Origin of the sequence: Rossellomorea aquimaris, assembly GCF_020172085.1 — a bacterium.
Taxonomy (GTDB): Bacteria; Bacillota; Bacilli; order Bacillales; family Bacillaceae_B; genus Rossellomorea; species Rossellomorea aquimaris_E.
In genome coordinates this window covers 1,205,978-1,263,648 of the sequence record NZ_JAIVAT010000003.1, presented here as the reverse complement: position 1 = coordinate 1,263,648, position 57,671 = coordinate 1,205,978, and the positions used below count along the sequence as shown (strand labels likewise).

General features: G+C 41.9%; 58 protein-coding genes, 1 pseudogene and 2 riboswitches (2 of these 61 running past the window's edge). Of the genes and pseudogenes, 25 read left to right on the top strand and 34 right to left on the bottom strand.

All coding sequences use genetic code 11. The features are described from left to right. Nucleotides 1–633: the 3' portion of an AAA domain-containing protein gene (locus LCL96_RS07320; RefSeq protein ID WP_224940750.1), read on the top strand. It extends 1,587 nt beyond the left edge of the window; only the last 633 of its 2,220 coding nucleotides appear in the window; the start codon falls outside the window, past its left edge; it ends in the stop codon at nt 631–633. A gap of 25 nt (nt 634–658) precedes the next feature. Here LCL96_RS07320 and selD read toward each other — a convergent pair whose 3' ends face one another. Next, nucleotides 659–1,711 (bottom strand): selenide, water dikinase SelD, encoded by a 1,053-nt coding sequence (selD, locus tag LCL96_RS07315; protein WP_318246403.1) that lies wholly within the window; start codon nt 1,709–1,711, stop codon nt 659–661. 228 nt (nt 1,712–1,939) lie between these two features. Between selD and LCL96_RS23690 the strand changes: the two are divergent. Then, nucleotides 1,940–2,128: pseudogene (locus LCL96_RS23690) on the top strand (Rdx family protein); the annotation flags it as partial. A 438-nt stretch (nt 2,129–2,566) separates the two neighbouring features. Here LCL96_RS23690 and LCL96_RS07305 read toward each other — a convergent pair. Continuing rightward, on the bottom strand, nt 2,567–2,959 hold the full coding sequence (locus tag LCL96_RS07305; RefSeq protein WP_224940749.1) for an Hsp20/alpha crystallin family protein: 393 nt from the start codon (nt 2,957–2,959) through the stop codon (nt 2,567–2,569). Between the two features lie 100 nt (nt 2,960–3,059). Here LCL96_RS07305 and selA point away from each other — a divergent pair, with 100 nt between their 5' ends. Next, nucleotides 3,060–4,472 (top strand): L-seryl-tRNA(Sec) selenium transferase, encoded by a 1,413-nt coding sequence (gene selA / locus LCL96_RS07300; protein ID WP_224940748.1) that lies wholly within the window; start codon nt 3,060–3,062, stop codon nt 4,470–4,472. Nucleotides 4,473–4,513: 41 nt separating this feature from the next. Here the strand turns inward: selA and LCL96_RS07295 are convergent, their stop codons facing one another. After that, the gene (locus tag LCL96_RS07295; protein ID WP_224941328.1) at nt 4,514–4,654 is read right to left on the bottom strand and encodes a small acid-soluble spore protein P; all 141 of its coding nucleotides are present in this window, start codon (nt 4,652–4,654) and stop codon (nt 4,514–4,516) included. Nucleotides 4,655–4,769: 115 nt separating this feature from the next. Between LCL96_RS07295 and LCL96_RS07290 the strand changes: the two genes are divergently transcribed. After that, a complete protein-coding gene (locus LCL96_RS07290) occupies nt 4,770–5,027 on the top strand; it encodes a hypothetical protein (protein ID WP_224940747.1) in 258 nt (85 codons plus the stop codon). A 152-nt stretch (nt 5,028–5,179) separates the two neighbouring features. Here LCL96_RS07290 and sspO read toward each other — a convergent pair whose 3' ends face one another. Then, a complete protein-coding gene (sspO, locus tag LCL96_RS07285) occupies nt 5,180–5,329 on the bottom strand; it encodes a small acid-soluble spore protein O (protein ID WP_224940746.1) in 150 nt (49 codons plus the stop codon). A gap of 320 nt (nt 5,330–5,649) precedes the next feature. On the opposite strand from sspO, the gene acnA reads away from it, so the two are divergent. The 7 genes from acnA to LCL96_RS07250 all read left to right on the top strand — a co-directional run bounded on the left by acnA (nt 5,650) and on the right by LCL96_RS07250 (nt 10,925). Further along, nucleotides 5,650–8,361 (top strand): aconitate hydratase AcnA, encoded by a 2,712-nt coding sequence (gene acnA / locus LCL96_RS07280; protein WP_224940745.1) that lies wholly within the window; start codon nt 5,650–5,652, stop codon nt 8,359–8,361. Nucleotides 8,362–8,506: 145 nt separating this feature from the next. Continuing rightward, nucleotides 8,507–9,094 carry a peroxiredoxin family protein gene (locus tag LCL96_RS07275; RefSeq protein ID WP_224940744.1) on the top strand — a complete coding sequence of 196 codons (588 nt, stop codon included), beginning with the start codon at nt 8,507–8,509 and terminating at the stop codon, nt 9,092–9,094. Between the two features lie 164 nt (nt 9,095–9,258). After that, nucleotides 9,259–9,405: an FbpB family small basic protein gene (locus tag LCL96_RS07270; protein ID WP_098354592.1), complete on the top strand. Its 147-nt coding sequence runs from the start codon at nt 9,259–9,261 to the stop codon at nt 9,403–9,405. A gap of 103 nt (nt 9,406–9,508) precedes the next feature. Continuing rightward, nucleotides 9,509–9,652, top strand: coding sequence for an acid-soluble spore protein N (locus LCL96_RS07265; RefSeq protein ID WP_044336998.1), 144 nt, complete (start codon nt 9,509–9,511; stop codon nt 9,650–9,652). Between the two features lie 76 nt (nt 9,653–9,728). Further along, a complete protein-coding gene (gene tlp, locus LCL96_RS07260) occupies nt 9,729–9,947 on the top strand; it encodes a small acid-soluble spore protein Tlp (RefSeq protein ID WP_224940743.1) in 219 nt (72 codons plus the stop codon). Between the two features lie 184 nt (nt 9,948–10,131). After that, entirely contained in the window at nt 10,132–10,548 is a 417-nt protein-coding gene (locus tag LCL96_RS07255) for an acyl-CoA thioesterase (protein WP_224941327.1), read from the top strand. A gap of 71 nt (nt 10,549–10,619) precedes the next feature. Continuing rightward, nucleotides 10,620–10,925, top strand: coding sequence for a hypothetical protein (locus tag LCL96_RS07250; protein ID WP_224940742.1), 306 nt, complete (start codon nt 10,620–10,622; stop codon nt 10,923–10,925). A 50-nt stretch (nt 10,926–10,975) separates the two neighbouring features. Here LCL96_RS07250 and LCL96_RS07245 read toward each other — a convergent pair whose 3' ends face one another. After that, nucleotides 10,976–11,266 (bottom strand): HesB/YadR/YfhF family protein, encoded by a 291-nt coding sequence (locus tag LCL96_RS07245; RefSeq protein ID WP_224940741.1) that lies wholly within the window; start codon nt 11,264–11,266, stop codon nt 10,976–10,978. 119 nt (nt 11,267–11,385) lie between these two features. Between LCL96_RS07245 and LCL96_RS07240 the strand changes: the two genes are divergently transcribed. Then, the gene (locus LCL96_RS07240; protein WP_224940740.1) at nt 11,386–11,646 is read left to right on the top strand and encodes a hypothetical protein; all 261 of its coding nucleotides are present in this window, start codon (nt 11,386–11,388) and stop codon (nt 11,644–11,646) included. A gap of 55 nt (nt 11,647–11,701) precedes the next feature. Here LCL96_RS07240 and LCL96_RS07235 read toward each other — a convergent pair whose 3' ends face one another. Next, nucleotides 11,702–12,856: a CapA family protein gene (locus tag LCL96_RS07235; protein WP_224940739.1), complete on the bottom strand. Its 1,155-nt coding sequence runs from the start codon at nt 12,854–12,856 to the stop codon at nt 11,702–11,704. Between the two features lie 226 nt (nt 12,857–13,082). Continuing rightward, a complete protein-coding gene (gene plsY, locus LCL96_RS07230) occupies nt 13,083–13,667 on the bottom strand; it encodes a glycerol-3-phosphate 1-O-acyltransferase PlsY (RefSeq protein ID WP_397550188.1) in 585 nt (194 codons plus the stop codon). A 199-nt stretch (nt 13,668–13,866) separates the two neighbouring features. Here plsY and LCL96_RS07225 point away from each other — a divergent pair, with 199 nt between their 5' ends. The 10 genes from LCL96_RS07225 to LCL96_RS07180 all read left to right on the top strand — a co-directional run bounded on the left by LCL96_RS07225 (nt 13,867) and on the right by LCL96_RS07180 (nt 26,334). Beyond that, entirely contained in the window at nt 13,867–15,144 is a 1,278-nt protein-coding gene (locus LCL96_RS07225; protein WP_224940738.1) for a purine/pyrimidine permease, read from the top strand. A 196-nt stretch (nt 15,145–15,340) separates the two neighbouring features. Further along, complete coding sequence (locus LCL96_RS07220) at nt 15,341–16,324, top strand: ABC transporter ATP-binding protein (RefSeq protein ID WP_224940737.1); 984 nt, start codon at nt 15,341–15,343, stop codon at nt 16,322–16,324. Next, nucleotides 16,321–16,977: an ABC transporter permease gene (locus LCL96_RS07215; protein ID WP_224940736.1), complete on the top strand. Its 657-nt coding sequence runs from the start codon at nt 16,321–16,323 to the stop codon at nt 16,975–16,977. Before LCL96_RS07220 ends, LCL96_RS07215 begins: the two co-directional genes overlap by 4 nt. Before the next feature lie 23 nt (nt 16,978–17,000). After that, nucleotides 17,001–17,900 carry a glycine betaine ABC transporter substrate-binding protein gene (locus tag LCL96_RS07210; protein ID WP_224940735.1) on the top strand — a complete coding sequence of 300 codons (900 nt, stop codon included), beginning with the start codon at nt 17,001–17,003 and terminating at the stop codon, nt 17,898–17,900. Between the two features lie 201 nt (nt 17,901–18,101). Further along, nucleotides 18,102–18,509: a CoA-binding protein gene (locus LCL96_RS07205; protein WP_224940734.1), complete on the top strand. Its 408-nt coding sequence runs from the start codon at nt 18,102–18,104 to the stop codon at nt 18,507–18,509. A gap of 281 nt (nt 18,510–18,790) precedes the next feature. Then, on the top strand, nt 18,791–20,761 hold the full coding sequence (parE, locus tag LCL96_RS07200) for a DNA topoisomerase IV subunit B (protein WP_318246402.1): 1,971 nt from the start codon (nt 18,791–18,793) through the stop codon (nt 20,759–20,761). Nucleotides 20,762–20,764: 3 nt separating this feature from the next. Further along, nucleotides 20,765–23,203 (top strand): DNA topoisomerase IV subunit A, encoded by a 2,439-nt coding sequence (gene parC, locus LCL96_RS07195; RefSeq protein ID WP_224940732.1) that lies wholly within the window; start codon nt 20,765–20,767, stop codon nt 23,201–23,203. A gap of 264 nt (nt 23,204–23,467) precedes the next feature. Next, nucleotides 23,468–24,889: an alanine/glycine:cation symporter family protein gene (locus LCL96_RS07190; RefSeq protein ID WP_224940731.1), complete on the top strand. Its 1,422-nt coding sequence runs from the start codon at nt 23,468–23,470 to the stop codon at nt 24,887–24,889. A gap of 158 nt (nt 24,890–25,047) precedes the next feature. Further along, nucleotides 25,048–25,812, top strand: a complete 765-nt coding sequence (locus LCL96_RS07185) for a hypothetical protein (protein WP_224940730.1) — start codon at nt 25,048–25,050, stop codon at nt 25,810–25,812. Nucleotides 25,813–25,875: 63 nt separating this feature from the next. After that, complete coding sequence (locus LCL96_RS07180; protein WP_224940729.1) at nt 25,876–26,334, top strand: staygreen family protein; 459 nt, start codon at nt 25,876–25,878, stop codon at nt 26,332–26,334. Between the two features lie 941 nt (nt 26,335–27,275). Here the strand turns inward: LCL96_RS07180 and LCL96_RS07175 are convergent. Next, on the bottom strand, nt 27,276–28,355 hold the full coding sequence (locus LCL96_RS07175) for a glycosyltransferase (RefSeq protein ID WP_224940728.1): 1,080 nt from the start codon (nt 28,353–28,355) through the stop codon (nt 27,276–27,278). A 486-nt stretch (nt 28,356–28,841) separates the two neighbouring features. Here LCL96_RS07175 and LCL96_RS07170 point away from each other — a divergent pair, with 486 nt between their 5' ends. Both LCL96_RS07170 and LCL96_RS07165 read left to right on the top strand, forming a co-directional pair. Continuing rightward, nucleotides 28,842–29,378, top strand: a complete 537-nt coding sequence (locus LCL96_RS07170; RefSeq protein ID WP_224940727.1) for a ribonuclease H-like YkuK family protein — start codon at nt 28,842–28,844, stop codon at nt 29,376–29,378. A 1,288-nt stretch (nt 29,379–30,666) separates the two neighbouring features. Further along, nucleotides 30,667–31,911, top strand: a complete 1,245-nt coding sequence (locus LCL96_RS07165; RefSeq protein WP_224940726.1) for an esterase/lipase family protein — start codon at nt 30,667–30,669, stop codon at nt 31,909–31,911. 181 nt (nt 31,912–32,092) lie between these two features. Here LCL96_RS07165 and LCL96_RS07160 read toward each other — a convergent pair whose 3' ends face one another. Then, the gene (locus LCL96_RS07160) at nt 32,093–33,889 is read right to left on the bottom strand and encodes a peptidoglycan D,D-transpeptidase FtsI family protein (RefSeq protein ID WP_224940725.1); all 1,797 of its coding nucleotides are present in this window, start codon (nt 33,887–33,889) and stop codon (nt 32,093–32,095) included. A 796-nt stretch (nt 33,890–34,685) separates the two neighbouring features. On the opposite strand from LCL96_RS07160, the gene LCL96_RS07155 reads away from it, so the two are divergent. Continuing rightward, entirely contained in the window at nt 34,686–35,474 is a 789-nt protein-coding gene (locus LCL96_RS07155; protein ID WP_224940724.1) for a LysM peptidoglycan-binding domain-containing protein, read from the top strand. 218 nt (nt 35,475–35,692) lie between these two features. Here LCL96_RS07155 and LCL96_RS07150 read toward each other — a convergent pair whose 3' ends face one another. The 25 genes from LCL96_RS07150 to LCL96_RS07030 form a co-directional block, all read right to left on the bottom strand. Further along, a complete protein-coding gene (locus LCL96_RS07150) occupies nt 35,693–37,255 on the bottom strand; it encodes a fatty acid--CoA ligase (protein ID WP_224940723.1) in 1,563 nt (520 codons plus the stop codon). A gap of 172 nt (nt 37,256–37,427) precedes the next feature. After that, nucleotides 37,428–38,732: a nucleobase:cation symporter-2 family protein gene (locus LCL96_RS07145; protein ID WP_224940722.1), complete on the bottom strand. Its 1,305-nt coding sequence runs from the start codon at nt 38,730–38,732 to the stop codon at nt 37,428–37,430. After that, a complete protein-coding gene (locus tag LCL96_RS07140) occupies nt 38,732–39,319 on the bottom strand; it encodes a xanthine phosphoribosyltransferase (protein ID WP_224940721.1) in 588 nt (195 codons plus the stop codon). The genes LCL96_RS07145 and LCL96_RS07140 overlap by 1 nt, the downstream gene beginning before the upstream one ends. Before the next feature lie 110 nt (nt 39,320–39,429). Beyond that, nucleotides 39,430–39,531, bottom strand: a riboswitch (purine riboswitch). A 118-nt stretch (nt 39,532–39,649) separates the two neighbouring features. Beyond that, nucleotides 39,650–40,201, bottom strand: a complete 552-nt coding sequence (locus LCL96_RS07135) for a bifunctional precorrin-2 dehydrogenase/sirohydrochlorin ferrochelatase (protein WP_224940720.1) — start codon at nt 40,199–40,201, stop codon at nt 39,650–39,652. Then, nucleotides 40,182–40,937, bottom strand: a complete 756-nt coding sequence (locus LCL96_RS07130) for a sirohydrochlorin chelatase (RefSeq protein WP_224940719.1) — start codon at nt 40,935–40,937, stop codon at nt 40,182–40,184. Before LCL96_RS07130 ends, LCL96_RS07135 begins: the two co-directional genes overlap by 20 nt. Next, entirely contained in the window at nt 40,938–41,702 is a 765-nt protein-coding gene (cobA, locus tag LCL96_RS07125) for a uroporphyrinogen-III C-methyltransferase (RefSeq protein ID WP_224940718.1), read from the bottom strand. Between the two features lie 11 nt (nt 41,703–41,713). Then, nucleotides 41,714–41,938, bottom strand: a complete 225-nt coding sequence (locus tag LCL96_RS07120; protein ID WP_224940717.1) for a DUF3906 family protein — start codon at nt 41,936–41,938, stop codon at nt 41,714–41,716. An 11-nt stretch (nt 41,939–41,949) separates the two neighbouring features. Continuing rightward, nucleotides 41,950–43,560 (bottom strand): nitrite/sulfite reductase, encoded by a 1,611-nt coding sequence (locus LCL96_RS07115; RefSeq protein ID WP_224940716.1) that lies wholly within the window; start codon nt 43,558–43,560, stop codon nt 41,950–41,952. A 12-nt stretch (nt 43,561–43,572) separates the two neighbouring features. Continuing rightward, nucleotides 43,573–44,175 (bottom strand): adenylyl-sulfate kinase, encoded by a 603-nt coding sequence (gene cysC / locus LCL96_RS07110; RefSeq protein ID WP_224940715.1) that lies wholly within the window; start codon nt 44,173–44,175, stop codon nt 43,573–43,575. Nucleotides 44,176–44,197: 22 nt separating this feature from the next. Continuing rightward, a complete protein-coding gene (gene sat / locus LCL96_RS07105; protein WP_224940714.1) occupies nt 44,198–45,334 on the bottom strand; it encodes a sulfate adenylyltransferase in 1,137 nt (378 codons plus the stop codon). Between the two features lie 43 nt (nt 45,335–45,377). Then, nucleotides 45,378–46,400: an inorganic phosphate transporter gene (locus LCL96_RS07100; protein WP_224941325.1), complete on the bottom strand. Its 1,023-nt coding sequence runs from the start codon at nt 46,398–46,400 to the stop codon at nt 45,378–45,380. 57 nt (nt 46,401–46,457) lie between these two features. Further along, nucleotides 46,458–47,156 (bottom strand): phosphoadenylyl-sulfate reductase, encoded by a 699-nt coding sequence (locus LCL96_RS07095; RefSeq protein ID WP_224940713.1) that lies wholly within the window; start codon nt 47,154–47,156, stop codon nt 46,458–46,460. Between the two features lie 102 nt (nt 47,157–47,258). Further along, nucleotides 47,259–47,378 carry a YezD family protein gene (locus tag LCL96_RS07090; RefSeq protein ID WP_397550363.1) on the bottom strand — a complete coding sequence of 40 codons (120 nt, stop codon included), beginning with the start codon at nt 47,376–47,378 and terminating at the stop codon, nt 47,259–47,261. Between the two features lie 122 nt (nt 47,379–47,500). Further along, nucleotides 47,501–47,606: riboswitch (SAM riboswitch) on the bottom strand. A 191-nt stretch (nt 47,607–47,797) separates the two neighbouring features. After that, complete coding sequence (locus LCL96_RS07085) at nt 47,798–48,205, bottom strand: MaoC/PaaZ C-terminal domain-containing protein (protein WP_224940711.1); 408 nt, start codon at nt 48,203–48,205, stop codon at nt 47,798–47,800. After that, on the bottom strand, nt 48,202–48,651 hold the full coding sequence (locus LCL96_RS07080; protein ID WP_224940710.1) for a MaoC family dehydratase N-terminal domain-containing protein: 450 nt from the start codon (nt 48,649–48,651) through the stop codon (nt 48,202–48,204). The genes LCL96_RS07085 and LCL96_RS07080 overlap by 4 nt, the downstream gene beginning before the upstream one ends. A 17-nt stretch (nt 48,652–48,668) precedes the next feature. Beyond that, nucleotides 48,669–49,427, bottom strand: coding sequence for a 3-oxoacyl-ACP reductase FabG (fabG, locus tag LCL96_RS07075; RefSeq protein ID WP_224940709.1), 759 nt, complete (start codon nt 49,425–49,427; stop codon nt 48,669–48,671). 21 nt (nt 49,428–49,448) lie between these two features. Beyond that, nucleotides 49,449–50,624, bottom strand: coding sequence for an acyl-CoA dehydrogenase family protein (locus LCL96_RS07070; protein WP_224940708.1), 1,176 nt, complete (start codon nt 50,622–50,624; stop codon nt 49,449–49,451). A 22-nt stretch (nt 50,625–50,646) separates the two neighbouring features. Further along, a complete protein-coding gene (locus tag LCL96_RS07065; protein ID WP_224940707.1) occupies nt 50,647–51,621 on the bottom strand; it encodes a quinone oxidoreductase family protein in 975 nt (324 codons plus the stop codon). 11 nt (nt 51,622–51,632) lie between these two features. Continuing rightward, a complete protein-coding gene (locus LCL96_RS07060) occupies nt 51,633–52,412 on the bottom strand; it encodes an enoyl-CoA hydratase/isomerase family protein (RefSeq protein WP_412103562.1) in 780 nt (259 codons plus the stop codon). A gap of 11 nt (nt 52,413–52,423) precedes the next feature. Further along, on the bottom strand, nt 52,424–53,500 hold the full coding sequence (locus LCL96_RS07055; RefSeq protein WP_224940705.1) for a phosphotransferase family protein: 1,077 nt from the start codon (nt 53,498–53,500) through the stop codon (nt 52,424–52,426). 17 nt (nt 53,501–53,517) lie between these two features. Further along, nucleotides 53,518–53,934 carry an acyl-CoA thioesterase gene (locus tag LCL96_RS07050; protein WP_224940704.1) on the bottom strand — a complete coding sequence of 139 codons (417 nt, stop codon included), beginning with the start codon at nt 53,932–53,934 and terminating at the stop codon, nt 53,518–53,520. Nucleotides 53,935–54,012: 78 nt separating this feature from the next. Beyond that, nucleotides 54,013–54,579 carry a TetR/AcrR family transcriptional regulator gene (locus LCL96_RS07045; RefSeq protein WP_224940703.1) on the bottom strand — a complete coding sequence of 189 codons (567 nt, stop codon included), beginning with the start codon at nt 54,577–54,579 and terminating at the stop codon, nt 54,013–54,015. A gap of 34 nt (nt 54,580–54,613) precedes the next feature. Next, entirely contained in the window at nt 54,614–56,209 is a 1,596-nt protein-coding gene (locus tag LCL96_RS07040) for a long-chain-fatty-acid--CoA ligase (protein ID WP_224940702.1), read from the bottom strand. A gap of 50 nt (nt 56,210–56,259) precedes the next feature. Next, complete coding sequence (locus LCL96_RS07035) at nt 56,260–57,009, bottom strand: SDR family NAD(P)-dependent oxidoreductase (RefSeq protein ID WP_224941324.1); 750 nt, start codon at nt 57,007–57,009, stop codon at nt 56,260–56,262. A 19-nt stretch (nt 57,010–57,028) separates the two neighbouring features. Beyond that, nucleotides 57,029–57,671, bottom strand: the 3' portion of a protein-coding gene (locus LCL96_RS07030) for an acyl-CoA dehydrogenase family protein (RefSeq protein ID WP_224940701.1). 587 nt of this gene lie beyond the right edge of the window; 643 of the gene's 1,230 nt are visible here — the last part of the coding sequence; its start codon lies beyond the right edge, outside the window — the gene reads right to left on this strand; the stop codon is at nt 57,029–57,031.

Sequence of the window (57,671 nt, the reverse complement as noted above, 5' to 3'; positions counted from 1 at the left end):
TTTCAAGGATCTGAAAATGATATGATTCTGTTTGATCTTGTTGATGGGGAATCCCACAGTAAGCCAGGAAGGTTGATTACCCAAAAAGGAAGCGAAAGGCTTATTAATGTAGCCATCACTCGTGCAAGGGGGAAGTTTATCCTTGTTGGAAACGATGCATTCATTCAACAAAAGACCGATAGATCCAAACCTGTACATCAATTGATTTCTCACCTTCAACTTGAAGGAAAAAGTGAGAATAGCAGTTCACTCTATCCCACGTCCACAAAGAAAATGAAGTGGATCGAATCCAATGATTTCAATAAGTTATTAAAAGATTTTAAAGCAGCAAAAACCAAAATTATAGTGAACGTCCAAGATAAAAAAGATATTCCACGACCATTAATGATGGCATTACAAACTGCAGCAGAAGATAAGCAGGTGGTGATTCGCTGTCAATCAGGTATTGAATCAGCTCAGGATGCAAAGATCGTATTAAAGGACTCATCAACTTCGATTCCTTTTATTGCACTTGACGATAAAGTGATTTGGTTCAACTCATTTGCAAATGGGGCGCATCCATTCCCATTCCACGTAAGAATTTTATCAAAGAAAATAACAGGCCAATTTTTCAAAATGATTGAAGAAAAATAAACGGTGAATCCTAAGGATTCACCGTTTATTTTTTCACCGAGATACTCCAATTTTGTTTCGGTTTGACGCGACCGATTATACTGGCTGTGATGGCGTGCTTATTTAGTTCTTCAAGATATCTTTCACCTTGAGAAGCAGGCAAACTGATAAGCAATCCACCTGAAGTGATGGCATCACAGAGAATCCATTGTTCTTCCTGAGTAAGATCAGGATCATAGTTGACCTTTTCTTGTAGCCATTTGTGGTTCGCTTTCGATCCTCCAGGAATGATACCTTGATCAGCCAATTCTTTCGTCCCTTCTAAAAGGGGGATAGAGGCATAGGAGAATTCAAGCGATAGGTTACTTCCTTTTGCCATTTCATAAGCATGTCCCATTAAGCCGAAGCCTGTCACATCGGTTACGGCATTCGGACTGAATTCTTGCAATACTTCTGCAGCCTTTTTATTTAACATGCTCATGACCTGGATGACGGACATTTCTTGGTCGTGAGTTACAACCTGACGCTTGATGCCTGTCGTCATGATCCCTACACCCAAGGGTTTCGTCAAAACTAGTATGTCTCCTTCTTGAGCACCATTATTGGTCCAGTATCTTTCAGGATGAACGATACCCGTAACACTCAGTCCGAACTTGGGTTCTTGATCGTCGATGGAATGACCACCAACTGTCACTGCACCGGCTTCTATCACTTTGCTTTGTGCTCCTGATAGAATTTCGGCAAGTATTTTTCCCCCTAGCTTTTTAATGGGGAAGCCTACAATATTTAAGACGGTTTTGGGAGTACCACCCATTGCGTACACATCACTTAACGCGTTAGCAGCAGCAATTTGTCCGAATTGGAAAGGATCATCCACAATCGGTGTGAAATAATCAACGGTTTGTACCATGGCAAGATCGGCTGTCAGTTGAAAGATGCCTCCATCGTCAGATGATTCGCTTCCTACCAATAATTCCTTAGTGTATGGTTGAGGGGGTAGCTGACGCAACACTTGCGTCAGGTCACTTGGACTAAGTTTGCACCCTCAGCCAGCTTTTGAAGAAAGTTCTGTTAATCGGATAATTTCTTCCTTGCTCATCTACTTCACCCCTTTATGTATGAATAGTCTTATTGTACAGGAAAAAAATGCAATCGGGCAAAGGAGAAGCGCAAAGAACTTTTACAAAGTGATGAATATTTGCACGCACATTTTCCATCCTATAGAATGAACTATAATAGCAAACGCATTCACATGATATGGAGGAGGATTCTGATGAACAAAATCATGTTGACCATTGAATTTTGCATGATGTGAAACTACGCACCTAAAGCCGCGAGTTTCGCGGAACAGCTGTTCAATCATTTTAGGTCCGACATTGGACAATTGAAGTTAGTGCCGTCTTCTGGGGGCGCATTCGAAATTACAGTGGGGGAAGATAAGATTTATTCCAAACTGGACACAGGCGTTTTCCCTGATGTCAACCAGATCATAACGATCATTGAACTTCATAAATAACTCTATCCGCAAAGATTGTTATTATTTTTTCACAGCCTGTGATCCTGCAGTTGCTCTGTCATTGAGTGTGTGCCTGAGGGTGAAGGGAACTGTATTAGTACTATTAACTATAATTGATCACTGCAACTACTAAAGTTGGTGTAAGTTATCCCGACATTTAAAGTATTATTACTGAAACATTTATGCTTGTACAGTTGATTGAAGCGGAAGGTGCTCGACTCCTGCGGGAAACGCTGGACAGGTGAGACCCCACAGGGCAAAGCCCGAGGAGGCTCACCGCCAGCCCCGCGGAAAGCGAGCACCTGGAGCGGAAATCAACCACCTCTCGCTTGTTCAAAAGTAACAATATTTACGAAAACGGGCATATAAAACAGAAGAAAAGGTCTTTGACACATCAAAGACCTTTTCTTCTGTTTTTTCTATATAAATGAAGGATCTTTAGTCATTCGACAAACCTTGAACTCGAATGACGAAGGATGAAGGGGTGGAACATTCTTTTTTAGGAACGTTGATTTCAATTGTATGATGCTCAATGGAATAGGTGATGGCTCGTTGCTTTAAGCAAAAAGGAAATCGAATGGATCGTTTTCTAATTTTACTTTCATCCTTCAGCATGATCGATACCAATAATTGAGTATCCTTTTTCTTTATGATCAATTCCTCCGGACAAATATTTTCAGTCTCGATTTCCACGATGAACGATTCCGTCGTGTCAAGAAAGTCTACTCGGAATTCCTGTTCATCCAATTGAACCGTTGCAGGATCCAATAACCAATCCTTCATACCCTCCTCCCAGTTCTCTAAATAGAAATCCCCCTTATCCTTACTCATTTACACCTGACCCCCAACTACGTCTTTTACATATTGTATTCGTTCTAATTTAAATGGTGAGGGTGTTATAATGAGGAAAAAGAAAATAGGGGGATTAACCATGAACCATCTCGCCCGACACATACCACCTATTCATGAACTGCAGCAAACCGAACAATTCCGCACTTTCCTTCAGCATCACAACCTTTCCTGGGAAAAAGGGACGGACCTGCTGAAAAAGGTGATTTCATTATTTCGTACTTCCATTTTGAACAATGAGTGGGAAGGGCCTGATCCAACTTCTGACCAATTCGTTCATGAGGTTTTTGACCGAACTGAAACCATGATGCATGACTCCTATTCCTTGTCGCTTAGTAGGATCATAAACGCCACAGGTACCATTTTACATACCAATCTGGGACGGGCAAGATTAGGGAAGGAAGCAATGGAACATGTCATAACTACAACTTGTCACTACAGCAATCTCGAGTATGACATTGAGGAAGGGAACAGGGGATCGAGGCATTCCCATGCGGAGAAATTCATCTGTGAGTTAACAGGTGCCGAAGCGGCAATGGTTGTCAATAATAATGCTGCAGCCGTTTTTCTTATCCTTTCTGCTCTTTCCAAAGATAAAGAAGTAATTGTTTCTAGAGGAGAACTGGTGGAGATTGGAGGATCATTCCGTATCTCTTCTATCATGGAAGAAAGTGGGGCTATCCTACACGAAGTAGGCACGACGAATAAAACCCATCTAAGAGACTATGAAGAAGCGGTGAACGAAGAAACGAGCATGGTAATGAAGGTCCATCAGAGCAATTTCATCATCAAAGGTTTTACTTCCTCCGTTTCAACAGAGGAACTTGCTTCATTATCAAAAAAACATTCCCATGTCCTTTATTATGAAGACTTGGGAAGCGGGGCACTTTATGACTTTAGACAGTTGGGAATCGGACATGAGCCGGTGGTCAAGACAGTCCTGGATACTGGGGCAGACCTCGTCTCATTCAGTGGGGACAAATTATTAGGAGGGCCACAGGCAGGAATCATTGCTGGAAGAAAGCAGTGGATCGACCACCTGAAGAAGCATCAGCTTGCCCGCGTGCTACGTGTCGATAAAATGACTCTCGCAGCGCTTGAAATGACGCTATTGCACTACATCAAGGGAGAAGAAAAAGAAAAAAATCCAACCATTGAATCCATCACGCGAACCAAAGAAGACATCCTGATTCAATCCAAGAACTTTGCTGGCGGTATAATAGCACTGCAGAATGGTTTCACAACAATCATAACAGAAGGAAAGAGCCAGGTCGGAGGGGGGACGATGCCTGAGGTTGAATTGGACACATATATCGTTTCCGTCAGTCATCCTGCTCTTTCCTCACAAGACATACACGCGAAGCTTCGAAAGGGAAGCCCCTCTATTTTGACAAGGATTCAAGAGGATGCCGTCCTTTTTGATTTACGGACAGTCTCCCAGAAGGAAATGACAGAAATCATCCATGCGCTACATAACATACAAGAAACCAGATAAAAGGGAGAGCAGGCTGAAAGCTGCTCTCCCTCATGTATAGATTACATATCGTGGTGACTATTATTTTTTTGACGGGTATGGTTACGATTCTTTACTTTATGTGATCCACTCAAAGGCTCAGGCTGTCCCGATTGTTTTGGAGCATTTTTACGCATATCTTTGCCATCATTTTTGTTCATGATTCATCCCTCCTATCATTTAGAATGCTTTTTTAATGAATGAATTATTCACACGTATGGATACAATCGTGTTTGGCTATACTAAAAAAGCTAATTTCTGATTAAGGAGAGATCAATCATGCCTTACCATAAAAACAAGCAGCAGGCGTTTCAAGCGGCTGAACAGAGCGTGACGGAAGTACAGAATACGGTCAATGAGCTTGTACTTGATGGAGCAAGCTACGGCTCACAACTGGCTCATCTCAAAAATGAAGTGAATGAGGCCTATCAACAAATCGAAAATGCACTTGAAGTGGCTTCGGATACTCAACGTGCCCAACTTCAGCAATTCAAATCCGACTTGTCTTCTATTGTGAATGAAGTAAATGAACAATAGATTCAACCCGCTTATGGCTACTATAAAACCCACCTTGTTGAATATTCAGCAAAGTGGGTTTTATTCTTTCCATAAGCGGGTAGGGGAAAAGAGGTAGGGTTGGAGAACATCTCGGCCCATTTCTGCTTGACTGACATGTTCAGCCTTACCAGTTACTGGTTTGTTTTTCGTTTTTTATTAAACTGACGTTGTGCTGCAGTCAGTGGTTCATTGGAATACTCTTCATTGTATCCGGCACCCTGGCCTTGTGATTTCGCTGCATTCATTCCGTTCATAACATGATTTGATTTACGTTTTGCCAATGTAGAACACCTCCATGTAGATAGAATGCCACTTAACAAGGCTCCCTATTAAAGGAAAAGGCTAACAGATTTATTTTTTCAAAATAATATTAATTGAAATCTGACACGATTTGACAAGGTGAAAAATGTTGTTATACCAATATTTCTCTAGAAACCCAAAGGAGTTTAATCATTTAGATAAGTAAAACTTATCAAAAACAATAACTTTATTGTTATTTACTTATGTAATCGCTTGTATTAAGATGTAAATGTGAGAAAAGTTCGTTTAGAACGAAAACTTTTCGACTTATTGTGTGATGTAGTTTAGAGGGGGAATCGAAATGGCAAAGAACGATGTATTTAATGCACGATCTTCTTTCGAACTAGAAGGAAAACGTTATCATTATTATCGTTTAAAAGCGCTTGAAGAAGCAGGAGTAACAAAAATTAACCGTTTACCTTACAGCGTAAAGGTACTCTTGGAGTCTGTACTTCGTCAATTTGACGGACGTGTCATTAACAAAGAACATGTTGAAAACTTAGCAAACTGGGGATCCACTGAAGTGAAGGATGCAGAAGTTCCATTCAAGCCTTCACGTGTTATCCTTCAGGATTTCACTGGAGTCCCTGCGGTAGTGGACTTAGCGTCTCTACGTAAAGCAATGGCGGATATCGGTGGAGATCCTCAAAAAATCAATCCGGATATCCCGGTTGATCTTGTTATCGACCACTCTGTACAGGTTGACAAATACGGTACAGCGAATGCATTACAAGCCAATATGGACCTTGAGTTTGAACGTAACGCAGAGCGTTATCAATTCCTTAGCTGGGCACAGAAGGCATTTGAAAATTATCGTGCTGTTCCACCGGCAACAGGGATCGTTCACCAAGTAAACTTAGAATACCTGGCAAACGTCGTTCACGCTATTGAAACAACAGAAGGTGATTTTGAAGCATATCCGGATACATTGGTTGGTACGGATTCTCATACAACTATGATCAATGGTATCGGTGTACTTGGATGGGGTGTAGGTGGTATTGAAGCAGAAGCAGGAATGCTTGGTCAGCCTTCTTACTTCCCTATTCCTGAAGTTATCGGGGTGAAACTGACTGGTGAGCTTCCTAACGGAGCGACTGCAACAGACCTTGCCCTTAAAGTAACACAGGTATTACGTCAAAAAGGTGTAGTAGGGAAATTCGTCGAGTACTTCGGTACGGGTGTAGCAACATTACCACTTGCCGACCGTGCAACGATTGCCAACATGGCTCCGGAATACGGTGCAACGTGTGGTTTCTTCCCGGTTGATTCAGAATCACTTGATTATCTGCGTCTGACTGGACGTGAAGAGGCACATATCAACATGGTTGAAGAGTACTTAAAGAAAAATGACATGTTCTTCACACCTGAAAAAGAAGAGCCAACATACACTGACGTAGTGGAAATTGACCTTTCAGCAGTGGAACCAAATCTTTCAGGACCAAAACGTCCACAAGATTTAATCCCACTTTCTGATATGAAAGAAGCTTTCCATAAATCGATTACGGCTAAAGAAGGCGTGCAAGGTTTCGGTCTGGATGCTTCTGAAATTAACAAAACTGCCAAGTACACTACAGAAGATGGAAAAGATGTTGTGATGCCAACAGGTGCGATCGGAATCGCTGCCATTACTTCATGTACCAACACATCTAACCCATACGTTATGTTAGGTGCCGGCTTAGTTGCGAAAAAAGCAGTGGAACTTGGAATGAATGTTCCAGATTACGTTAAAACATCCCTTGCTCCAGGTTCTAAAGTTGTAACTGGTTACTTAAGAGATTCAGGTTTACTGTCTTATCTTGAAGATATCGGATTTAACTTGGTAGGTTACGGCTGTACGACGTGTATCGGTAACTCTGGTCCACTTCGTCCAGAAATCGAGAAGGCTGTATCAGAAGCTGACTTACTATTGACGTCCGTACTGTCAGGTAACCGTAACTTTGAAGGACGTATCCATCCACTAGTAAAAGCAAATTACCTTGCTTCACCACCGCTTGTTGTTGCATATGCATTGGCAGGTACTGTGGACATCGATCTTCAAAAAGATTCTTTAGGTAAAGATAAAGATGGTAATGACGTATTCTTCAAAGATATCTGGCCATCACAAGATGAAGTGAAGGATGCTGTTAAATCAACCGTTACACCTGAATTGTTCCGCAAAGAATATGAGCATGTCTTCTCTGAAAACGAGCGCTGGAATGAAATCAAAACAAGTAACGAACCACTTTACAGCTTTGATGAAACATCAACTTACATCCAAAATCCAACGTTCTTTACAGGACTAGCGACTACACCTGAGGACATCCAAGGGTTAAGCGGTCTTCGCGTTGTTGGTAAATTTGGAGATTCTGTTACAACCGACCATATTTCACCAGCAGGTGCCATCGGAAAGGATACTCCAGCAGGGAAATATCTTCGTGCGAATAATGTAGAACCTCGTGACTTTAACTCTTACGGTTCACGTCGTGGTAACCATGAAGTGATGATGCGTGGTACGTTTGCAAACATCCGTATCCGTAACCAAATTGCTCCTGGTACAGAAGGTGGCTTCACTACTTATTGGCCTGAAAATGAAGTAATGCCAATGTATGATGCGTGCATGAAGTATCAACAAGATGGTACTGGGTTAGTTGTTCTTGCAGGTAAAGATTACGGTATGGGATCTTCTCGTGACTGGGCAGCGAAAGGTACGAATCTTCTTGGTATCAAGACTGTCATCGCTGAAAGCTATGAGCGTATTCACCGCTCAAATCTTGTGATGATGGGTGTTCTTCCACTTCAATTCAAGAAGGGTGACAGCGCAGAATCATTAGGATTGACAGGTAAGGAAACAATTTCTGTCAATGTGACCAACGATGTAAAACCTCGTGATATCCTAACTGTTACAGCTGTAGCTGAAGATGGTTCAAAAACAGAATTCGAAGTACTGGCTCGTTTCGATTCTGAAGTAGAGGTAGACTACTACCGTCATGGTGGTATTCTTCAAATGGTTCTTCGTAATAAATTACAAGCATAAGATGCTTTAAAGCCCCGGTTTATCCCGGGGCTTTTTTTAATCATCATCCACGTTCCCTCCTTCAACTCGTAAAATCCATGACTAAAGAAAGACAAGCCTTCATAAGATGATAGTAAATATCCGTTTTAGGAAGGGAGACACTCTTTTGAAATCCATTTTTGGCATTTTGCTTGTCACTTTATTAGTCTTTTCATTCTATATAGAGAATAAATCCTCTCCGAATTCCTTCACTAAGAACACGTTTCAACAAAGTGAAACCTATGACCAATTGATCGATATTGAAGAGGGAGAGACTGCAGAAGCCACTCCTGTTGAAAACGATTCCGGCCCGAATGTGGGAGATGCGGCCATTGATTTTAAGCTAAAGACGTTGAGTGGGGAAGCCAAGACATTATCTGAATTGAAAGGGAAGAAAGTGATTGTGAATTTCTGGGCTACCTGGTGCCCTCCTTGCAAAGAAGAGATGCCTGTTCTGCAGGAGTTTTATGATAAATACGGCAAGGACGTTGAAATACTCGCCATCAACATCGATCCACAATATAACGTTAAAGAATACCAAGCATCACTGGGTCTGACATTCCCCATCCTATTGGACACAGATGATAAAATCAACAATGCCTACGACATCCTGACTGTCCCAACTACGTATATCATCAACGAACAAGGCATCATCACCCATAAGCAAATAGGAGCCATCACCGACATCGATACCCTTAAGTCCCTGATTAAGTAAGGGACGGACTTTCATACAGTGAGATGATGTCACAGACGTACAAGAAATAATGACTTGAACAGCCGCAGACACCCATCAATCGCTCCAAATGTGACCTTTGTTTAAAATATCTGACATTTGGATATACTATTTATACAAACACATGAGAGAGCGAGGGGATCGACATGCGCAGACCAAGGAAAAAATCATTTGCGGATCTTGTGAAAGAAAACAAACAACAACTCCTATTGGATCAGGATGCTATTGATGCCATAGAAGAACGTATCGATGCAAGACTTGAGATTAAGCGCCCTATAGGCAAAGCCGAGTAAGAAATTACGAGGCTTATTTTTTTTGCTTTCCTTTATTACTGCCAATTATTACGCCTATTCATCCTTCCGAATTTGGTAATCATACTAGTAAGGGGGGAAGTTGATGAGTAACTCAAAGGGAAGTCCGAATCATTTTGCACCGAATCATATCGGTACGCAATCAAGAGCCGCTGGAGGCAACAAAGGGAAGCAAATGCAGGATAAATCAGGGAAGCATGCACAAGTCATCCAAACGAAGGGTGAATAACGCTTACCTTTATAAGAGGTAAAGAGGGATTGACCTTAGAGGTCCGTCCCTCATCATTGATGGGAGGAATGTTAGAATGGCATGGAATAAACCGAATCCGGATGATCGTAGTGATAATGTTGAGAAGCTTCAAGGTATGGTTCAGCATACAATCGAGAATATAGATCGAGCAGAGGAATCAATGGCTTGTACGGATAGCGAAGAGCAGCTTCAATCCATTCAGGCTAAGAACGAACGTCGCAGAGAGAGCCTTCAGGCGTTTCGCAGCGAAATCAAGGACGAGTCGAAGCAATAAAGGGAACAGCCCGGACAGAAAGGCTAAAGGAATAGTTGCCTTTCTATCCGGGTCATTTTATTATTTTTCATCAACATCTCATTTCGCTAATTAGGAGCCTTATCCTCCGAAGCCAATTAATTCTATGCCTGACGCAACTATGATAAAATGGACAGGATACTGATTAGATAAAGAGGGTGTAATGATGCAGATTTCAGAGAAAACCATAGAAGTAAGATATGCCGAAACGGATCAAATGGGCGTTGTCTATCATGCAAATTACCTTGTTTGGATGGAACTAGGTCGTACAAAACTTATTGAAGACCTAGGATTTAGATATGCTGATATCGAGAAAGAAGGAATTCTCTCCCCAGTCATCGATTTGAATGTCAGCTATAAATCACCCGTTCGCTATGGAGAAAAAGCATTTATTAAAACATGGGTTGAAGAGTACGATGGACTCCGCATTACATATGCATATGAAATCTATAATGGAAAAAACGAACTGGCCATCACTGGACAATCGAAACATGTGTGCGTCAAACAGGAGAATTTCCGTCCTATTTCAATAAGAAAAATGTTTCCTCATTGGCATGATGCGTATGAAAAGGCAAAAAAGTAATTCGGGTTAACTTCTTCGATTAAACCTTTTCCCTGGATTTCCTCAGAAAATAAATTGGAAAGGAAAACGCCATGGCATTCGGACTAACAAAAGTAGAACTAAAAGAATGGAAACAGCAAGTAATGAAGGGTGAGATTGCCTTTCTGACACACTTCTGGCTGGATGAACGCTTTCCCAATGCACGTTCTGTAACAAAAGTTGGCTGCTCAGACATCGCTGCATTATCCCGGTGGGGAGAGAGGTATGGCTTGAAGAAGGAATGGATCCATCAAAGGGATGACGGCTTCCCCCATTTTGATCTATTAGGGGATACCCAATATGACATCCTTTTAAAAGAAGGTCTTCATGATCATATTTCACGTTTTGTTAAAGGATAGCGGTATTTTCGTGAATGCAAAATGGCTGGCGAAGGCCAGCCATTTCTTTCTTACTTTTTATATTCGTAAGATGGTTCTTGAAGATTTTGGTCGTACTCAACGTATAAATCATGACCATCAAAGTACCATAAATCTCTCTCTTCGATAAAAAACTCCCGATTTTCAATTTCGATACGTTTGCCAAGAACCACGGGTTCGTCTTTGTTCACTCCTAATGAAAAACCATCATGCAGAGGACTGGAACCCCCGTACCTTACGTAAAAACGAACTTGTTCACCTTCCTCTACAAGCATTTCGTTTTTAAACCAAGTAAGAGCTTCTTTTGAAATATGTATGTTCATTGATGAGACTCCTTTCTCTACAGGTATTTCCAGAGCGTTTCTGGACAAAGCAGGTTTCATTTCATATTATATACATTGTAAGACTGAACATCTACTAATACGCAAAAAGGATGAGCGTGATGAAAACACAAGCACTACTCTATTACATAGGTGCATTTATTTTTGCCGGTCTAATTGTATTGACTCTTTTACAATTGCACGACCTGAAGTATCAAATGGAAGCAGGCGTTTTCATTGTTGTGGCTGCTCTCATATATTACGGGATGGTTACCCTATTCTTCAAGGGCACCCGTAAGACCTTCTTATTGGTTAATGCGTTGTTGGCCATGTTTGCTCTTGCAGGCATATTCTTCAATTCATTCATATTCGGTGGTCATTAAAAACGAGCTTCCTAAAAGGGAAGCTCGTTTTTTTACATCAATAAATTGGTTTCGCTCATTCCGGCAAACCGTTCACCATATGTGAAACCATGTCATTTTCCGTGTAGGCTATCATGCCATTTTTGCTTGCAAAATCGAGAGGGTAGACCCTGTAGTTTCTATAATGATTCTCTGACACAAACGTCGGCTGGAATTGAATGGATGGAAACGAAATGGTCGAACCTGCGGGATTCATCGCTTTCTCAACCTGAACTGTTACCATTCCCCCGATATCTTTATAGTCATCCTTTTGACCTGAAAGAAAATTTCCAAGTGAATACACAACAACAGCATTCCTTCCATCACTCGTTTTATACGTTTGGATTGGCTGCAGAACATGAGGGTGGTGTCCAAATATGATATCAACCCCATTATCCGTCAACACCTTTGCCAGCCTTTGCTGTTCCTCAGAAGGGTATCGTTGATATTCATTTCCCCAATGCAGGCTCATTACCACTAGATCGATATCCATTTCTTTAGCCTTCTGGATTTCCTTGATCATTTTTTGTTCATCAATTAAATTGACTAGATACTCTTTTCCCTCAGGGACAGGGATTCCATTCGTCCCATATGTATATGAAAGAAGGGCAAATTTGATTCCATTCACATTAAAAGTTCGTATCCGATTTTGGTCTTCACGGCTTTTAAAAGCCCCTACATAGGGCATGGAGATTTCCCCGTAATAGTCAATTGCGCTCAGAAGACCCTTTTCACCCTGATCCAATGAATGGTTGTTAGCGGTGGTCACTACATCCACTCCAACATCCTGAAGAGATTTAACAATTTCTTTCGGACTGTTAAAAAGCGGATAGCTCGAAACACCCAATTCCACACCACCCGGGGTTGATTCCTGGTTGGCAATCAGGAAATCAGGGGAAGATAGCATCTCATTAACGGGAGAAAACATAGGAGTGAAATTATATCCGGATTGATTTTTTGCATCTTTATAAACGGTATCATGAATGAGGATGTCACCAATGGCAGCAAGGGAAGCAGTCGTTTTGATCGATTTCCCTGATGCTTCAACCTCCCTGGTCGTATGCAGGATTGAAGTAAACTTATCCTCTTTGGAAGATGTCCTCCAATCGGAATACTGGCTTGTCATGATAAAACCGCTCAGTAATACCAAAGAAATGCAGACGATCATCCCTATCATTATACGCTTTTTCATATTCATCATCCTTTATTTAGGGCACTACGTTCATTTTACAAAAAAACAGGGGGAAAAGGGTAGCTATTTGGAGAATTTTGAGGAATATTCTCATTGAATGTCCTACGTTTCCTCATCATCTTACACAAATGCAGGATGAGCCATACCTTTTTCAAGCAACAAAAAAAAAGCCACCATTGCAGCGGGACAACCAAGTGGGCTGCCTGTTGCTAAGGTCGCTTTTTAGTTAGAGCCATTTAATTTTAGGTTCGGTCTTATTTTTGATCCGTACAATATTGGCCCTGTGTCTGTAAACGACAAAAATGGTCAGGATTCCTACAACGATGATCAGGGGAATGTCCCCAGTAAAGACTGAATACGTAAAAGCAAGGACCGCTGCTATCATCGAGGAAAGAGACACATACTTCGTCAAATACAAGCAAAGAAAGAAGACGGCAAGCAAGATTATAAATAAGATGTAATTATAACCTAAAAGAACACCTGCAGATGTAGCTACAGCCTTTCCTCCCCTGAAGTTTGCGAAAACAGGATACATATGACCAATGACGGCAAAGACACCAGCCAATAGCATGTGTACATCACTTGAGAGCATCAATGGCAACAGGGTGGCAAGCGTTCCCTTTAGAATATCCATGATGGTCACGACCATTCCGGCTTTCACGCCAAGGGTTCTGAATGTGTTTGTGCCACCAAGGTTGCCGCTCCCATGTTCACGGATATCTTTGCCATAGAACGTCTTACCAATCAACAAACCTGATGGAATGGAACCTAATAAATACGAAAGTATGAGAATAAGGGCAAAAATCATCATCACTGCTCCTTTGAAAATAACTATTCCGCTCTTATTTTAACATGTTTTCCCTTTAAAGGGGAGAAATTAAGAGAAATAATTAGTACCTGTTCTTAAAACTAGATAACATTACATAAAATTCCTTACTGACCATCATCTAATGAACGGAAGTATGTTAAAATGGACACACTTTATATTGTTGAAATGAAGGTGTACATACATGCAAATCGTTTTATCAGCTCTCCAATGGGTCGCCTTTATGGTGGCGGGATCAATCGCTGCCCCCATTGCGATTGCGGACTTATTTCAGCTGTCAACGGCGGATACTGCTGGATTTATTCAGCGGACGATATTCGTTTTAGGGGCAGCGAGCCTCATTCAGGCTCTATTTGGGCATAAACTGCCGATCAACGAAGGACCTGCCGGATTGTGGTGGGGAGTATTTGCCATTTATGCAGGATTTGCGGGGACTCTTTATAGCAGTCATAAAGAAGTACTATCCGTTCTTCAGGGAGGGATGATCGTCAGTGGAGTGATATTCTTCATTCTTTCTGCCACAGGGCTTTTAAAGAAGCTATCTTCCTTATTTACTCCGGCGATTACATTCGTTTATCTGATGCTGTTGATATTGCAATTAAGCGGGTCTTTTATCAAAGGGATGTTCGGAATCCAGCATGAAGGGCAATCCATGGAGCCGCTCATCCTCCTCGGAAGTGTTCTCACTATCCTGGCTGCTTTATACTTTTCCAATCACAAGCGGAAATGGATTCAACAATATTCGATCATTCTTGCCATGATTACGGGATGGCTTATCTTTATCATAATGGGACTTGGTAAGAGTGCCTCTGTTTCAGACAGCTGGTTTTCTTTACCCCATGTCTTTGTTTTCGGAGCACCCGTATTTGATACTGGAGTCATCGTGACCTCAGTATTCATCACGTTCCTCTTGACCACCAATATGATCGCTTCCATCCGGGTGATGGAAGAATTGTTGAAAGCGAAAGGCCAGCCTACTTATGAACGATATACAAAGAGCGGATTTGCTTCAGGTCTTAATCAGTTATTAGGAGGAGTGTTTTCTGCCATTGGGTCTGTTCCTATTTCAGGTTCTGCCGGATTTGTTGCTGCAACAAAAATGTATTCGATCATTCCATTTATCATTGGCAGCGGAATCATCATGGTTATCAGCTTGATCCCTAAGATCATGAACATATTCGCCAGTCTTCCTTCTCCTGTTGGATATGCAGTAACAACAGTCATCTTCATCAAGATGGTCGGACTTGCCCTTTCTGAATATCGAAAAGAAGAAGACGTAGAAAGAATTCATTTTGTTGCAGGTATCTCACTGATTGTGGGAGTGGGGGCGATGTTTGTTCCGGCCACTGCCTTCAAGGAAATGCCTGTCGTCATTGCATCCATATTGAATAACGGATTGATACTGGGTACTATCACGGGCATCTTAGTAGAACAGTTTATACTGAAGAAACATAGAACGTAACCAGCAAAGAATGCTTTGCTGGTTTTTTTCTGCAGTTAAAGAAATCTTTTATTCGTATGCTGTATGCCTACTTCACATTCATCACAGACTATATCATACAAATGCAGATTCATTTACAACATGTTTACCTTTTGTATAATGAGGGTATCCCTTCTATGTTTAGGAAAATTTCTCAGTTCATAAAGCAGGTGGAAAAATGATTGAATTTCAAAATGTCACAAAGGTCTACGAAGATGGTACGAAAGCCATTAAGGGAATCAACTTAACGATTCCCAAAGGAAAGCTAGTTGCCTTGATTGGTCCGAGCGGATGCGGTAAAACGACGACAATGAAGATGATCAATAAACTTATTGCTCCTTCAGGGGGAAAGATTCTTATTGACGGGAAAGACATTTCAGATACGGATGAAGTGGAACTCAGAAGAAACATAGGTTATGTGATACAGCGCATCGGACTTCTCCCACATATGACGATTGAAGAAAACATCAGTCTCATACCCCGTCTAAAAGGGTGGAAAAAGGAAGAGTATGAAGGTCGTGTGGACGAGCTGCTTAATCTTGTTGGTTTGGAACCAGACATATATAAGAAAAGGTACCCCCTTGAACTGAGCGGCGGACAGCAGCAGCGTGTTGGCGTCATACGCGCCCTTGCAGCGGAACCACCGATCATCTTGATGGATGAACCATTCAGCGCCCTGGACCCGATTAGCAGGGAGCAGCTGCAGGATGAACTGAAAAGCATCCAAAATACCATACATAAAACGATTGTGTTTGTCACTCACGATATTGATGAAGCGTTAAAGATAGCGGATGAGATTGCTGTCATGCGGGACGGTGAAATCGAACAGATGGCAACACCCAGAGAACTATTGATGGATCCTGCCAATGAATTCGTTAGGGCATTCATTGGCGAAAACCGACTGAAGGACCATCAGACCCATAAGCAAGTAATGAACATTATGAGGGACGATGGGGATGGGTTTCACATGATGCTTGAAGAAGAGGAATATTCATTGATACCGTTTGATTCATCTATCAAAGAAGCAGCAAGTTTACTTCTGACAACTGGAAAGCCTTATCTGATGGTAATGAAAGACGACAGGAAAATCGGGATTATCTCATCCAGTGACATCCTTCGTACAGTAGCCTCAGAAGGGTATAGGGAGGAGAACACACTATGAATGCATTCTCAATCCTTTTCATCCATACCATCACAAACCGCTCCGATGCGATTTTAACGGGGTTATTGGAACATCTATTTTTATCCTTTGTATCGATTTTCATCGCCATTGCGATATCTCTGCCACTCGGTATTTATATTTCACGTAAAAAACAGACGGCAGAATTTTTCATCGGAATCACTGCTGTTTTTCAAACGATACCAAGTTTGGCCCTGTTCGGATTCCTCATTCCTATTTTCAGCACAGGAAGTGTTACAGCCATCATCGCACTGACTGTGTATGCTCTTCTGCCGATCCTCAGGAACACCTATACAGGCATCATCGGAGTGGATGAAGGGGTCATTGAGGCAGGAAGGGGCATGGGGATGACCAACTCACAGCTGTTATTCAAGGTGGAGCTCCCGCTTGCCCTTCCGTTTATCATGGCTGGGATCAGGACCGCTACCGTCCTTACTGTAGGCGTTGCCACACTTGCGACATTCGTAGGGGCAGGTGGACTTGGGGACCTTATTTATAGAGGACTTTCCACGTGGAATAATGCACTAGTCCTCGCAGGAGCCATTCCCGCGGCCTTACTTGCGTTGAGTTTTGATTTTGTATTAAAGCTTCTTGAAAGAATGACCACACCTAAAGGCTTAAAAGCAAGAAAATAATCCATATCCAAAGGAGAGTACGAATGAAGAAGAAATTACAAGGATTCATATTCATCACCATATTATCAGTAGTGATTGCAGGTTGCGGAAATGGAGGGGGAAAAGATACCATCACTGTTTCAGGTAAGATGTGGACAGAGCAATTCATCCTAACACAAATGATGGCTGAACTTCTCAAAGAAAAAACCGACCTTGATGTAAAAGTGGAGGAAGGACTCGGAGAAGTTTCGATCCTTACACCCGCCCTTGAAAAAGGCGACATCGATGTGTACGTGGAGTATACCGGCACCGGCTTAGAAGCGGTACTGAAAGAACAGGCAAAGAAAGGCGCATCAGCGGATGAAATCCTTACACAGGTCCGTAAAGGGTACGAAAAAAAGTTCAATGTGACCTGGTTAAAGCCATTAGGCTTTGAGAATACGTATACCCTTGCATACACAGCTGATCAGGACTTTGATGCCAAAACATTCTCAGACATTGTCCCTCTTTCAAAAGATTTGAGCTTCGGTGCACCTCACCAGTTCTATGAACGTGAAGGGGACGGATACGATGCATTCTCTGAAGCGTATGGGTTCCAATTCAAAGAAAAGGAAAGTTTTGACCCGAATATTATGTATGAAGCGGTCAAAAATGGAGATGTTGACATCATTCCTGCCTTTACGACCGATGGGCGGATCCAACGGTACAAATTAAAAACGACAAAGGACGATAAAGGATTCTTTCCTCCATATGATGCTGCACCAATCATTCGTCAAGAAGTGTTGAAAGAACACCCTGAAGTAGAGAAAGTGTTGAATGAACTGGCAGGGAAGATTTCGGAGAAAGAAATGAGCGAGTTGAATGCGAAAGTGGATATGGATAAAGAAGATCCTAAGGACGTAGCGCGAGACTTCCTCATTTCAAAAGGACTAATTGAAAAATAGGATAGGATTGACCATAGATGTGTCAGGAGTGGAATGAAGGGAAATAACCCCTTTAGTCCCACCCTGACACTTCCTTTTCATCTAGATAATTTTATAAAATTTTGAAAAATTAGAGGGAAATATGATATAAAAGAAGAATAGGACTTATGAAGCAGGTCACAATGTTGTGGCTGCTATCAACGAAGGAGTGATAATCACCCTATGGAAAATCCATCAAGAACAGAAATTGGAAATATTCTCAAAGCTTCAAAACGGATAGCAGTGATTGGTTTAAGTGATAACCCTGAACGAACGTCTTATATGGTATCTAAAGCAATGCAGGATCAGGGTTATGAGATCATTCCTGTAAATCCTAAAATTGACTCGGTACTTGGAATAAAAGCAGTATCATCACTCCTAGAGATTGATGGACCTATAGATATTGTCAATGTATTCCGCCGATCGGAATTCCTTCCACAAATAGCGGAAGAATTCGATCAAATCGATTCAAACGTATTTTGGGCTCAGCTGGGTGTAGTGAATGAAGACGCTTATCGCTTTTTAAAAGAACGTGGGTATACAGTCATAATGGATCGCTGTATTAAGGTTGAACATGCTTTAACCAAATAAATCTCACTCGTAACAAGCGGCTCTTACCGCTTGTTTTTTTATCGGAAAAGCAACGGGCATAAACCGGGCAAAACAAAGGTTCATTCGATCCGTTCACGGAAATATCATTTGCGAAAATCAAATAAAACGCTACAATAAGCAATAGTGGTTTACCTCAGGAAATAAAGAATATAGGTAAACGAACAAACGTTCTTGTGTTATAGTTAATAGATACATAACCAATAATAGCTTACAAGAACTAACATTCAATAGGTTAGAGAAGTTTTGAAAGGGGAATGTTCGTGGCCAACCAGAATAAGACCATGGATTACAATGATGATGCCATTCAAGTATTAGAAGGCTTAGAAGCCGTTCGTAAGAGACCCGGGATGTATATAGGCTCTACCGATTCAAGAGGATTGCATCACTTAGTATACGAAATTGTCGATAACTCAGTCGATGAAGCATTAGCAGGCTTCGGGAATGAGATTATTGTTACGATACATAAAGATAATAGCATCTCAGTCCAAGATAAAGGGCGGGGAATGCCGACCGGTATGCATAAGCTTGGCAAGCCGACTCCTGAAGTCATCTTGACCGTTCTTCATGCAGGGGGGAAATTCGGTCAAGGGGGATATAAGACAAGTGGAGGCCTCCATGGTGTCGGAGCCTCGGTTGTAAACGCCTTGTCTGAATGGCTTGTCGTTACGATTGAACGGGACGGTATCAAATATGAGCAGCGTTTCTCTAATGGGGGTAAGCCAGAAACTACCCTTGAGAAGATTGGCAAAACAAAAAAATCCGGTACTTGTATCCATTTTAAACCAGATGCAAGTATCTTCAGTACCGTTACATATAATTATGAAACGCTCTGTGAACGCCTAAGGGAATCTGCATTCCTCCTAAAAGGGTTAAAAATTGAAATCATCGATGACCGACATGACCTGAAAGAAGTCTTTCATTTCGAAAGCGGGATTCAGGCATTCGTTCAATATCTGAATGAAGAAAAAGATGCGCTTCATAACGTAGCTTTCTTCGAAGGAAATCATCACGATATCGAAGTGGAATTCGCCTTTCAATTCAATGACGGGTTCTCTGAAAATATACTTTCCTTTGTCAATAACGTACGGACGAAAGACGGAGGCACCCATGAAGCGGGAGCAAAGACAGCCATGACCCGAGTCTTTAATGAGTATGCACGGAAAGCAGGCATACTGAAAGATCGAGACAAAAACTTGGAAGGTACCGATATCCGGGAAGGATTGGCAAGTATCGTATCTGTCCGGATCCCGGAACATCTCTTGCAGTTCGAGGGTCAAACAAAAGGCAAACTCGGGACCAGTGAGGCACGATCCGCTGTCGATGCTGTCGTATCGGAGCATCTACTCTATTTCTTAGAAGAGAATCCGGATACAAGCTCCCTTCTTATCAAAAAATCCATTAAAGCGGCTCAGGCACGTGAGGCGGCCCGTAAAGCAAGAGAGGATGCCCGGAACGGAAAGAAACGAAAGCGTTCAGAAACCGTTCTATCAGGGAAATTAACACCAGCACAATCGAGAAATCCACAACGTAATGAACTTTATCTAGTGGAGGGTGATTCAGCAGGTGGGTCTGCCAAACAAGGCCGAGACCGTAAATTTCAGGCGATCCTTCCTCTGCGGGGGAAAGTCATCAACACGGAAAAGGCAAAGCTGCAGGATATCTTTAAAAACGAGGAAATCAATACGATCATTCATGCTATCGGAGGCGGTGTAGGACCAGAATTCAATGTTGACGACATCAATTATGACAAGATTGTCATTATGACCGATGCCGATACAGACGGAGCTCACATACAGGTTCTCCTGTTGACCTTCTTCTACCGCTATATGAAACCATTATTAGAAGCAGGAAAAGTGTATATTGCACTTCCCCCGCTGTACAAAGTAAGTAAAGGTACAGGCAAAAAGGAAAAACTTGAATATGCATGGACGGATGATGAGCTTCAAGGGGCCATCTCCAAAGTTGGAAAAGGCTATATGATCCAGCGCTATAAAGGTCTTGGGGAAATGAACGCTGACCAGCTTTGGGAAACGACGATGGATCCTGAAACACGCGCGTTGATCCGAGTTCGCATTGATGATGCCGCTCGCGCCGAACGACGTGTCACCACACTCATGGGTGACAAAGTAGAACCGCGCCGTAAATGGATTGAAAGTAATGTAGCTTTTGGTTTAGAAGAAGACGGAAGCATTCTGGAAAATGAAAACATTACGGTGCCAGAGGAGGGGTAATAGATGACAACTGTAGAAAGATATCAGGATTTACCTCTGGAAGAGGTGCTTGGCGACCGATTTGGCCGTTATAGTAAATACATCATTCAGGAGCGTGCATTACCGGATGCACGCGACGGGTTAAAACCAGTACAACGACGCATTCTTTACGCCATGTATGTTGATGGAAACACCCAGGAGAAAGGCTTCAGAAAATCGGCTAAAACCGTTGGTAATGTTATCGGTAACTATCATCCACATGGTGATACATCCGTGTATGATGCCATGGTTAGGATGAGTCAAACATGGAAGGTACGTAACTTCCTTGTTGAAATGCATGGTAACAACGGTAGCGTCGATGGTGACCCTCCTGCTGCCATGCGTTATACTGAGGCACGTCTTTCTGCCATTTCAATGGAGCTTCTTAGGGATATTGATAAAAAAACCGTGGAGTTTGTCCCGAATTTCGATGATACATCAAGCGAGCCGACAGTCTTACCCTCTCGGTTCCCGAACCTTTTAGTCAACGGTTCTACCGGTATATCGGCCGGGTACGCAACCGACATTCCACCACATCACCTCGGTGAAGTCATTGATGCTGCCATCATGCGTATGGATAAGCCTTATAGTACAGTCGATGATCTTATGACGGTACTAAAAGGACCCGACTTTCCAACCGGGGGTATCATCCAAGGGGTCGATGGCATAAAGAAAGCCTATGAAACCGGAAAAGGGAAAGTCGTTGTGCGGGGTAAAGCAGATATTGAAAATATACGCGGAAGCAAACAACAAATTGTCATAACGGAAATACCTTATGAAATTAATAAAGCGAATCTCGTCAAAAAAATGGATGAATTCCGTGTTGATCGAAAAGTGGAAGGAATCGCAGAAGTCCGTGATGAAACGGATCGTGATGGAATGCGTATCGTCATTGAGTTAAAGAAGGATGCGGATGCAAACGGCGTGTTAAACTATTTATACAAAAATAGTGACCTTCAGATCGCCTACAACTTCAATATGGTCGCTATACATAACCGTCGCCCTAAACTGATGGGGCTCCGGGAACTATTGGATGCCTACATCGAGCACCAAAAAGAAGTGGTAACCAACAGGACAAAACACGACTTGAATAAAGCGAAGGATCGACAGCATATCGTTGATGGCTTGATTAAAGCACTTTCCATTTTAGATCAGGTGATTGCTACTATCCGTGCTTCAAAAGATAAGCGCGATGCTAAAGACAATCTCATTCAGAAATTTCAATTCACCGAAGCCCAGTCAGAAGCGATCGTCAGCTTACAGCTATACCGATTAACTAATACGGATATCACAGCACTCGAGGCCGAAGGTGAAGAATTAGCGAAAACGATTGCAGAATTGACGGCGATTTTAGAAAGCGAAAGCAAGCTTTACAGTGTCATCAAGAAAGAATTAAAAGCGATCAAAAAGCAATTCGCTGATGAGAGACGAACCCGCATTGAAGATAAAATCGAAGAAATAAAGATTAACCTGGAAGTTCTGATTGCCAGTGAAGATGTGATGGTAACCGTTACCCGTGATGGATACATGAAACGGACAAGCCTTCGTTCTTATTCTGCCTCAAATGGCCAGGATCTCGCCATGAAAGAAACAGACAGGCTGCTTGGACAATTCGAGATGAACACAACAGATGTCCTTCTTGTCTTTACAAACAAAGGGAACTACATCTATTGTCCGGTCCATGAGCTTCCTGATATCCGTTGGAAGGATCTTGGTCAGCATGTGGGGAACATCGTACCGATCGACCGGGATGAACAAGTGCTTAAAGCCATTCCGATCAAGGAGTTTGATCCGGCACATTATTTACTCTTTGTGACGAAAAACGGGATGATCAAGCGGTCCGAGCTTCCTCAATACAAAGCACAACGATACTCACGCCCACTTGTGGGAATCAATCTAAAAGGTGAAGATGAGCTGGTGGATGTTCACTTAACAGATGGAACACACGATGTATTCATCGCCACACATTTAAGCTACGGACTTTGGTTCTCAGAAGAAGATGTAAACATTGTGGGCCCAAGGGCAGCAGGCGTGAAAGGGATCAACCTAAAGGAAGACGATTTTGTTGTATCCGGCAAGATCGTGAAAGAACCGGCAAAGGATTTCATATTCTTAGCTACCCAACGGGGTGCCGTGAAGAAAATGAAGTTAGCGGAATTCGAGAAGACATCCCGTGCCAAACGCGGAGTCATCATGCTGAGGGAATTAAAATCCAATCCCCATCGGGTAGTCAGCATAGAAGTTGTAAAAGACCCGGACAAAGTGGGACTGATTACGACAAAAGGCAAGTCAGAAGAGGTAATTGTCTCAGACCTTAGGCCAAATGACCGCTACTCAAATGGATCCTTCGTCATCGATGAAGGGGATAGCGGTTCAGTATGTGAAACATGGGCAGAGTCTCCAGTACCTGATACAAAAGAATAGCTTTCCAAAAAAACGACCAGGATATTTTCTGGTCGTTTTTTCTATTTCAACATTCCTCGAATGAATATATCGTGCATATTCATTCGTAATTGTTGTACAATAACGGAATGATATTGTACAACAATTAATATTCTTTCAACAATATGAATTTTTCAGTTGATGGAAGATCTTATTTTTGATAGATTATAACAGTGTCAGAATGGGTAAACATACATAGGTTCATACAATTTTTGTCATAAACTTTAACAACTGGGGGGAACATTAATGGATTTATTAACAAGTATAGTAGGTATCCTGAATGATTATATGTGGTCTTACATACTCATCGTTGCATTGATCGGACTAGGATTATACTTTTCATTACGCACAAGGTTTGCTCAATTCCGTTATTTAGGTGAAATGGGCAGATTATTAACAGATAAAACGACGATTTCTGCTGAGGGAAAGCGGGGCATTTCTTCTTTCCAAGCTTTCACAATCAGTACGGCTTCACGTGTAGGTACCGGTAACCTTGCAGGAGTAGCAACTGCGATTGCAGGCGGAGGGCCAGGCGCAGTATTCTGGATGTGGCTCATCGCTTTACTTGGCGGAGCAACAAGCTTCGTAGAAAGTACTCTTGCTCAAATCTACAAAGTGAAAGACGGTGAAGATGGATATCGCGGTGGCCCCGCTTATTACATGGAAAAAGGATTAAATGCCCGTTGGATGGGAATCCTTTTCGCCGTCATCATCACTTTCTGTTTTGGTCTTGTCTTTAATTCAGTACAATCCAATACCATCTCACTTGCTATGGAAGAAGCATACTCATTCAATCGACTGACTGTAGGGATCATTCTAGCTGCATTGACAGCCCTAGTCGTATTCGGTGGCGTCAAACGTATCGCCAGTGTCACTCAGATCGTGGTACCGATCATGGCGGTCCTTTATCTGATTCTTGCATTCTACATTCTCATCACGAATATTACGATGCTTCCTAATATGTTCGTCGTCATTTTTGAGAATGCATTCGGTATCCGGGAAGTAGCAAGCGGCGGAGTCGGAGCAGCCATCATGATGGGGATCAAACGTGGTTTATTCTCGAATGAAGCCGGTATGGGTAGTGCACCGAACGCAGCTGCATCCGCTGGTGTTACACACCCGGTTAAACAGGGTCTTATTCAAACACTCGGCGTTTTCACCGATACGTTACTGATCTGTACGGCAACAGCCTTCATGATCATTTTATCCGATCAATATACGAGTGGAATTGACGGAATTCAATTGACTCAGGCAGCATTGAGCTTCCATGTGGGATCTTGGGCTGACACCTTTGTCGCTGTCGCCATATTCTTGTTCGCTTTCAGTTCGATCATCGGAAACTATTATTATGGGGAAACAAATATCGAGTTTATAAAATACAGTCCGGTATCCCTGTTCATTTACCGTATTGCCGTTCTAGGAATGGTGATATTCGGAGCGGTTGTAAAGCTTGATATCGTATGGAGCCTGGCAGATCTATTCATGGGTCTGATGGCGATCATCAACCTTATAGCGATTACGTTACTTGCCAAGATTGCATTGGCAGCATTAAAGGATTACAGAGAACAAAAAAGGCAGGGGAAAGATCCCGTTTTCTATTCAAACACGATCGATGGATTGAAAGGAATCGAAAGCTGGGAAGCTAAACCTGAAACTAGAAAACAATAAAGAAAGAAGGGACCAGCCTATCAGGTTGGTCCTTTTATACATTCCTTAAAAATGCTTTGCTACGGAATTACTTGAAAAATTATATAGGGATGATTACATAGAATTTCCTTTTCTGGTGAGAATACTATTGAATCATTTTCAAACAAGGAGAGAGAATCATGAGAAAAGAATTACTATTTGCATTCGGTGCTTTCTTTGTTATGTCGCTCCACGCCATTGCTGGGAACTTTTCAGCCGAACCCCCTGAAAATCAGCCGGTGAATGAAATGACCGTAGCGGTATATAAGAAGGATGTAACAGGCGATGGTAAAAAGGACACAATCACACTCAAGGCGATTCCGTTTTCTCCTGACGCCTTGTTCCTTAAACAAATCTGGGCAGACATCAAAACGTCCAAAGGAAGTGACATCCGGATTGACTATGAGGGCGGCTACGAACCAAAAATTCAATTCGTTGATTTAAATCATGATGGTATTAAAGATATGCTGTATTCTTCAGCAACGGGAGGAAGCGGTGGACTTTACTCCATGTCTCTCCATACATTGGCAGACAATAAACTGGTTGATATAGGCTTACCAGATCCCCTTACGATTACAGCCCAGTTTGAGGATCAGTACAAGGCATCCATTACGTTTGTAGACACAAATCAATCTTACACGATAGACTTAAGTGACCGTAAAGAGGATTATGAAAGATTAGGCATTTACACAGAAGGCAAATTAAATGAACCAATGGAATTAATGGTTGGTCCATATGCCTTTTTCGAACCAGCCCGGATCTTCGGTAAATCAGGGAAAGGCTTGAAGGGTTACCAGCAAATTAGCGGAGCCTACCATGCGGATGGTATCGGAACGGCCACATCCTATTGGTATTATGAAGACGGCAAATGGAAGTTGATTAAAATAAAGTGGAGGGAGAGCTAGGAACCGATTATAGGCTATCGTCATACTCTGTTGTAAGCCCATTTTTGTGAAGGAGGCATACACATGAGTGAATTTAAGCCGGAAAACCTAGCTGTTCAATATGTACCTCCTGCATCCATTTTCAACCCAATCGATAACAGGAAATACACATTAACCCATTGTGATACGACTGGCGAACTTTTTTTAAGTATCGGCTGCCACTTTGACTCAGGGAAGATTAATATGACCATGAGGGACGAAGTATTGGGAGAATGGAAACGGAATCTAGGTCAATATACGCTCTCAGGAACAGTATATATTAGCGGAGGGGAATTCGATCAACAACTTTCCAATGTCCGCTTTATGATATTCAAGAAGGAGCTACCACTTGCATTAGCTGCAATGGTCAACGGGGATAAAGGCTTTTATGCGTACTATCCATGGCTACTTGATGCACCGATCATCATTTGCTTTGAATCTATATTCCCTGAATATCAGCAGACCCTGTATTTCGGAACTCCAAGACAATATTTGATTAAATAACGCACAAGCATAGTGAGGACCTTATGGACTCTTTATGCTTTTTTCTTTGTACGGCATTTATAGAAGATAGCGTAGGGGGAGAAGACTTCGATTCAAAATGGAATGGTTCAAATGCTCGCATCAAACAGAATAACAGAAGAAAGTAAGAATGAGCAGCTTGGTATTATGTAAACTAATCAAACGAAAAATAAATCCAGCATGAAATGAAAAATGAAACCGGAATCAAATATTTTAAATGAACTCAAATTCCACAATAAAAAGAACTGGAGAATAATCAGAAAATAGCAAACTAATGTAGATGGTGACTTACCGGAACCCATCAGTCACGACTTAACAGACAAAATTAGAATCCATGGAACGGCATGATTGATATTTACACTAAAGTGAGGTTCAGTAAAGTAATATGTAATTTGACGATCGTTCAAATTTTTTCTTCTGTCTCATTATTAATAGTATACTTTTGATACGAGACTGAAAACGCGGATTTTATTTAGGTTCCTATAATTTACATTATGTAAACCTATAAAATAATTACCACTATAACAAATCCCTTCTTCACATAATTCCTGACACTTGTGTCAGGAATCTTCCCCTATTGTTTAATTTTGAATTTATATTCTAATGATTAAATTAGTCCACTATTATAATGAATATTTCTAATACCATTTAATCCTTAATTTATGCTTCCCTTGTTATGACACAAAAGCACAGATTATTCTTGTAGTATCTCTTCAATGACCTATACTCTTTGTAGGGGGCGCTTAGGATAATTTGTTTGCAGTGGATCGTCTGACCTGGAAATCTTTTCCTCGATTACACTTTCACTCAGCCGAAATATCACTTTCCCAACACCTTCATCTTGGTTACTTTTTACAATTTCCAGACAGGCAGTCTAAAAGGGGTAGCATATAATGACATTTTTGCTCTCCTTTCTAGGAAGACTACGATTGAAAGATATGATGGAGTTTCTTCTTCACGATTTTCTTACAGTCATATTGTCTCCTAATGGAATCTGATCCTCTTTGGCCTATTTTCATTGCCAGTTCAAAGTGTTCCTTTACCCAGTTCAACGCATTAATGATGGAATAGGTCATAGGCTCAACCTCCAGGTAGTCCACCCCGTCCTCTAGGGTCAAGCGGTCATTCCTTTGATTTGTAGAGACCAACAGGCATCCAGTTGACATCGCGTCAACAGCCGCCGTAACCGGGAACCCGTCAATGATGAACCGATCCTGCGTACCTGTATAAATGAATAAATGCGTATGCTGATAGATCTTTTTCATCCCTTCCGGCGGTAAAAGTCCATAATAAGAATAATTCTCGTTCTTTAACAAATGAAGGTGATTCTGCCAGTCTCCGATAATATTTAGATAGAAGCAATCATCGAGTTCATTAAAAACGTTTGCCAATAGAGGAAACCCTTTACGTACTCCCCTATGTGCAGCAAAGGTGATGATGATTTTATCTTTAGCGGGCTTCTTATTATAAGAATAGAAATCTGTATTGATGGCTACTGGGGTAAAAATACTGGTTGGAATCTCATCCAGAACCTCCTGAATGTTGGTGAAAATACAGGTGCATCCTTCTTTCACCTGTTTAAGAAATAGCGGAGAAACATCAGGAGACAAACCACCACCTGGATACAGAGTCGTGTGCAACTTAATGCCCTTCTCATTCAAAAAGGAAGATATAGTCCAACTAGGATTGGAGCCTAGAATAGATAATCCGCTTGGTAAGGTCGTATTCCCAAGCAGGCTGCCTGCAAGATTCAGGAACACACAATAAACATCTGTTATCCCACTCTGTTTTGCCATCTCTTCAAAGGCTTCAAAGGGATATACCGGGACAGGAAACTCTTCTCGCCTTACATTGGTGGCAAAAAATATTGTATCCGGCCGCTGCTTTAGGATTTCGATAAATTCCCAATAGCGGAACCCGCTCTGTTTCCAAGGAAAGTCCGTATCAATGACGGCGAGTCGACGATGGGTAGAAATGATTCCCTTATTATCCATTGCCATCATTCCTTTCACCACCCTCTCCTTATCTTTCTAGAATGGAATAATGCCCCTCGTAAAAAGTCTATTCTCTTGCGTCTAATAATATGTTGAACGCTCCTATCCTATGTTGAATATCCCGTTTTTACGACCCCATTGGAAGAGCTTTCTCCCTATCTATCAGAAATTGATCTTACAGGCAATATATTAATTTCGCTCTACACAATATCCGGTTTAAAAATGGATTCTGGACGATTATTTTGACGGAAACGGTGCGGTTACCAGCGTCAGAAATGCGACCCTCGGGTTTATCTTGGCCATTTCGAGATGCAGACCGCCCCTTGGAAAAGACGAGCTCATGCCAAAACACCACATTTTGAATGGTTCTCCAAGTAAAATATACAAATAAATCGTCAGCATTTATTTCATTACACTTTAATAAATTCTTATCATAGTATATAAAAAATAAATTTTACGTTTTCAAATTGGTTAAGAAAGCTGTGATTTGACAAGATGAAAAACTGTAAAGATAATCACTTCTTATTTCAAAATCTACAGGAAATTGGGATGTCATTTGACCAGGTTTTTGATCATATTGTGAAGTTCATGCAATCAGAGCCCAATGGGAACTATCGATTAATGGTGGGGACTGATTCTCAAGTTCATCAATCCCATACCACATTCATAACTGGAATTGTGATATTAAATGAAGGAAACGGTGTCTGGGCATGCATAAGAAAAGTATTAATCCCTAGGAGAATGCTGCAATTGCATGAGCGGATCTCCTATGAGTTATCCTTATCTGAAGAAATCGTTTCATTATTTACTGTGGAAAGAAAAAATCAATTAATTGATATAGTCCTCCCTTATATTTATGTTGGAGCTACATTTACAATGGAGGGCCATATTGATATCGGGAATGGGAAACAGAACAAAACACGTAAGTTTGTAAAGGAAATGGTCGCAAGAATGGAAGCAATGGGAGTCGAACCGAAAATCAAACCGGATGCCTTCGTGGCTTCTAGTTATGCCAACCGTTACACAAAATAGTGAATATTCATCTGTGCTGCCTCTTCCCCCTCCAGTCCATGATGTATATTTGAATGTAAGAAATCATCTTCTCTTATGCAAATGCATTAGAAAAATGACATCAGCCTAAGCATTGTGGACAAAGCTACATAGTATATAATGAGTCGAGGTTTTACCTTCGACAAATTATATAAGATAGGGGGATTTCTGATGTGGTTCCCATGTTGTAATTGGTGTGAAAAAGACAGAAGAAATGATCATGATCGTTGCCGTTTTTGGGACAACTTGATGTTCACCCACTGTTCATGTGATGTTAAAGATTGTAGCAGACAAAAAAGAACAGATGTCGAAGATGAAGTAAGATGTTTCAAAATAAAAGATAAACATGACTGTGGATGTCACAAGAAAAAACCTCAACACCACAGTAATGATTGCGGATGTTCTAAAAAGCTTGAACACCAATGTAATTGTTGCCATAAGTGTCACTGCCATAAATGCAGACGTGATCACTAGGTAATGTGCCTACCCATCCGGATTTGGATGGGTTCTTTTTTTTATGCCTTCCTTACTATCCGGATTACAATCCACTATGTATCCTTTGACCCTGGTTGTGCTACCTGGAATAATAATCGGGATGATAGCATCCAATCCCTATTGAACGTCATAAGCGGGAACTACCAGAGAAACACATTTATTATTTTTCAATTTTTTCACCTCTCTTCTATTGATATACTATGCAACATGCTAGATTTGGATTAGACGTGAATAATGAAGAAAATGAAAATAAACAAATTACGGTGTATATTTCTATTGTCGCGAATTAAAAATGCCAAGAAAATAATATTTCCCAGCATCCTTCATTTTATTTCCTTTATTTTTCTCCATATATCTCTTATTTTCTAACTGATATGATTATTTCTTGCAAACAGAACAAATGTTCCGTTGTGCCATAAAACCCTTTCCCTCAAACTTCATATTTTCAATTACTTTAGTAATTAAATTCCCCTCATTAAAGAAACTTTTGTTTTTACTGCTTACTCTTCAGAGAAGTTATTTCACATGTTTTATAGAAACACTACCATCCCCAAAATTGTGTATCTAAACAGGAATCACATTATCGTTAACCTTCTCTCTGAATATATCCCTCACCAACATGAGTTGTGTTAGTATCATGCGGTTCATATTAGCGACAATCTCGATAGTTTAACACTATCGTTCAAAAGGCTGACATGACACTTAGCCTATTGGCTTATAGATACAGCTATATTATCTTAATAGTATGAAATTTCAGATAAAGGAGAGTGGAATTATGGTTCATGTTAGTAAGATGATCATTATTTTGTTTTTGCTATTCTTATTGTTTCCAGAAAGAAAGGTGTCAGCAAGCCCAGGAGAATTTAAGACCAATGATTACCCAATCATCCTTATTCATGGAGTTGGAGGTTGGGGTAAAGAAGAAGTTTCTAATTTTTATTACTGGGGTGGAATTCATGATATTGAGAACTACTTAAACACCCAGGGATTTGAAACATATACAGCTGCGGTCGGTCCCGTATCAAGTAACTGGGATAGAGCAGCCGAATTATTTGCCTACATAAAGGGTGGTACCGTTGACTATGGGGCTGCTCATTCTTTACAACATCATCACCTTCGTTTCGGAAAGAAATACTCTGGAGTCAAAACGGATTGGAATGCTGTGAATCGAGTACATTTGCTTGGTCACAGTATGGGTGGACAAACTTCAAGGATGTTGTTGGAATTACTGAAATCGGGCAGTAAAGAAGAAAAGGATTTTCACAAAAATAATCCTGATGCCGAACAGATGTTCAGTCTTTACGATGGGGGAAAAGATTGGGTGCATAGCATCACAACCTTGGCTACTCCTCATGATGGATCCCCTTTTGCCAATAAACTAGAAAACTTTATGCCCTTTTTAAAAGGGTTTGTTTACAAATATATTAATTTGGCAGACCTGCATTCTAATGAATCTTTCAACTATGATTTCAAACTGGATCATTGGGGCTTGAAAAGAGAGGGAAATGAACCGGTTTACTCTTATGTAGAACGCATGTTTAACAGTCCTTTCTGGAAAACCAAGGATACAAGTCAATATGACCTTTCAATAGAAGGCGCTAAAGAGTTAAACGAAAAAATGAAAACGTATTCAGATGTATATTATTTTTCTTATACAGGGGATGCTACGTTTCAGTCTCCCTTAACAGGGTATAATGTCCCCCTTCCTTCAATGAATCCACTATTATACCCTTCTGGATTTTATATTGGAAGATATGAAAATAATCAACTTGGATCTTCATGGTGGCCAAACGACGGTCTAGTAAGTGTTCCTTCTTCACAATATCCGAACGGACACAAGGCACAGCCTGCCCAAAGTACGAGTGAGAAAGGTGTTTGGAATTATCACAAGACTCAATATAGATGGGACCATGCTGATTTTATAGGATTGAGCTTGTATGACACTGTCGGGTTAAGCGACATCCGTGCATTTTATCGAGAAATTTCAGTGGAACTAGCTTCATTACCAAGTCTCGATTAGAGGTTTAATCCCTTTTGTATGAGAGATTCTGGTAACCATTGAGATAATCAAGGATGTTAAAGCGTTTTACCAGAATCCTACTCTATTTTAACGTGATGTACGAAGAAGACTGCTATGGAAGTGAATCATTTTTGTATTTATTTTATAAGGGAGAAAAGGTCTGCCTACTTACGTTTGTGTTTCATTTAATGCTATCTGCCTCTAAACGGGTAAGATACTTAAGACTAGCTCTCATCACAGGATTAAATACTTTAGAAACAGGAATGGATCCAATTTCTGTTGGTTGTAAATCGGGTTCTTCCACCCCTACGTAAACAATCAATTCAGGATTATCAGCTGGAGCCATTCCCAAAAATGAAAATAAATACTCATTGGGAGCTGTTAAATAACCTCCTCCATTTGGATTTGGTATTTGGGCAGTACCTGATTTGCCAGAGACTTGATAATCAGACAGTTGGAATCTCCTGCCTGTCCCTATATCGGACGTGACAGTCGAGGTTAAGTAATGACGCGTTTGTTCAGCAGCTTCTTTCGTAATTGGAGTGCGGATGACTTCTGGTCGAAACTCTTTAATGATTTTTTTTGAATCGCTATCAACTATCTTTGAAACAACAAATGGTTTCATCATTTTTCCGCCATTAGCAATTGCTGATTCAGCTTGGATCATCTGAAGTGCTGTCACGGTGCTTCCTTGACCAAAAATGGTTGTAGCCCTTTCAATTGGATTGCTGTATTGTAGTATACCTTTTGCTTCATTTTGAAGGGAAATGCCTGTTTTATTCCCGAACCCAAATGATTTTAAATAAGTTAAATACTTTTCTGTTCCAATTTTCTCTAACAGATTAATAAAAGCTACGTTAGAGGATCTTTGTAATCCTTCTAAATATGTAATGGTTCCCCAGCCCTTTCCTCTATTCCAATCCTTTATTGGGGATGGGTAGCCTTTTACAAAATATTGACCAGATTTATAGTATTCATTCGGGGCAAATGCCTTACTATCAACTGCAGCCGCTAAAGAGAATGATTTCATTGTCGATCCTGGTTCATAAGAACTTTCAACTATGAAGTTTGACCAACTTTCACCTATCCCTTCTTTTGTATCATTATTGAAGGATGGTCTCTGAGCCATCGCTAATATTTCACCCGTAGTGGGGTCAGATACGATGCCAAACATTTTTCTAGGATGGTATTCGCTATCAACGGAATTTAATGCGTCTTCTAAAATTTTTTGGATGTTTACATCAATGGTTAAATAAACATCATCACCATGATCTGGGGGGATGACGGTCTTTTCTGTATCCGGTAATATATATCCCCAAAAGTCACTCTCATATCTGATCTGTCCATCTTTCCCAGTAAGGAATGAATTGAAGCTTTTTTCAATTCCCATGATACCTTCGTTGATTGTTTTCCCATTCCTTTTCACATCTTCTTGAGTGAGTCCTATTGTATGAGAAGCAAACATGCCTTTTGGATAGGACCTTTTATTGTTTGTAACAAAGGTAATTCCAGGTAATTTCTCCTTCTCGATTTTCTCTTTCATATCGGTAGTAATTCCATTACCTCCAGCTCCCAATTCTACTTGGAACTTTCCTTCTTTATTTAACAGTTTGTAAATTTCAGTCTTTTTTAAATGAATATATCTAGACAACACATCAGCTGTCCGTTTCTTGTCGACAACATGGTTGGGCTTTTCAGGGTTAGATGTTACTGATGCAGATAAAATCGCTATCATTTTATATGAAGGAGTGTCTTTTGCAAGAGCATGATCGTTACGATCAAATATTGTTCCCCTATTCGCTTTTAAAGTATGAGTCTGTAGGTATTTATCAGAGGCTTCTACAGCTAAATTTTTCCCTTCTATTTCTCCGCTTACTTGTATATAAAGAAAACGGACAAATACAATAAAAAATAGGAGTGAAAATGTGCAAAATAAAAAGGCACCTGCCCGATTCATATTTGGCGGTTTTTTATTCATTTACTCACAACCTTAACTTCTTGTTATTTCAAATTATCGTTCATACATACGTTCCTTAATCTTTTTGTATACACATACTGGTGTGCCCCCCTTCATAGAAAAACTGGTATGTTTTGAATCGATCACCTCTATTTATTAGCAAAGATTTCTTCCAAAAAGTGCATGTTTATCTTCAAAATATGAATCCAGATTTAGAAGATTTTTGAGATGAGTGAAGAGTAGAATATTATTCATTGGATAATATTAGACAAAATTCTACATTTTTCTACAAATCCCAAAATATCTTATCACTTTATAAAATATTTTAAATCCATCCTTTTTACTGAGTTAAAAGCACTATTAACGATTGTTAAGGTATTCCGACGTTTAGAAACGAAGCGGAAGAATGATCATGTTCTTGAGATGAACAATACCATTGATCCTTTATGTACATTGCTTTCTTGCAAGCAAAACAGGTAATGAACACGACTTATATACAGTGTGGTTTATATCAATCAACTTCTACCAATGTGAATACATTGTTTTGATTTTTGATCATCAAACTTATGTGTCTTTATGTTCAAAGAGTGCAAACCAACCCTAAACTCCTACTAATGACCCGACATCTGAACCGATATCCATGATCCGACATTGTTCGCAGTTTCGTGAATATATTGAATATTTAACAATTAATAAATACAGGAAAACAATGGGTACAAAGGATTGTATTGGTAACGCTGACATTAGACCCTTCTCTCCCTTCAATGACTAATATATAGTTAGTTCGAAAGTATTTAGGACAAAGGAGATGGAATAATTGGATACCATTCAAATGAGTAGGAGAGAAAGAATTGCTACAGAAAAGAAGAAAGCCCTCAAACAAAGAAACAAAAAATTAACCGTTGCAACTACCATTGGGGCACTTTCCGCGCTTTTGCTCACAAATGGAGCTGCAAGGGCTTGCAGTGCAGAATATACAGTGAAGAAGCATGATACATTATATAGTCTCGCAAAAAAATATGATGTTACAGTCGATCAAATCAAAGAAAAAAACTTATTAACGTCTGATAAAATTTATGCTGGCCAAACACTTCTGGTGCCACATCTAGAAAATCAAGATGTAAACCAATATTCAGTCCAACGAGGAGATACACTATACTCATTAGCCAAAAGATATAACACTTCAATCTCTCATTTAAAACAATTAAACGAGCTGAATTCAGATCAAATTAAGATCGGACAAACTCTTTTGGTTCCTGTTGAACAAAACAAATCAAATGTGGGAGAATTATATACAGTAGTTCCAGGAGACACTTTATGGGGTGTGGCTCACCGGTTTGGAGTAAAGCAAGAAGTCTTGGCTAAATCAAATAATTTGAAAATGGATATGTTACTTATAGGTCAAAACTTATTTATTCCAGGAAAAGCCGAGGTGACGGAAGCTGAAATCATTGGGGCATCTGATAAATTCACTGTTGAATTTAAGGAAAATGGGAAAACATTCACATTGAAAGTCCCATACGGTACCTCATCTTATTATCAAGATAATTCCGGTCGTATTGTAACCGTTATACATAAAAATGGTGCTGTGATATCAGCGAACTAGAAGAATTTCGTGATAGGCTTGCTCCATTCGTCATTCTCCTACATTGCAAATAACCATAAAAAATAGCCTTCGGATATTCCGATGGCTATTCATTAACCCATTACATTCCCGTCATTAGAAGAGTCATTTTTCTGGATACTCTGCCTATGAAAGCAGTCAGTTTAACTACTCTCCCATAATAAGGTATCCATTATCAGTAAACATAACATACCGTCACACTATAACCTTTGTTCTTTTTGAACGCCTTTCTCCCTAAGCAGAAACTTTTGAATTTTCCCGCTAGCATTTCTAGGGAGTTCTTCAACAAACCGGTACTCCCGTGGCCGTTTGTAATCTGCCAGTAGATCACCACTCTTCAAAAAATGATCCAGGTGTTCTGACGTGAGAGAAGCATTATTCGATACGACTACAGCAATGACCTGCTCTCCCCATCTCTCATCCGGTTGCCCGAGTACAGCAACGTCCAGCACATCTTCGTGGGCATGAAGCGCGTCCTCGACTTCCCTCGGATACACATTCTCCCCTCCTGAAATCACCATATCATCCACCCTGTCAGCAACAAAGAGATAGCCCTCTTCGTCCAGATACCCTAAATCACTGGAGTGGTACCAGCCCTTATACAACGCTTTTTCTGTGGCCTCCACCCGGTTGAAATACTTAAGCATCGTACATGAACCTCTTACAATGATTTCACCCACTTCACCTGGTTTACAGATATCCTCTGGCTCAGATGGTCCGTTTTCATTGGGTCTTACCACCCTTATTTCATGATTAAAAGCCGCCCGTCCTGCAGAACCCGTCTTCGTCAACTGCTCATCCTGAAGCAAGAACGTAACCGCCGGCCCCATCTCCGTCTGACCATATGCCTGGATGAGGTCGATCTTCATCTTTTCATGTAACGTCCTGACTAGCACTGGAGCCATGGGAGCTGCCCCGTATAGTCCAATCCGAAGGGAAGATGTATCGTATTCCTCCACCCCATGTTGAAGAAGCATATTCCACATGGTCGGCGCTGCGAAAAGGGTCGTTACTTTCTCACGTTGTATAACGTCCAGAACGATATGTGGCTGGAACTGGTGGACGATGATATTTTTTGCTCCCACTTGAACGCGTGGAAGGAAACAGCAATGAAGTTCGGCACAATGGAACATGGGTGCAGTTACAAGTCCGATATCATTAGGCGTAATCCCCATGACCGACGTACAAATCAGACTCTGCTCCGCCATATCCCGATGCCGGTGGACGACGCCCTTTGGTCTGCCTGTAGTCCCGCTCGTGTACATGATGGCATATACGTCCGTCTCTTCTACCGTCATATGTTCTAAATACCGGGAACAAGATCCCACTGTCTCATGATAACTTTGTGCAAAGGAAGGAATATCTTCTCCCACATACCAAAAAAGGGTATGAGGAAAGTCTTGTGATATCCCCTCAATCGGTTTGATTAGGGATTCTTCAACGATCACGACTTTGGGTTCCGCATCCTTTAATATATATTGGATTTCCTGTCCCTTTAATCGAAAATTAATCGGATTGATCACAGCACCGATTTTCCCACATGCGAAATACACATTGGCGAGCTCCAGCGTATTAAATAGATACGTAGAAACCCGGTCCCCCTTTTTCACACCTGCATCTAAGAGGGCATTGGCCACACGATGAACTTCATCCCGCCATTCTCCAAATGTTAACCGTTTCCCGGTCTTTTCTTCTACAATGGCCTCTTTATTGCGGAATTTTTCTACCGTTTGGTCAAAAATAGATCCAGTCGTTGCGTACATGTTTCTCCTCCTTATGATTACAAATATCCTTACTTATACTTTCCTTACCCTATAATGTTCGTGACGGTTTTACATTTCCCCTCCTTAGATATCTGATAATTCAGAAATATAATCTTAATAAAAAACCGTCACCTCTTGATCAAGTAGAGATGACGGTTCTAGAAAGTAGTGACTATGACGCTTTTTGTTCCCTCACCACAGCATTCAATTTTCGTTTAGATAATTCGTTAAAAAAGATATTTAACCCAATCGCCGTTAAACTACCTGCGACAATACCATTATCCGTTAAGATGCGGATGCTTGATGGCATCTGAGCGAACAGTTCCGGCACAGCCGTTACCCCGAGTCCCATTCCAACAGAACATGCGATAATCAATAGATTTTCCTGAGAAGCGAAATTCACTTGACTCAGCATCTTGATCCCATATGCAACCACCATACCGAACATGGCCACCATCGCACCACCCAATACGGATGCAGGAATTACGGTTGTAAGTGCGCCAATTTTCGGTACTAAACCGAGAATGACCAGGAATGCTCCCGTTGCGAAAATCACATTATTCCGTTTTACCCCTGAAAGCTGAACCAACCCGACGTTTTGGGAATAGGCCGTATATGGGAAAGCGTTAAATAATCCACCCAGTACAATGGCTAATCCTTCTGCACGATACCCTCGAGACAAATCTTCTTCCGATATCTTTTTATCACTTATATCTGCTAAGGCGAAGTACACACCCGTTGACTCCACCAGGCTGACCATCGCTACAAGAATCATGGTGAGGATCGCCGGGATTTCAAAGGTCGGCATCCCGAAATAAAAAGGTTTTGCTGTATGAAACCATGAAGCATCTCCAACTGCACTGAAATCTACTTTTCCCATTCCGAATGCCACGGCCGTACCTGCCATTAATCCAAGTAAAATGGAAACGGAACGTACAAACCCTGTAAAGAATTTATATAATAATAATATAAATAACAAAGTACCAAACGCTAAAGACAAATTTTCCAATGAACCGAAATCAGCGCTTCCCTGTCCACCAGCCATATTGTTCATGGCTACGGGAATAAGGGTAATCCCTATGATGGTCACGACTGAACCCGTCACAACAGGGGGGAAAAAGCGGACCAATTTGCCGAAATACTTACTGATGACGACAACGAATAAGCCCGATAAGAGAATCGAACCATAGATAGCCGAAATCCCATATTGCTCCCCAATCGCAATCATAGGTCCCACTGCCGTAAATGTACAACCTAGTACAACAGGAAGTCCAATTCCCAAGAAACGATTCTTCCATACCTGCAGTAGGGTAGCAATCCCACACATAAAGATATCTATGGAAACGAGGTAAGTAAGCTTCTCTCCTGAGAGTCCAAGTGCTCCCCCTACGATAAGCGGGACGATGACCGCTCCGGCATACATGGCAAGAACATGCTGAATACCCAGTGAAGCCAGTTTAAGAGGCTGATTCTTCATTATACCTTAGCCTCCTCTTGCTTAAATTGCACTTGTCCGTTTTCTAGAGATTGAATTTCAGCTAAAGATTCAACTCTATAGCCGGTTTCACGAACTAGCTTCCCTCCATCTTGGAAAGCCTTTTCAATGACAATCCCGATTCCAGCGACCTCTGCTCCAGCCTGTTTCACTAAGTCAATTAAACCCAGTGCTGCCTGCCCGTTTGCCAAGAAATCATCTATCAATAAGACACGATCGTCATTTTGTATGTACTTGTGCGAAATTGAAATCGTATTTTCTTCCTTCTTTGTGAATGAATACACTTTTGAACTGAGAATGCCTTCTGATAAAGTCAGTGATTTCTTCTTTCGTGCAAAGACAAGCGGAACTTCCAGTTGAAGGGCGGTCATGACACCGGGAGCAATCCCTGATGATTCAATGGTCAGGACCTTGGTGATTCCTTGATCCTTGAAACGTTGTGCAAATTCTTTCCCTATTTCCACCATTAATTCCGGATCTACTTGATGATTCAGGAATGAGTCGACCTTTAATACTGTTTCTGACAGGACGACACCTTCAGCTTTGATTTTGTTTTTTAATAAGTCCATGATTAATCCGCTCCCTTAGCTGTGTAAAGATAAAAAAACCCAAAGGACATTGTTCTCACATCAGAGTGAGACAATGACCTTTGGGTTAGGAAAAGAGCGTCTATATAGACGAACCTTCATTGCTCACCCATAGTCGGATCATTTACGGTAATCCGGTAGAAACTCGCGGGCCATATCCCCGCTATTATATGAGCGAAAACGAATATTGATTTGATAATGGATAGTATATAGGGAACTTTTTCATTTGTAAAGGATCAAACCCTAACATTAATTCACATACTATCAAACATTGTTCGTGATATAACCAAACGGGTGTAAAGCATCTGTGCTTTACACCCGTTCAGAAAGTTCTTTCAACAGCTTTCGTTTCTCTTCATCCGATAAGCCTGATGCCTTGATTTCGTTTCGCTTTGTAGAGATTAGATCAAGCTTTTCGATATAAGAATCATCAAATGGTTGAAACAGTTGATTCGTAAGTTTCTTTGCTAAGAATGGACTCGATCCTCCGGTTGATACAGCAATGGTTAATCTCCCTTTCTGCTTATAGGAGACCATCTGAATGTTTCCACAATCACCATCGTCCACTACGCATACTAACTGGTTTTCCTCAGAATGCGTTTTCACCTGTTCGTTCACGGATCGTTGATTCGTTGCAGCGATGACGATAAAGCCATTTTTTAAATCATCTGCCAACACCTTTCGCTTGATCCATACGATTTTTTTCTCTTCATGTAATTCTTTGATCGGATCGACCACCTCAGGACTAATAACTGTAATCTTTGCCCCTTGCTCAAAAAATACAGAAAGCTTACGATAGGCCACTTTCCCCCCGCCAACAATCGTTACTTGTTTTTCTTTCACATCAATCATGACTGGAATCATAAGATTCTCCTTTAGCCCAAAGTGATTCATTTACCCGGTCCAGGAATGCTTCTTCAACAAGCGGGTCATATCCTAAATAGTTACCCAAGTGGATATGATTATTATCCGTTCTGCGGATTTCCTTTTCAATTCCCTTCATTAACAAACCGGTGAATAATAAATACGGAATAAAGACGACGTTTTCCTCTGTATTTTTCACTGACTCCAGAGTCTCTGTAAAGCTCGGTGAAGCTGCCGTTAAATAGCACGTTCTTACCTCACGTAAGGGTGTTCTTCTATGAACCATCCCAGCAAGAGCATCCAGATCCTTTCTGACATCAGGATCGGAACTTCCTCTTCCTATTAATATAGCAGAAGTAGTGGTATGAAGCGGTGCAGCTTCTGCTATTTTCTTAATGACACTTTCAGCCATTTTCTCGTGTACACCAATAGGACTTCCGTAAATCACACTGATGCCAGGATATAATCCTTTGCATTTTTGTATTTCATCAGGTATATCCTTTTTTGCATGAACAGCCGTCAGTAGGAGAAGTGGTACGACGGTTACATGAGTCGCTCCTTTTTCTACGCATGCTCCGAACCCTTCTTCTATGGAAGGAGAAGCAAGCTCTAGGAAACTTATTTCCTGGATATCCGCCTCGACATGTTCCTGGCATCGCTTGATGAACGTAATGGCCTCTTCACGGGCTTTCACCAAACGACTGCCGTGGCACACATACAATACCGCATGTTTCATCTATAATGCCTCGCTCATGATCATTTTCTGTTCGAACCATTGAATTTTCTCACGGTACCGTACCACTTCTCCAACGATAATCATGCTTGGATTTTCAATTTTTTCTTCTTTGACTCTATCAATGATGGTATCAAGCGTCCCTGTGACGGTTTTTTGCACTTCGGTCGTTCCCCAATGAATAAGAGCCACAGGGGTATCCTTGGACTTTCCATATTGAATGAGCTTTTCTTTAATATAAGGGAGGTTGCTGACTCCCATATAGATGGCAAGGGTATCGATTCCCTTAGATAAGCTTTCCCATTTCTCATCCTCGAGTTGATTGTTTTGTTTATGGCCTGTTACAAAGGCAACGCTGGAACTCGCATCCCTGTGAGTAACCGGGATGCCGGCGTAGGCTGCTGCTGCTATCCCTGAAGTGATTCCCGGGACGATTTCAAAAGGAATCCCTTTTTTCGCACACGCCTCCGCTTCTTCACCACCTCTTCCGAAAACAAACGGGTCGCCGCCTTTTAACCTCACCACCACTTTCCCGCTGGACGCATAGCGGACCAGGAAGTGATTGATCGTTTCCTGCTTCATTGTATGATAGTTTGGCAGTTTGCCGCAGTAGATCAAGTCAGCCCCTTGTTTCGCATAGGAGAGAAGTTCTTTATTCACCAAGCGGTCATAAAGAATGACGTCTGCTTTTTGTATGGATTTCAACGCTTTTACCGTGATTAGTTCCGGATCTCCGGGTCCCGCTCCGACCAAATATACCTTACCCATTGTCTTCCTCCTTAAGATTTGATGATCGTTTCTTGTTCGTGCAGAACAAACCCTGCACCATTTCCTCGGATTCTCTTTTTTTCATAAAGTGAGATATCCACGACATCCGGCTTTTTCAAAAAATACTTCTCTAGTTCGATTTCAACCAGGTCAAAAGCTTTCTCATCCGATTCAGCTGCTACGACAACAATCGTGACAAAATTTCGGGCAGTGACTTCAAATCGATACAAATTCATCTTTCTCCTCCTTACGCTTCCTGAAGCAGTTGATCCAATGATTCCTGAAGAGGAGTGGTACCGACCCGGTTGATGTAGTCAAAGAACGTTTCTCCCTCATGCTTGGTTTGTTTAAAATGAATCAACAATTGCTTCACAACTTCCCCCAGATTGGAGGCTTCCACTTTTCCTTTCAACTTTTCATTCAACTTACCGCCATCTTGAAGGGTTCCACCTACATAGATTTCAAATGCTTCGATCATTTTCTTATCTTTCGTCCTCATTTTGATTCCCTGCAGACCAATGTCTGCAATTTGGCGTTGTCCGCATGAATTCGGGCATCCGACCATATGGATCCGTACCGGTACGTCCAGCGTCAATTCCTGATCAAGCCCGTTGGCGATTTGTCTCATCCGCTCCTTCGTCTCTACAAGGGCAAGATTACAATATTCGATTCCTGTGCATGAGACGGAATATCCAATAAACGATAGGGGACTCGTTGAAATCCGTTCAAAGATCTTCTCCGAAAGCAAAGCATCCACATGTTCATCTGGTATATTCGGAATGATGAGATTCTGAGAATTACAGTTTCTGAGTTCGCCGTTCCCGTATTTTTTGGAAATCCTTGCAAGCTCATACACTTCATCCGAATTCAGCCTGCCAACCGGAACATTCAGTCCCACATAATTGAGTCCTTTTTGTTTCTGAGGGTGAACTCCATAGAAATACCCTGCATTCCAGCCTTTTACAGCATCTATTCCTGCCGGCAGGAGCTCTACATACTCCAGTAATTTCTCTTTGAACTTCTCAGGCCCCCAGTCGGCCATTAGAAATTTCAATCGGGCTAAATGGCGTTTCTCTCGGTAACCATAATCGCGGAATATGGTTGTCAGGGCAACCGTCACATCCTTCACTTGATGCGGGAGTACGAATACGTCCAATTCCTGTGCGAGAAACGGCCTCGCAGACAATCCACCACCGACTTTCACATGAAACCCAGCTTCTTCATTCCCATCTATCTGTTTTTTCGCCGGAACAAAGGAGACACAATTGATCTCTGCATTCGAAGCATTGTTGATATTGGCAGAAATCGCGACTTTATATTTTCTCGGTAAATTTGAAAAATCTTCGTTATGCTGGAAGAAATCATACACTTCCTTCACAACGGCCCTAGTATCAAAAAGTTCATCCGGATCGATTCCGGCCAGGGGATTTCCCACGATGTTACGTGTAATATCCCCACATGCTCCTGCAGAGGAGAGACCGACTTTCTCTAGACGCTTGAAGATATCCGGGATTTGTTCAATCTTCAGCCAGTGGAACTGGATAGCCTGACGGGTGGTGATATCATAGACATCCCTGCCGTATTCTTTACAAATGGAAGCAAGTTCCCTTGCCTGATCGTATGTTAATATACCAGAAGGAACATTGACCCTCATCATGAAGTAGCCGTCTTCCTTAGGTCTTTGCAGATAAAGTCCTGCCCATTTGAATTTATCCCACTCTTCTTTAGGGATGGAAGAGAACCCGTTTTCGGCATAATACGGAATATCATCAAAGATCGATAATCCGTCTTTTTCAAGCTTCCATTTTTCTGTTTTGTTCAGCTTTTCGTTTGACTCCCAAGATTTGCTATACGCCATGATTTTCTCTCCTTATATCAATTGTTTTTGCTTTAATTCTGTCAATAGACTTTCTACACATTGTTTAATTGAATACTTTTCTGTATCCAGGACCATTTCCGGATCTTTCGGCTCTTCATAAGGTGCACTGATTCCCGTGAAAGAAGGGATTTCATGGTTTCTCGCTTTTTTATACAATCCTTTTGGGTCCCGCTTTTCACATTCCTCCAAGGAACAGTGTACGTACACTTCTATAAACTCTTCCGGTCCAACCAAGCTTCTTACTAGATCCCGATCTTTCCTGTACGGTGAAATGAATGCCGTCAGGACAATTTGGCCGCTATCAACGAATAGTTTAGACACTTCCCCAATCCGCCTGATGTTTTCTTTACGGTCTTCTTCTTTGAAGCCTAAATCTTTATTCAATCCGTGCCGGACGTTATCCCCATCCAAAACATACACTTGCTTTCCCTGTTCAAAGAGGGAAGAAGCCAATGCATTCGCTACGGTTGATTTCCCTGAAGCAGATAATCCCGTGAACCAGAGAATGAAACTTTGGTGACCATTCTGTTTTCGTCTTTCCTGTTTAGTGATTGTTGATTCATGCCATACGATATTTTCTTGTTTATCACTCAATCTATCTTCCTCCTCTGGGACGTTATTTTGATTCTTGTTTCAGCCCCTTGATTAATACATCTATTACTTCGGTACGACTGAAAGTGGATGGGGGAACCTCTCCGCTACGCAGCATGCCTCTCACTTTCGTTCCGGAAAGAATGACGTGATGTTCTTTCCCGTGAGGACATGTCTTCGTCGTCGCCATTCCTTCACATTTCTTGCAATAGAAGCTATGTTCGAAGCGAAGAGGGATAATCCCTATTTCATCTTCGGTAAACTGATCAAAGATTTTTTGTGCATCATATGTGCCGTAATAATCACCAACACCAGCATGATCTCTCCCCACAATAAAATGAGTACACCCGTAGTTTTTTCGTACTAACGCGTGAAAAATGGCTTCCCTTGGACCTGCATATCTCATGGCAGCGGGAAAGACTCCGAGAAATACCCGGTCTTTCGGATAATAGTTTTTTAATAACACTTCATAGCTTTCCATGCGGATTTTCGCTGAAATATCATCTGCTTTGGTTTCACCCACTAACGGATTCAAGAATAGGGCATCCACCGTTTCCAAAGCGGTTTTCTGGATATACTCATGAGCCCTGTGTACGGGGTTTCTTGTCTGGAAACCAACAATCGTTTTCCACCCTTTTTCATTGAACCATTGTCGTGTTTCAGCTGGATCAAATGTATACTCAGTGAAAGATTTAGACAGTCTTTTCACTAATGTAATCCTGCCTCCAACATAGACATCACCACGCTGGAATAATTTTTTTACACCAGGATGATCCTCATCGGTCGTTCCGTATACTAGAAGGGCTTCTTTATGTTTATCAGGTTCATATATATCCTCTACATCAATGAGTCCGTATGTTTCCCCTTTATATACAAGCCTGCTCTTCTGCCCTTTCTCCACGAGACCTGCTTGATTTTCCTCTATGGGCAGGGTGATTGGAATGCTCCATACACATCCGCTCTCAAGTCGCAATGATTCCACTACGGTCTGATAATCCCGTTCTGTCAAAAACCCTTCGATTGGACTATAGGCACCTATTGCAATGAGCTCCAAATCACTTAATGCGATTTCATCCAGTGGGATTTCTTGTTGAATATCTTTATATGGTTCTTTAGGTAAATAAGATTGAACCAAAACTCCTCCGTGCGGTTGTAAACTCATTCAAAATATCCTCCTTAACTTATTGTTTTAATCGGAATTAATATTAAATTCCCCCGCCGTCTTCGTGGACAGACCGTCTTTCCTCATTAATCACCCTCATGAGGGACAAAGCTCCTACCGTGGCAATGATGACACTTATCGGTACTACAATCGAGTACAAATCACTATCGATAACCAGCTTCACTAAGAAGTATGAAATACTGAGTGAAATCAAGGGAGAGACCACCCAGATTTTCACTATTTTTTTAACAATCTTTTTTTGCAGCATCTGCTTTCCGCTTTTAGCCACGCCTAAGCCAATGATGGAAGACGAAGTGACCTGTGTGAGGGGAATCGGCAATCCATACAGTGAGCTCACCATTACGAGGATCGCTCCTGTGGAGGAAATAACGATTCCTTCCGCTTTCGAGTATTGCGTAATCTTTTTTCCGTTTGTTTCGACCACTTTCTTTCCCAATAATACAGCCCCCAGTGCAACGAATAATCCGCCAATTAAGATCCCTCGTGAAGGGGACAACAAACCGGCCCCCACTAAAGGGCCAACAGCGTTTGCTACATTGTTCATTCCGGCAGAAAAAGCCTCAAAGAATCCTGAGATGATTAACAGGTACGCAAGCCATCTTTTTTCTAAATGGTACCCCCGTTTTTCAAGTCCCACTAAACATAAGCCGAAAAGCCATGTGACAACGAACGCGACAACCGGGACAATCACCCAAAATGACATGATTGTAATCAGTGATTTTACATAAAGAACCTGATAAGCTACTCCAACACCCACAACTGCTCCCACTGTCACTTCACTCGTCGATAACGGAATTCCGATGACATTTGCCAGAAATAGAGAAATCGTCGCAGATAACAAAATGATGAGGACGATTTTGATCGACAGCAGATTCTGAGGAATGATTCCTGAACTGATTGTCTTGACAACCTCTCCTCCACCCAGTACCGCTCCGCTAAGGACACCTGCGGCACATATCCATAATGCGGTCCTGATATTATTTATCGCTCCTGCACCATATGCGACTCCCATTGATGCAGCCGCTCCACTGGCACCAATGTTCATAGCAAAGAACAAACTAATGATAAGCGCTGTGATTTCAAGCAAGTATTGTCACCCATTTCAATGAAGGCCGCATTCTGTTTTTCCTTTTCCTTTCCATCTTCCGGAGCGGAGATCATTTATATCATAGGCTGGAGTTGTGCAATGGAAGCACCCTATACTCGGATACCCTTGATCGTGAAGGGTGTTATAAGTCAGATCATGTTTATGGACATATCGCCAAATCTCCTTCCACGTCCAGTGAATTAAAGGGCAAATTTTAATCGATTGAAATTTATCATCCTTATTGATGAATTCAACATGTCTCCTTGTGGGGGATTGTTCCCTTCTTAATCCCGATATCCAGGCATTCCCCTTGGACAGAGCATCCTTCAAAGGGTCAAGTTTTCGGATTTGGCAACACTTATTCGGGTTTTTCTCCCACAATTTATCTCCATATTCTTTGGCCTGTTCATCCATTGTCAACTCAGGTTTTTGCATTTGAATGTGTAGATCCGGATAAGCCTCTTTCACTTTTTCTATCGTTTCATACGTTTCCTTAAAATGTACGCCCGTATCGAGGAATACAATGGATGCCTTCGGTTGTACCTTGGAGATTAGATCGATGAGCACAATGCCTTCAATCCCGAAACTACATGCATATACCACTTTTTCACCATAGTGGCTGTACGTCCATTCCAGGACATTTAACGCCCCTTTGTAGACCGTATCCACTTCGAAATCCAAGTTTGGCTGTTTCCAAGTCTGATAGGTTAACATGATACACCCCTTTTCCTGATGCTTATCCAAATAAAAAGAGGCGATAACAAGATAAAGGGTGTCCCTTATCTTTGTTATGCGCCTCTAGTTTGTCTAGTCAGCTTATTTGATTCGGACTTTCTCATTTTTCTCTAATTGAATGACCTTCCCATCTTGAACGACAATCGTGATTGAACCATAGCTCATGGTTTCAAGCATAGACTGGATCTTCTCTGCTACCATGTCAAACTGTGCCTGATGGCTCTTTTCTTTTGTCATTTGATTCCCCCAATCTTCCACCATACCCATATGAAGAGTGAATAAAAAAACAACTTTCCGTTTTGGAAAGTTGTTCAGGTAAGAATACCTTATCTTCCAAAATGGCTTCACATTTTGCTGGAATTAGCACCTTACATAACGTAGGTTGCTGGGTTTCGCAGGGCCAGATCCCTCCACCACTCTGGATAAGAGTTATTAATTTTAATATTCTAAATAATATCACAATCCACCAAGAAGTCAACCCGAGTTTTTCGATCGGATTTATGTCTTTAGGCTCATTTTCTTGAGATTTCCATTCTTTTTATGTTTATTCGACCCCAGTTCGATTTACAACATTATTTTTAGAAAGCAATATGTCGTATATTTTGAACATCATTTTCTCTTCAACTAGTCAATAACTCAAAGACGACTTTACCCTCAATCACGGTTTTCTCGACTTGATTGGTTGCAGTAACAGTAAAATGGAGTGAGTTATCCTTTTTATCCACCATTTTAGCTCGTAAAGTAATCATATCATTCAACATGACCATCCCTTTAAAGCGTACAGTGTAATCCTTGATAAACCCTTCTTCATAATGAGGAGTGAATAGTTTTGACACATTGCCCATCGTCCACATACCATGAGCGATGATTCCTGGAAGGCCAAGTTTCAGGGCTTCCTCATCAATGGTATGGATTGGGTTATAATCCCCGGAAGCCCCTGCGTATTTGATCAGGTCAATTCTCGATACCGGTGCCAATTCAACCGGAGGCAGTGTATCCCCTATATGAATTGATTGTAGTGTAGTCATTTACTCAACCTCTTTCTGACTGCTTCTGTAATAATGACAATCGCTTGGGAAGTGAAAATCCTCTCCCCGTGCAAATCTACACCCACGTCTTCAATTACCAGAAAACCCAGAGCCCCGTCTGTCCCTTTCCGTTCATAATAGTCTTTAATTTCCGTGTAACATTGGATGCTTTCCCCTACCTTCAATGGCCTTACATAATGAAAGGATTGTTCACCGTGAATCAAACCAACGTTTGGTAAATGAAGGCCTTCGACCGATCCAAAGTCCAACACTCTTGGAAAAGTGGGAGGAGCGATGTTCCCTTCATACCTGGAGCGTTTCCCGGTAGCGTCATCCACATACAGAGGATGAGGGTCCCCTATGGCCTCAGCAAATTTACGAACCGCTCCTCTTTCTACCTGATTTTCAATGGGAGTCGAACGTTTTCCGATAAATGATTCAAACATATCCTGCACCTCTTTCTTTAGGCTTTCGGTCCCCCTGCAACGTAAAGAACCTGACCATTGACGAATGAAGATTTTTCATCTGCAAAGAAGGCCACTGCATTCGCTATATCTTCTGGCTGCCCGCTTCTTCCTACCGGGATTTCTTGAAGACTTGCTTCTACCAGTTGCTCGAATGTGATTCCGATTCGTTTCGCCGTCTCTTTCGTCATATCAGTTTCAATGAATCCTGGTGCTACCGCATTGGTCGTGATGCCAAACGGTCCGAGCTCAATGGCAAGAGTTTTCGTAAGTCCTTGAAGACCCGCTTTTGCTGTAGCATAGTTTGCCTGTCCACGGTTTCCGAGTGCAGAGGTGGAGGATATATTGATGATCCGTCCATACTTTTGTTTCACCATGTACACTTGCGCCGCCTTCGCTACATTGAATGAGCCTTTCAAGTGCACATCCATGACGGTCTGCCAATCAGGCTCGGTCATTTTAAATAGTAGATTATCCCTGATAACTCCTGCATTGTTGACGACGATGTCAAGGGAACCAAAGGATTCATACACTTCTTTGACCGCATGTTCAACTTCCTGTGATTCTACGACATTTGCAACTTTTGTATACAGTTCATAAGGTTTAAATATCTCACTTGCTTCATTCAACGCCTCTTCATTCACATCGATGATGGCCACCTTTGCTCCTTCTTCAGCCAGTAATCCCGCAATCGCCCTGCCGATCCCTCTGCTACCACCAGTCACCAATGCCACCTTACCTGCGAATCGTTTTCCCATTCCTATTGCCTCCTTATCAAATTATACAAATTGCCCCAGTTTCACATGTCCCTTTAATAAATTCCTTGAGATGATCAGCTTTTGGATTTCATCGGTCCCATCATAAATTCGCCATAACCTGGCTTCACGATACCAGCGTTCAATAGGAAGCTCTCTTGTGTAGCCCATCCCCCCGTGAATTTGCAGGACACGGTCGACAACTCGATTTCCCATATTGGATCCATAGAGTTTTGCCATGGACGCCACATGACGATTGTCTTCTCCTTGATCCAGCGTGTAGGCTGCATTTAACACGAGCCAGCGGGCCGCTTCAATTTCCACGGCAGAATCTGCAATCTGCCATTGGATGGCCTGCCGGTCGGCGATAGGTTTTCCAAAGGTTTCCCTTTCTTTCGAATAGTTGATGGCCATTTGAAGAAGGCGTTCTGCTGCTCCAACCGCCTGGGCACCTACGATCCAGCGGGCAAAACCGATCCACTCCAAGCCCAGGTCGTAGCCTCTATCGATTTCACCAAGGATGTTCTCCTCAGGAACCCTTACATCTTCAAAAATAAGGCTCGCCGGTCCCCATTCACCCATCGTATGGATATATTCGGACTTCCAGCCCATACTTCTATCGGCAATGAAGCAGGTGACCCCGTCTCTCCCGGTAAGCTGGTGTTTTTCTTTATCCGTGACGGCCATGACCATGACAAAATCTGCTTCGTTTCCACCGGTAATGAACGTTTTCTCTCCATTTAATATCCATTCGTTTCCGTCTTTCACTGCTGTGGTACGGATATTACGGGTATCAGATCCCGCTCCAGGTTCCGTCATGGCAAAACATGATTTCTTGTCTCCATTAATGGTTGGAATCAAGTAGTTTTTCTTCTGTTCTTCGTTGGCGTAATAAAGTATGTTATCCGCATAACCGCCAAAGGAGAATGGAACAAAGGTCTTGGAGATTTCCATATAGACGATGGCCATCATCATTTGACCGAGATCTGCCCCTCCGTATTCTTCCGGAGTGTTGATTCCCCAGAATCCAGCGTCCCTTGCCTTCATTTGCAGCTCTTTCCTTTTTTCTAGAGAGAGACTGGGCTTGCCTTCCCTTTCATTTCGAAGCACTTCATTTTCTAAAGGAATCAATTCTTTCTCTACAAATCGACGAATGGTCTTTTGAATCATCCTTTGTTCATCTGATAGGCGTAAGTTCATCTTTCTTCCCCCTTTTTAAAATTTATGGCTTCAGAATCACTTTTCCAACGGTTTGTCTTCCCTGCATGAGGGAATGAACCTTAGCTGCTTCTTCAAGCGGAAACACGTGACCGACTGTGACCTTTACATCACCATTCGCCACATAATGAAAGATCTCGTGAAGGGTTTTCTGGGTCAGTTCGGAATCTCTCATCAAAGGAGGAAGAAAGAAACCGGTAACCGACTGACTCTTGGCCATTAATGAAGATGGATAGAACCTACTTTGCTCGCCGCTTGCTACACCGTAAATGATCATTCTCCCGAAATAGGCGAGGCACTTTAATGTTTTATAAAAGACATCACCACCTGCCATCTCTAATGCGAGATCCACACCTTTTCCGCTTGTAGCATCCAAGACTTTTTTCTCCCAATCATCCTCTGTATAGTTGACTAATACATCTGCCCCCATTTCTTCTGCAAGGAGAAGCTTTTCTTCTGTGCTGGCAGTGGCGATCACTTTACCGGCACCGAATCGTTTGGCGAGTTGAACGGCAAAGAGCCCAACGCCACCTGCAGCTGCATGAATGAGGACGGTCTCACCGTGCTGTAATCTCCCAAGTGTTTTCAATATATGATACGCACTCAACCCCTGTACAGGAATCGCGGCCGCTTCTTTGAAATCCAAGCCATATGGAAGGGGGATGATCGATCGTTCATCTGTCAGGGCATATTCTGCATACCCTCCTGAATCCATCATCGCTACAACCCGGTCTCCTTTTTTGACCCTGGTCACACCTTCTCCGACTTCGGTTACAATACCGGATACTTCCGCTCCGGGAATGTATGGAAGGGGGGTCTTTACCACATATTGTCCTTCGCGCCGGGCAGTATCCGCATAATTGACAGCAGAGGCATGCACCTGGATCAATACTTCTCTCCCCCCAGGTGAAGGCATGTCAATATCCACATTCTTCAAAACATCGGGACCACCGAACTCCTTAAATTGGATCGCTTTCATCTGTACTCCTCCTAATTCCCCGAAAAGGATGGGGTTCTTTTTTCTTTAAACGCTGAAACTCCTTCTACATGATCTTCCGTTGATATCATCAGCGTTTGAGTGATTCTTTCCTGTTCCAATATTTCATCAAGTGTGGCAGTGTATGAACGATCAATCATTTTTTTCATCATTCCGTAGGCTTTGCTTGGCCCCGTAGCTAGTTTAGTAGCCAACTCCTTTGTCTCTTCCTCTAATCGATCAGCCGGTACCAGTCTATTGATCACCCCTAATTCATACATCCTCCGTGCAGATACAGGTTCTCCTGTAAAGAAGAACTCCTTTGCAAGATGAGGACCGATCAACCGTGGAAGAAAATACGAGCCCCCTCCATCAGAAATGAGCCCTACTTTAGAAAAACTCAGTGCAAATTGACTACTCTCAGATGCAATGATTAAATCGCATGCAAGAGCTAAATTAAATCCAGCTCCTGTGGCGAAACCATGGACGGCGGCAATGACCGGCTTTTCTATCTTCTTAATGGCTTTTATACAAGAATTTAGTATTCCGATATGTTCATAGACTTGGGCTGATGAAGCACTACCCATCGTTTTCACGTCTCCTCCGGCAGAAAATGACCTCCCGGCTCCGCTGATCACGATCGCCCTGATCTCCTGTTTTTGTTCAGCCTCTTCTAACGCTTCAATCATTCCAGTTAGCATGCTCTCATCAAATGAGTTTAAGCTGTCTGGTCTGTTTAAGATTAGATTCAACACCCGATCATTCTTTTCAACTAATAGTGATTGCATCGTAATCATCCCCTTTTTTATTCCTTGGAATTAAATGCAGCCTGATTACCCAGTGTAATCAAAGACTCGGCAAACCGATCGAATCGAGAAAAACGGGCATCTTTTGTCTGCCCCATCTTAAAGCGGTAATAGATTTGCTGTACAATAACTGCGAGTTTAAAGTAGGCAAAAGACAAATAGAAATGAATATGGTTTACGTCCCTTCCGCTTTTTCTGGCATATTCTTCGATAAATTGTCTTCTGCTATAAAAACCGTCCATCGTTGTCACTGGAGGCTTACCTAATCCGAATTTTAACAATTCAGGATCATCTTGCTGGATCCAATACCCCATGGCGACGCCCAAATCTGCAAGGGGGTCTCCGACGGTTGCCATCTCCCAATCAAATAACCCCACCATGGAAGTCAGGTCATTGGAAAACATGGCATTGTTTAATTTAAAGTCATAATGAATGATTGTCGATTCAGCATTTTCTGGAACGTTTTTGATTAACCACTGTGTCAGATGATTCACTTCACGAATCTCACTTGTTTTGGCCCGTTCATAACGATTGATCCACCCGTAAACCTGTCTCTCCATAAAATGTTCGGGTCTACTGATTTCATGAAGTGTTGTTTTTGTATGATCAATGGAATGAAGCTCGACCAATTTTGAAACCATTTCTTTCGAGATTCTCCCGCACATTTCAGGTGTCACGTCAAGATGAGGGGGGAAGGATGTATCAAATACTTCACCCCTTTTCCGTTCCATGATAAAGAATGGGCTTCCGACAATCTCTTCATTATCAGAGAATACATATGGTATAGGTGTAGCCTCGAATAAAGGTTGAACTTCTGAAAGGATTCTGAATTCCCTTTTCATATCATGTGCCTTCGGTGCGACCGGCCCTAAAGGGGGACGTCTCAAAACCCCTTCCCATTTCCCCATCGAGAGTAGATACGTAAGATTTGAGTGTCCTGCAGAAAACTGCTTAATACTCAATTCTTCTGGTTGCAAAAAGGGAAAGTGCTCAAGCAGGAAGTCCTTTAATCGGCTCTCATTTAATTCTTCTCCTTTTCGAACTGAAACGGTTTCATATTCTACCTGTTCAGTCATCTTAGCCCCTCCTAAATTCAAGAATATTCAGTTTTCTCAGAGCGAAAATGAGTGTTCAACTGAGTTTTTAATAAATCAGGGATTGCTTTACTTTGCTGTTCCTTGAAATCAAAGTAAACAATTACCGCGTTTCCTCTTGCAATCAATTGATGAGAATCCGCACACAAAATATCATGCTCTAACTGAAAGCTTTTTGATCCGATCCTGGAGATATAGGTGGTAATCTCCAGTTCTTGATTGAAATAACCCTGAGATACGAAATCACATTTGGTGGAAGCTAAAATAAACCGCCAATCCTTTACATCCATGTCGAATCCGATTGTTTGAAAGAAATGAATTCGTGCTTCTTCTAAGTAGACAAAATAGGTAGTATTGTTAATGTGCCCTAGCGCATCTGTCTCGCAAAATCTACTTTTTACCTTGATGGTTTCCATTTATCCGCCTTCTTCCTTTAAAAATACTAACCAGTCGGTATGTTAGAGGCAGAGGAATTGATTGAACCGCTCCCCCCTTTATTCTGATTCAATTCCTTTTAAGACCATATCGACAAACGTACCTGCTATTTCTTTATCCGTTTTCTCCCCACCCGGCTTATACCATTGATAGCTCCAGTTCATCATGCCGAGTATACCGAAAGCGACAACGGAAACGTCAAAGTCGTTTCGGAAATCTCCGGACTTTCTTCCTTCTTTCAAGAGCTTTTCAATGTTGTAGCGGTACATATCACGTTTTGGTTCGATTTGGTCCAGGCTCTCATTACTAAGATGTCTCATCTCCCTAAAAAACACTTTGGCACTGGCTCCCTGCTCTTTGATGTCCACAATGGAAAGATGAATGATATCAAAAAGTTTCTCACGGAATCGTTTGCTGTCATCTTCCAGTATTCTTTCCTGCTTGGACAATAAGCCATCTATATATCTAAGGTGAATTTCCTTTAAAAGCTCTTCTTTACTGGAGAAATAATAATAAAATGTACCTTTTGTCACTCCGATCGATTCGACTATGTCCTGAATGGAAGTGACGGTAAAGCCTTTTTCATCAAATAACCGCACTGCTTGTTCTGTCATTTTTTCTTTCATATGAAGTCCCCTCAATCTGCAAATATCAACTGAATTATATCACACTTTCCCGGAGGGCCCTTCTTAAGATCTTCCCTACACTCGTCTTTGGAAGTTCATTCCGAAATTCGATGATCCTTGGTACTTTGAATGAAGACATATTCTCATGGCAAAACCTGATCAATTCTTGTTGTGACACCTTTTCCCCCGACTTTAACACGATCACGGCTTTCACGGTTTCTCCCCGATAGGAATCCGGGACCCCAATCACGACAGCTTCCTGTACGCACGGATGTTCATAGATGACTTCTTCCACTTCCCGGGGATACACGTTATATCCTGAAGCAATGATCATGTCTTTTTTGCGATCTACTATCGATACATACCCTTCTTCATCCATCCGGGCAATGTCTCCTGTGTAAAGCCATCCATCACGAAGGGCATTGGAGGTTTCTTCGGGTAAGTTCCAGTAGCCCTTCATGACTTGGGGGCCTTTTATGATTAGTTCTCCTATATCACCAGGAGGAACTTCCTTCGTACCAGTAGCCAAATCAACTACCTTATAATCTGTAGATGGGAGGCCGATTCCGACGGTTCCAGGCTTTCTTTCTGCAAATGCGGGATTACAATGGGTCGTCGGAGACGCTTCGGACAAACCATACCCTTCCAATATTTTTGCTCCTGTTTTCTTCTCGAATTGGTTTAATAGCTCCACAGGCATGGGAGCACTGCCGCTATTGCATAACTTGATCGAATCAATTCCATATTCTTCTGCATAGGGGTGGTTGGTAATCGCCACATACATGGTCGGCACACCCGGAAATAGCGTAGGTTTCTCCTTCTTAATCGTTTCTAACACTTCTGAGACCTCGAAACGCGGCAGCAGGATCATTTCATTCGCAGAATAGATGGAAAAATTCATGCATGAATTCATACCAAATACATGAAAGAAGGGAATCACACTCAGACTTCTCTCTTCCCCTGTTTTAATACTATCTTTAAAAAAGTTTTGACTCTGTATGACATTTGAAAGAATGTTGCTATGCGTAAGCATCACTCCCTTTGACACGCCGGTCGTTCCACCCGTATATTGAAGAACAGCCACATCTTCTGGCTGTATGGATATAGGAGCAAGCCCTTCGTCTCCATCCTTAAAGAATTCATCAAACGTGTAGTCCTTATCTGGTGTTTCACTTTGGAAGCTGACTACGATGATCGTTTTCACCTTTGTTTCTTTTTGAATGGACTTTATGATTCGATAATAGCGGTCTAATACAACGATTGTCTCAGCCCCTGAGTCATTTAGTAAGTGAATGAGTTCCCTTTCAACGGACATCGGATTCACCTGTGTGACAATACCACCTACGGTAAGGATTCCATAATATGAAATGACATATTGTGGACAGTTAGGGAGCATGATGGCAACCCGGTCTCCTTTCTTTGTCCCTATTTGCTGGAGGGAAGAAGAAAACAATGTAACGGCACCTTGAAGTTCACCATACGTCATGCGCTTTTGATAGAAGCTTATACAAGGATGCGCAGGGTACTTGGAAGCAGTTTGTTGGAGCATATCAGGTATTGAGAAATCAATTGCCGGGATATCAGTTTCGAACGATTCAGGGTAATGAGCGTGCCAGGATTTAGTTGTCACAGTATCATTCATTCCTTTCGTTTCAAATTATTCATACACCTCTGTCTTGTCTAATAGATTAATCCACCACCATCTACTGATAATGTGGCTCCCGTGATAAATGATGCTTCATCCGAAGCCAGAAACAAAATCGCAGATGCCACTTCATCCGGGTTTCCAATCCTCCTGAGGGCATTGGATTGAGAAATGACTGACCATTTCCTTTCATCCCTCTTCCACCCCTCAATGATGTTCGTATCGATGACACCAGGAGCTACAGCATTCACCCGGATACGATCTTTTCCGTACTCCAGTGCGGCATTTTGTGTCAACAACACCACACCGCCTTTTGCCGCATTATAGGCTGATACGTATTTTCTTCCCTTCAATCCGAGAAGACTGGAAACGTTCACGATGACCCCACCCTTTTTCACCAATTCCGGTACAGCATATTTCATCCCCAGGAATATGCTTTTTAAGTTGGTATCAAGGACATCATCCCATTCTGATTCTTCTAAATCGACACCTCTGACTTCCGACTGTCCGATTCCGGCATTGTTAACGAGAATATCCAGACTTCCAAACTGCTCGACCGTATTATGTACGAGCTTTTGAATGCTTCCACTTTCTCTTACATTTGTCCTTACATACAGTGCACGCCCATTTTTTTCCTTGATGAGTCTTACTGTTTCTTCCCCACTCGATTCATCCAAATCTGCCACGACCACAGATGCCCCTTCCTCAGAAAACCTTAGAGCTGTCGCCCGTCCAATTCCACCGCCTCCTCCTGTTATGATCGAAACCCTTCCCGATAGCCTCATATTCAATCACTCTCACTTCTTAGCTCTCTACCAGAGAGGCTTTTTGATATTTTTTCAGTTCTAATTTTGCGAGTTGTGCACGGTGTACTTCATCGGGCCCGTCGGCAAGACGTAATGTACGGGCATTCGCCCATTGTGCAGCCATGGAATGATCTCCTGATACCCCTGCAGCCCCAAATGCCTGAATGGCGCGATCTATCACCCGTAAAGCCATCGAAGGAGCCACAACCTTTATCATTGCTATTTCCTGTTTAGCTAGTTTATTCCCAACGGTATCCATCATGTAAGCGGCTTTCATGGTCAGCAGTCGTGCCTGTTCGATTTCAATCCGTGAATCCGCGATCCATTCCCTGACTACCCCCTGACTTGAGAGCGTCTTACCAAACGCTTCTCTATCTTGAACACGCTTACATAAATCTTCAAGCGCTCTTTCCGCTGCACCGATTAGACGCATGCAATGATGGATCCTGCCTGGACCTAATCGACCTTGGGCAATGGCAAAACCTTTCCCTTCTGCCCAAATGATATTCTCAAGGGGCACCCGCACATCAGTAAAGGTGATTTCCCCATGACCATGAGGAGCATGATCATAACCGAAAACAGGTAGCATCCGTTCGATTTTCACACCCTTCGCGTCCAGAGGTACGATAATCATGGATTGT

Coding starts and splice junctions, on each gene's coding strand:
- LCL96_RS07305 (WP_224940749.1), bottom strand. CDS start 2,959: ATGAGTAAGGATAAGGGGGATTTCTATTTAGAGAACTGGGAGGAGGGT.
- selA (WP_224940748.1), top strand. CDS start 3,060: ATGAACCATCTCGCCCGACACATACCACCTATTCATGAACTGCAGCAA.
- LCL96_RS07290 (WP_224940747.1), top strand. CDS start 4,770: ATGCCTTACCATAAAAACAAGCAGCAGGCGTTTCAAGCGGCTGAACAG.
- acnA (WP_224940745.1), top strand. CDS start 5,650: ATGGCAAAGAACGATGTATTTAATGCACGATCTTCTTTCGAACTAGAA.
- LCL96_RS07270 (WP_098354592.1), top strand. CDS start 9,259: ATGCGCAGACCAAGGAAAAAATCATTTGCGGATCTTGTGAAAGAAAAC.
- LCL96_RS07265 (WP_044336998.1), top strand. CDS start 9,509: ATGAGTAACTCAAAGGGAAGTCCGAATCATTTTGCACCGAATCATATC.
- tlp (WP_224940743.1), top strand. CDS start 9,729: ATGGCATGGAATAAACCGAATCCGGATGATCGTAGTGATAATGTTGAG.
- LCL96_RS07255 (WP_224941327.1), top strand. CDS start 10,132: ATGCAGATTTCAGAGAAAACCATAGAAGTAAGATATGCCGAAACGGAT.
- LCL96_RS07250 (WP_224940742.1), top strand. CDS start 10,620: ATGGCATTCGGACTAACAAAAGTAGAACTAAAAGAATGGAAACAGCAA.
- LCL96_RS07245 (WP_224940741.1), bottom strand. CDS start 11,266: ATGAACATACATATTTCAAAAGAAGCTCTTACTTGGTTTAAAAACGAA.
- LCL96_RS07240 (WP_224940740.1), top strand. CDS start 11,386: ATGAAAACACAAGCACTACTCTATTACATAGGTGCATTTATTTTTGCC.
- LCL96_RS07235 (WP_224940739.1), bottom strand. CDS start 12,856: ATGAAAAAGCGTATAATGATAGGGATGATCGTCTGCATTTCTTTGGTA.
- plsY (WP_397550188.1), bottom strand. CDS start 13,667: ATGATGATTTTTGCCCTTATTCTCATACTTTCGTATTTATTAGGTTCC.
- LCL96_RS07225 (WP_224940738.1), top strand. CDS start 13,867: ATGCAAATCGTTTTATCAGCTCTCCAATGGGTCGCCTTTATGGTGGCG.
- LCL96_RS07220 (WP_224940737.1), top strand. CDS start 15,341: ATGATTGAATTTCAAAATGTCACAAAGGTCTACGAAGATGGTACGAAA.
- LCL96_RS07215 (WP_224940736.1), top strand. CDS start 16,321: ATGAATGCATTCTCAATCCTTTTCATCCATACCATCACAAACCGCTCC.
- LCL96_RS07210 (WP_224940735.1), top strand. CDS start 17,001: ATGAAGAAGAAATTACAAGGATTCATATTCATCACCATATTATCAGTA.
- LCL96_RS07205 (WP_224940734.1), top strand. CDS start 18,102: ATGGAAAATCCATCAAGAACAGAAATTGGAAATATTCTCAAAGCTTCA.
- parC (WP_224940732.1), top strand. CDS start 20,765: ATGACAACTGTAGAAAGATATCAGGATTTACCTCTGGAAGAGGTGCTT.
- LCL96_RS07190 (WP_224940731.1), top strand. CDS start 23,468: ATGGATTTATTAACAAGTATAGTAGGTATCCTGAATGATTATATGTGG.
- LCL96_RS07185 (WP_224940730.1), top strand. CDS start 25,048: ATGAGAAAAGAATTACTATTTGCATTCGGTGCTTTCTTTGTTATGTCG.
- LCL96_RS07180 (WP_224940729.1), top strand. CDS start 25,876: ATGAGTGAATTTAAGCCGGAAAACCTAGCTGTTCAATATGTACCTCCT.
- LCL96_RS07175 (WP_224940728.1), bottom strand. CDS start 28,355: ATGATGGCAATGGATAATAAGGGAATCATTTCTACCCATCGTCGACTC.
- LCL96_RS07170 (WP_224940727.1), top strand. CDS start 28,842: ATGAAAAACTGTAAAGATAATCACTTCTTATTTCAAAATCTACAGGAA.
- LCL96_RS07165 (WP_224940726.1), top strand. CDS start 30,667: ATGGTTCATGTTAGTAAGATGATCATTATTTTGTTTTTGCTATTCTTA.
- LCL96_RS07160 (WP_224940725.1), bottom strand. CDS start 33,889: ATGAATAAAAAACCGCCAAATATGAATCGGGCAGGTGCCTTTTTATTT.
- LCL96_RS07150 (WP_224940723.1), bottom strand. CDS start 37,255: ATGTACGCAACGACTGGATCTATTTTTGACCAAACGGTAGAAAAATTC.
- LCL96_RS07145 (WP_224940722.1), bottom strand. CDS start 38,732: ATGAAGAATCAGCCTCTTAAACTGGCTTCACTGGGTATTCAGCATGTT.
- LCL96_RS07140 (WP_224940721.1), bottom strand. CDS start 39,319: ATGGACTTATTAAAAAACAAAATCAAAGCTGAAGGTGTCGTCCTGTCA.
- LCL96_RS07135 (WP_224940720.1), bottom strand. CDS start 40,201: ATGATTCCAGTCATGATTGATGTGAAAGAAAAACAAGTAACGATTGTT.
- LCL96_RS07130 (WP_224940719.1), bottom strand. CDS start 40,937: ATGAAACATGCGGTATTGTATGTGTGCCACGGCAGTCGTTTGGTGAAA.
- cobA (WP_224940718.1), bottom strand. CDS start 41,702: ATGGGTAAGGTATATTTGGTCGGAGCGGGACCCGGAGATCCGGAACTA.
- LCL96_RS07120 (WP_224940717.1), bottom strand. CDS start 41,938: ATGAATTTGTATCGATTTGAAGTCACTGCCCGAAATTTTGTCACGATT.
- LCL96_RS07115 (WP_224940716.1), bottom strand. CDS start 43,560: ATGGCGTATAGCAAATCTTGGGAGTCAAACGAAAAGCTGAACAAAACA.
- sat (WP_224940714.1), bottom strand. CDS start 45,334: ATGAGTTTACAACCGCACGGAGGAGTTTTGGTTCAATCTTATTTACCT.
- LCL96_RS07100 (WP_224941325.1), bottom strand. CDS start 46,400: ATGAACATTGGTGCCAGTGGAGCGGCTGCATCAATGGGAGTCGCATAT.
- LCL96_RS07095 (WP_224940713.1), bottom strand. CDS start 47,156: ATGTTAACCTATCAGACTTGGAAACAGCCAAACTTGGATTTCGAAGTG.
- LCL96_RS07090 (WP_397550363.1), bottom strand. CDS start 47,378: ATGGTAGCAGAGAAGATCCAGTCTATGCTTGAAACCATGAGCTATGGT.
- LCL96_RS07085 (WP_224940711.1), bottom strand. CDS start 48,205: ATGACTACACTACAATCAATTCATATAGGGGATACACTGCCTCCGGTT.
- LCL96_RS07080 (WP_224940710.1), bottom strand. CDS start 48,651: ATGTTTGAATCATTTATCGGAAAACGTTCGACTCCCATTGAAAATCAG.
- fabG (WP_224940709.1), bottom strand. CDS start 49,427: ATGGGAAAACGATTCGCAGGTAAGGTGGCATTGGTGACTGGTGGTAGC.
- LCL96_RS07070 (WP_224940708.1), bottom strand. CDS start 50,624: ATGAACTTACGCCTATCAGATGAACAAAGGATGATTCAAAAGACCATT.
- LCL96_RS07065 (WP_224940707.1), bottom strand. CDS start 51,621: ATGAAAGCGATCCAATTTAAGGAGTTCGGTGGTCCCGATGTTTTGAAG.
- LCL96_RS07055 (WP_224940705.1), bottom strand. CDS start 53,500: ATGACTGAACAGGTAGAATATGAAACCGTTTCAGTTCGAAAAGGAGAA.
- LCL96_RS07050 (WP_224940704.1), bottom strand. CDS start 53,934: ATGGAAACCATCAAGGTAAAAAGTAGATTTTGCGAGACAGATGCGCTA.
- LCL96_RS07045 (WP_224940703.1), bottom strand. CDS start 54,579: ATGAAAGAAAAAATGACAGAACAAGCAGTGCGGTTATTTGATGAAAAA.
- LCL96_RS07035 (WP_224941324.1), bottom strand. CDS start 57,009: ATGAGGCTATCGGGAAGGGTTTCGATCATAACAGGAGGAGGCGGTGGA.